Consider the following 48,399-nt stretch of genomic DNA (forward strand, 5'->3'; position numbering starts at 1 on the left):
TTGCCATTGATGCCTCTCATCTGTTCAATTTCAAGGGAGGAGACCTTCGAGAAGAACTGAAAAACAATATAAACGCCACAACCGAGATTGCAAAATTTATCGAAGAAGAGATGGGTGACAGGGAATACGGACTCGAAGTGGAAGTTGGAGAAATTGGCAGAGAAGATGAACACGGCAGGGTATTGACCAAACCAGAAGAAGCTGTTACATTTATAAAAGCATTGAATGAGAACGGTGTCTATCCACAGGTACTGGCAATAGCAAATGGAAGTGCCCATGGAAATACTTATGATGCCCAGGGCAAACTCATAGAACAGATGTCAATCGACATACCCCAGACCATGAAAGTAGCTCAATCTTTAAAAGAGAACAACCTGAATGTAAGGATTGCGCAACATGGAATTACAGGCACACCACGCGAACTCATCCACGAACACTTCCCGCATGGAGATATAATAAAAGGCAATGTTGGAACCTTTTACATGAACCTAGTATGGGACGCATTCAAGCTGTTTGAACCTGAACTCTATAGTGATATCTGGAACTGGACAGTAGAAAATTACAAACAAAAATCACCGGACAAAACTGACAGCGAAATATTTGGCAAATACAGCAAATTCGCCATCAAAGAGTTTTTTGACAGGATATATTCTGTAAATGATGATACAAAACGAGCCATTGATGCAATGGCTTATGCAGAAACCCTATACTTCCTGAAAGCCTTCAAGGCTGAAGGTACTGCCAGTATGGTCAGAGAAGCACTGAAATGAATAGGTATTCCAGTTTTTATAACTGGGATTTAATTTTATTTTTTAGACTTTATCTATCCTCGATTCGAGTATGGATACCACATCATCATAACCTATACCTGTAATACTGATTGATTTTTTACTACCCTTTTCACCAGTTAAAATTATAATATCAGATTTATTGACTGCAAAAAGTTCTGAAAATTTTTCAATCAGCTGGTCATTGGCTTTTCTATTCTGGGCTTTCTGTGTAAGTTTTACCTCTATACGGTTTCGCCACTGGTTATAATTGTCAGGTATACTGTTGGATTTTGAACCGGGCGCTACTTCTATATTGATAACAACGGAATCATCCGATTTTCTGACTGCATCTTCCAGTGCCATATTCTATACCAGAAAAATTGTAAGTATATTATGGTAATGCTGTAGCCCGACGCACTAACTCCGGAATATCATCCTCTGGATTGTCCGCTGTCAATTCCAGTTACCCCTCGTGACAGGCATTGTCGCATTACCACCGTGTAGCGTATTGGGGTTATCTATACACTCACAGAAAGGCTTGTTTTTAAAGCCCTGTTCTCATGCAAGGAACTTTACAATACGCTATTATCAATATTGTGTATAAAAATATAAATTTGACGTTAGAATGTACAATCACCAAAAAATCATTAATTATATTAATTATTATAACCACTAATATATGATTTCATGTCGGGTGAACAAGTAATTTCTGGCATTATACTGGCAGGTGACGAACTTGAACCAGTGGATGGTTATGTTTGTGTTAAAGATGGGGTAATAAAGGAAATAGGGGAAGAAAAACGGGAGACTGATAATATAATAGCTCCCTGTTTTGTAAACGCCCACACCCATATCGGAGATTCGGTATTTAAAGATCCTCCACTGGGTAAATACAGGGGTTACAGACTTGAGCGGGACCTTGATTTGCTGGTAAAACCTCCAGAGGGTCTCAAACATCAGGTATTGCGCAGAACTCCATACGAAAAACTCGTGGAATGTATGAGGTCAAGTATACAGGATATGATAGCCACTGGTACCGGTGCTTTTGCTGATTTTAGAGAAAGCGGAGTGATGGGAATACAGGCATTAAAAGAAGCTGTTGATAATACAAACATCGATAATGTTATACTTGGGAGACCCACAAACACAGATGATCCAGAAAAGGAAGTTATCTCAGAAGTTGACAGGATACTAAAAAACGCCCATGGAATTGGTATCAGCGGTGCCAATGATATGGACATGGAATTACTGGAAGCAATTGATGATTATACCAGAAAAAGCAGGAAAATGTTTGCCATCCATTCGGGAGAAAAAGACCGCTCCTGTATTTCAAAAGCTCTATCTCTTCAGCCGGATCTGCTGGTTCATTTAACCCATGCAAACCGGCAGGATCTGAAAGATGTAGCAGATGAAAACATCCCGGTTGTAGTCTGCCCGCGTTCCAATTTCACAACTGGTGTCGGAATGCCTCCTGTTACAGATATGCTGGAAAAGGGTATCGATGTATCAGTCGGTACCGATAATGTTATGCTAAATTCGGTAAACATGTTTTCAGAGATGGAAATGTTATCAAAACTGTTTGGTATTGAGGACAGACAAGTATTTAAAATGTGCACTCTTAAGGGTGCCACAACACTGGGACTTGAAAAAACCGGTCCAATTCAGGAAGGAAAGAGTGCAAGTCTCATGATATTGAACGGTAAATCCAATAATCTATCAAATATAAACAATCCAATAAGTGGAATTGTCAGAAGGGGGAGACCTGATGACATCTTATCCATAATTCGTGCCTAAAGGAGACAAAAGTATGGCAAATAATCTATACAAAAAAATATTGATTGCCACCGATGGTTCAGAACAGAATCGAAGAGCAGTTGAATATGGCATCGGCCTTGCCAAAATAAGCAACGGAAAAGTTTACCCTGCATATGTGGTTGATACTGCTGCTTTTTCCTCAATACCGATGGATTCAGGCTGGGAAATGATGTACGATCTGATAAAAGAGGAAGGCAGAGAAGCAACCCATTGGGTAGAAAAACTTGCAGAAGAAGCTGATATAGAATGTGAGCCTACAATTCTTGAAGGACATCCAAGTCATGAAATTATTAATTTTGCCAAAAATAATGATATCGATGTTATAGTTATGGGAACCCTTGGTAAAAGTGGACTGGATAAATTCTTACTTGGTAGTGTTGCAGAGAAAGTTATACGAAATTCAACAGCTCCTGTACTCGTAGTACGCGGAGAAGAAAAGAAAGATTAATTATTTAAATAAAACGGATATCATGGGGAAACAATGCCAAGAAATACAATTATCAGAGATATAATGATTAAGAATGTCGCATATGCAACAATCCCGGGATCAAGGGAAGAAGTTCTTGAAATATTAAAGGATAAACAGGTTTCAGGGGTACCTGTCCTTAAAGACAATAAAGTAGTGGGTATTGTCAGTCGTAATAATTTGCTCAAATATCCCGAAGAAGAACAGCTTGCTCTCCTTATGACAAGAGACCCTGTAACAATATCACCAGATGTTGATATTACAGTTGCTGCAAGATTACTCATTGACCACCACATTCGCAGGTTGCCGGTTATTGAAGAAGAAGACCTCGTAGGACTTGTTACTATAGCGGATATAGTGGGGAGCATGGCAGACCTTAATATAACTGACCAAATCGAGCCATATCTTAACAACGGTATTGTACCTGTATGGGATGAAACACCATTACCAATTGTGGCAAAAATAATGGAGTTTGCAAATGTAAATGTATCTCCTGTACTGGACGACAGCCTTAGTTTTGTCGGACTGATTTCTGACAGGGATATTATAAGTGCCAGTATCATCGAAGACTCGGTAGAAGTTTCTGATATGTCAACAACTGCTGAAGATGAGGACGAATGGACATGGGAATCCATACGTGATACCATGAGTATTTATTACAGTGTTTCGCGAATAAAGGCACCCAATATACCCACAAAAGAAATAATGGTCACTGATTTGATTACAGCCACTCCCATGTCAGGTGTGAGTGAATGTGCACTGTCCATGAAACGTAATGACATCGACCAGATACCTGTTGTAAACGGTAACGGTGATTTATTGGGACTTCTCAGAGACCGTGACCTGCTAAAAGCATTACTGGAACATTAAAAACCAAAAATAACCGGATGCTTATGAATGAAAAACAAATTGATATCAGGAACAGACCGTTTATATTTCTAAATGCTGCTGTATCGGCAGACGGAAAGATATCCACAAAGGAGCGAAGGCAGATAAAAATATCAGGAGATTGCGACTTAGAGCGTGTGGATGAACTCAAAAAGGACTCTGATGCCATCATGGTAGGTATTGGCACGGTCCTTGCCGATGACCCGAGCCTTACTATAAAATCCGAAACTCGGAGGAACTATCGAAAAGATGAAGGTCTTGATGAGAATCCTGTACGAATTATCGTCGATAGTAGAGCCAGAACACCAAAAAACGCTGATATTTTTAAAAAGGGGAAAGGAAAAAGGATAATTGCGGTATCAAAATCCGCCCCTAAAGAAAAACTAAAAATACTCGAAGATAAAGCAACTGTTATTGTAGCCGGTGATGGAAAAGTTGACCTGAAAATGCTGGCTGAAAAATTGAAGGAGATGGGGATTGAAAAAATAATGGTTGAAGGGGGTTCCAGTTTGAACTGGAGCCTTTTATCCCTAAAACTCGTGGATGAAATCTACACTTTTATTGGAAATATTATCATTGGGGGGTATAGTGCACCAACCCTTGTTGATGGTTCAGGATTTCTGGAAAATGAAATATTACAATTAAAACTTGCAAATTTTGAACAGATGGATAAGGGTTTACTGGTTAAATGGCAGGTAGTTTACAAAGATACATCTGATAGCAAATAAATGTCTCTCTTACTCATAAATTAGGTTATTATGTCGGGATTTTGTATGGTTTTGTCAAATATACACAAAAATTATAAATCAAAAACCACATCATAATATGATTAACGATAATAAGTGGTGGTTACATGAGAAAAATCGCATTATTTACAGTTATATCAACCCTTTTGTTATTGGCAACCGGTTGTATTGAAAATGATTCAAGTGCTAATAATGATGATTACACATCCAATGGGTCAATAAGGGTCACCAGTATCCAGCAGATAAACGATACCCTTGAAAATAAACCGGTTCTGATTGAATTTGGTGCAGAGTGGTGTTCTGCATGTGACAAACAAAGACCCATAATTGAAGAAATTGCCAGAGAATATAAAAAAGATGCAGAGGTCATGTATGTAAATGTTGATGTGACACCCGATATTGCCAGAAGGTTCAATATTCAGTCAATACCAGATTCTGTCGTTGTTGTTGGTATAAATGATAACGGAAACTATGTGTACATGACTGAAAATGGTGATACTACTACCCAGCGAGAAAAAGCCAGATTCATAGGGCTAACTCAGAAACAAAGGCTTACAAAAACTCTTGAATTCGCTGTTGAAAATAAAGGATAAATATGGATTTGTTAACATCAACATCTACGGCTGGACCTGTAGCAGCATTTATTGCAGGTATTGTCAGTATCCTATCACCATGTGTCCTTCCATTGTTACCTGCAATACTTGCATATTCTACTGAAAGCGGGAAATTCAGACCAATGGCAATTGTTTTGGGATTATCGATATCCTTTACCCTGATGGGAATTATAACATCAGCATTTGGATCGAGTTTCCAGATGTACAAGGATTATCTTTATATCATAGCTGAAATCGTTATCCTCGGACTTGGGTTTGTGATGTTAATGGACATAAATATTTTCAATTCCGTACTGTTTGAACGGTTTTCTGGAAGACATATGAATGATAAGGGATTGTTCGGAGGGTTGTTGCTCGGGATGTCCCTAGGAGTTCTATGGATTCCATGTATAGGACCTATTCTAGGTGCTATTCTTACCATGGTAGCTGTAGGGAACAATATCCTGCAGGGTGGATTCTTGCTTTTCATATATTCCATGGGGTTTTCAATTCCGATGCTGATAATAGCCTATTCTGCAAACCTGACAACATCCAAGCTTGGTAAACTATCAAAACACGGTATTCATGTGAAAAAAGTAGCAGGTATAGTGCTCATAATATTAGGACTCTGGATGATCTATACCAATCATCTTGCAGGTAGCATGATTTGATTATTCACAATTCTCATGTTCGCGTGCAATTGATACCAGCTCATTCACACTGGCTACTGCAATAGGTGTGCCCCCTCTTGTACCTTCGCATGTAATTGATGGCACATCCATATTTCGGACCATTTCCTTTGATTCGGCAGAGTTAACAAATCCCACTGGTGTTCCCACTAAAAGTGCCGGACGAACACCGTGTTCTATCAGCCGACAGACCGTTATTGCAGCCGAGGGAGCATTTCCTATCGCTATAATAGCGCCATCAAGCTCATCCTTACATTTCAGGAATCCAGCTGCAGTCCTTGTGATGCCGTATTTGTGTGCAATCTCTGCATCTTTATCCCTGTCAAGGACACAGATTATATCACAGTTATGACCTTTTGTAGTGATACCCGCCTTGAGCATCCTGATATCAACAAATATAGGAGACCCGTTTTTAATGGCTTTAACCCCTGATTCAATAGGGTTTTTTTTGAATTTCATAATCTCTGCAACTGAAGGGTCACCTGTGGATATTACACATCTTTGTCGTATCCGGTCTTCAAGGGTATCGTCACCCACTATTTTACGTGCGATATTACGACTTGTCATGTAGATGGATTTTGCTTCAGTCGTCTGTGCACCACTGTCATTACAGATTTCTACAAGTTCAGGGTCGATATCGGTTGTGAATTCTACAAATTCATCCAAATCATCGTTCTGTATATCTTTATTTTGTGAACTGTCGCTTTCAGTATTCATATTTTCTATGATACCCCCTCGGGGTTATAATTCTATCTACATCGTATTGTTTCCATATACGTGATTCACTGTTACCTATCAGGACAGTAGTACGCATATCCACCCAGTCTTCATAGTTTAATACATTACCAAGTGTTGTTACAATATAATCCTGTTTATCATCACGGAGTGCATTCTTGACAAGTCCCACAGGGACAGATTCATTCCTGTATTTTCTGATGATTTCTATGGCATGTGCAAAATTTGAATTTCGTTTCCTGCTTTTAGGATTATACAAAGAAATAACAAAATCTGCAGATGCTGCCGCATCAAGACGTTTTTCAATCATATCCCATGGTGTGAGCAAATCACTAAGACTTATCACAGCAAAATCGTTTACAATCGGTGAACCCAGAATACTTGCAGATGCCGTAATAGCTGTCACACCTGGAACTATTTCCACTTCTACATCCTGCTTGGCGTTTTCTGCTACTTCTAGAACCAGTCCCGACATCCCGTAGATATTAGCATCTCCACCACTTATCATGGATACGACTGAATTCTGGGCAAGATCAACTGCCCTGTTGGCGCGGTCTACTTCCTTTCCCATGGAACTGCGGATAATCTCTTGGTCACCCAGTAAACTTTCAATCTGATCAAGATAGGTTCCATTACCTATAACATAATCCGAAGTTTGAATTACATCTCTGGCATGGATAGTGAGATGTTCTACTGACCCCGGACCTATTCCAACTACATAGAGCTTACCTATTTTATTCTGCGATTGCGATTGTGACTCTGCCATATTTTCTTTTCCTCAACAACAATTCCTTTTTTTCTGAAAGCGCCATTGCAGACGGTTCTGCAACACCATTAAGTCCGAATCGACTTGCCTGTGATATGGTAGGTGATTTGTACCTATTGAGTATTTCATGCGGGATAAATTGAACCCCGATGTCAAGTGTATTTGCGGCATTCAGCAATCCAGTTTCGTTTTCTTTCATTTTTGCAGATGCCAGCATTGATACCTCATTTAAACTGTAACCACTTTCTTCCAGTGCTTTTGATACCGCATCAATGACTTCCTGGCTTGTAACATCCCTACGTGTTCCGATTCCGATGATCAGTGTCAATTCTCATCCTGCCTTTTTTTTTTAATACCGACACATCATCATCAACCATTACTATCTTGGGACCTTTAAGTTCTAGGACTTCCACATCCTGTTCAAGGAGTGCACAGTTAACTGTTTTTGTGGATTCCTTGTTTACAATATCACATCCCATGGATGATGCTATTCCTTCGACTGAATTCTTCTGATGTACTTCTGTAGCAGTTGTAATTACAGGTACTGCTCCAAGATGTGCAATCCTGCGTGCTGTGTCATTGGCTCCATGATGTCCACCCAGCAGAGGTATAGCAAAGGACAAATTCGAATCAACCACAATGACAGCGGGGTCAGTCCATTTATCCTTTAAAAGGGGTGCAATATCCCGTACAACGATTCCGGTTGCAAAAACCGCTACAATTACATCGTATTCATCAAATGCCTTTTTAAAAATATCTTTATCGTAGATCAGCACATCTGCATTCAAATGCTCAGCTATGCTCTGTGCAGTCTCAAGGTTCCTCTGGAAGGTTATCACAGCGGTTCCTGTGGTACTCCGTATAGATACGACCTCCTGAACTCGATGGGGTCTACCACTCCACCGATGATAATCATTGCAGACCGTTTGATGCCTGCATCCTTTACCTTCTGGGATATGTCTGCTAAAGTTCCTTTAATAACCATCTCATCATTCCATGAAGCATGATAAATGACAGCAACTGGTGTATCTGATGGATAGTCCACCTTTTCCATTATCTGCTCGATTTTCTGCGTACCAAGGAAAACCGCCATTGTCTCATGGTGCTTTGATAATTCATGGATTTTATCTTTATCAAGTGTTTTACCTGCCGGTCGGGTAATAATCAGACTATCGGATACCCCATTAAGAGTCAGCTGAGTTTTAAGTGATGCTGCAGATGCAAAAATGGATGATACACCGGGTACAATTTCCACATCTATATCGTATTTTTTCAACTCATCCATCTGCTCCAGTATTGACCCGTATAAAGATGGGTCGCCACTGTGTAGACGAACCACATTTTTGCCTGCTTTAACATCATTCACTATCTTTGATGTTATCTCATCAAGGGTCAGCCCGTAACTGTCTATCATCTCACCGTTTGTATATTCCAGTATTTCGGGGTTTACCAGTGAACCTGCATAAATCACAGTATCTGCATTTTCCAGGAGTTCGCGTCCTTTCACTGTTATCAGTTTTGCATCCCCTGGACCTGAACCCACAAAATATACCTTGTTATTATTCATTGTTATTCACCTGATCGGATTTTTTACCGTACATGATACTGAAATAGTTGCCATTTTCAGGTATTTTATCGTTATCCCTGATAACAACTTCATTCTCCATGAAAAGACGCTGCGCAAAAGCAAAATCAGTAAACCCTTCTTCACGCATGTTATACATAATTTCTCTGGGACGTTTTGTCTTCAGTACAATCTTTGAATCGATTTGTGACCCATCATTTACTTCAAACGAGGAATAAACAGGAGTTCTGGTTCTGGAAGCAAATGCTGTAATTGAACTTATACCTGGTATAGTGTCAGTTTCTACTTCAGGATAAAGCTTATTCAGAACTCGTTCAAGATGGGAAAAAGTTGAAAAGAAGTTTGGATCACCGATTAATCCGAATGATACCAGATTATCTTTTGCTTCCTTCGCAACAATTTCTGCATTTTTTTTCCAGACATCGTTTAAAACATCGTAATCCTTCAACATGGGGAACTCAAGTATTTCAGGGTCTGCATACGGTTCCGCCAGTTCTGCAGCAAGTCTGCCCGGTACATAGACCTTAGAACTTTTTTTCAGGGTATCTACAGCCTTTAATGTCAGAAGTTCAGGGTCTCCAGGTCCTAATCCTACACCTATTAGCATTATAATCTCTCTGGGTATTTAATTTGTTATTGATTAAGTCTGGGTTGTGATTTGCCCACTATGATATAAACAGGGTTATCGGGTTTAAACATGGTTTCTCCCGCGATTGATGCTCCATGCGAGACCGATAGATGCAGTACTTCATCGAATATACCCATCTCACGCATCTTTTGCATGGATTTAACAACGGTTTCAATCCGTACTGCATTTATTACAATATTTTTCACACCCTTATCTACAAGGATTTCAAGCACCTTATCGATGTTTTTTGTGCCACCTATAAAGGCACAGTCAATCGTACCAATATCATTATCTTCGGTTAAAACACTGGTAGCTTCTCCATGAATAAGGTTTACATCAGGTACCTGATACGTTTCAAAATTCCTGGATGCTGTATCAATTGCTTCGGAGCGTGCATCAATCGCATAAATTTTAAGTCCCTGTTTCATTTTAGATGCCTGTATGGATACAGCTCCTGTGCCACAACCCAAATCTACAAATGTATCCCCTTCACATAAATCAAGCTTGAACAGGGATACAGAGATAATTTCCGGTTTTGTTGGACCACCGCTGATGTACAATAAATCAGACAATATTTCACCTGGTTAAAGTTAAATAAACTCGAATCTACTAAATATAACTTGTTACACATAAACTTTATCACTTAAAGGTCGTGGTGAATGAAAACGAGAACTAATGCCGATACAAAAAGCTTGCTTATACTGGGCACTGCATCCCATGTGGGTAAAAGTGCAATTGTAACCGCACTATGCAAGATATTTTCCAGAAATTATAGGGTAGCACCTTTTAAAGCCCAGAATATGAGTCTGAACTCATGGATTACAAAGGATGGAAAAGAAATAGGTATTGCACAGGCAATCCAGGCAAAAGCTGCCGGGATTGAACCGACTGCAGACATGAATCCCATCCTGCTTAAACCAAAAGGAGACCGCCAATCACAGGTAATCATTCTGGGTGAACCATACGCTGACAAAACAGCAGGGGAATATTATGATTCTATTGAAGACACCCATGAAATTTTAAAAGGAGCTTTAAACAAACTGGGAAATGAATATGATATTATTGTGATGGAAGGTGCAGGAGGAGCCGCCGAGATTAACCTCTATGATCGGGATGTTGTTAATATTGGCACAGCAAGACTTACAAATGCACCTATTGTTCTCGTGGGAGATATCGAACGCGGAGGTGTATTTGCAAGTCTCTATGGTACAATTGAACTGCTGCCGGAGGATGTTCGTGAAAGGGTTGAAGGATTTATAATTAACAAATTCAGGGGTGACCCGGCAATCCTTGAACCCGGGCTCAGGGAACTGGAAAAGCGCACAGGAATTCCTGTACTGGGTGTAATACCATACTCCAGTATCAAAATACCTTCTGAAGATTCGGTATCCATCAATGACAAAACCTGTAATCAGGACATTAATAATGATGTTGAAATCGCTGTAATAAGACTTCCAAGGATTTCAAATTTTACCGATTTTGAACCACTGGAAAACCTAGTAAATGTTAGATATGTAGAACTGTATGAAGACCTTGGAAATCCTGATGCTGTTATAATACCCGGTACTAAAAATACCATTAGTGATTTTATCGACCTGAAAGAAAGCGGGATGCATGGCCAGATTAAAAAATTGCACGGTAAAATACCTATTATCGGAATATGCGGTGGATACCAGATGCTTGGGACAAAAATCCATGATTCAGGCATCGAAGGCGAGAAAACTGCAGAGTATAAAGGTCTGGGACTGCTAGGTATCGAAACCGTATTCGATGCCTATAAAAAGACAACTGTACAGGTTACCAAAACCGTGACCTGTGGAGGTCCTTTATTGGATTCTATTAAAGGCGAAATAATCAAAGGTTACGAAATCCACATGGGAGACACCACATCACAGAATTTTGTTTTTGAAGATGATGGATGCATGGATGAAACCGGTTTGGTTTTTGGTACCTATTTACATGGTCTGTTTGAGAATGAAAATATCAGAAATTCACTGGTCAAATACCTCTATGAGAAAAAAGGACTGGAATACATACCACAAAAAATTATTTCACAGGAAGATGCATATAATATGCTCGGAGATATGGTACATAAAGGTCTGGACATGGAAAAAATATACAAGATTCTAGGTATAGATATATGCGATAATTTGAACAAACCTTTTAATATAGAATCCAATCAATCGGGGTTACAATGACAGACGATTCAAACCATAATAAAAATACTACAAATATAAACAAAGAAAACATCCATAAAAAAGTAAACATCAGTGAGCTCTGTAATTTCGGAAACAGGCTCGATACTATTACTTCACCCCATACAGGATTAATAGCAGGTGTAGAATATACCCCGCACAAATTACAGGGATTGCAGAATCCATCAGATATGTGGATAGATAAGAACAATCTCTATGATAATATCGGATACATTGAATCCAATAATGAAGATGGTCAGGAAAACTTCACCAGCGAATGCAATAAATTAAACGGACTCTATACAATTGGTCGAGGACTTGAAACCCTTGGATCTCCCGTTTCAGGGTTTGTAACAGGAATGGACCATCCCCAAAATGTCCGTGGACTTCAAAGCGCATCTGACATGAGAATCGATGGTGATGGAGTTACCAGCCTGACAGAACAAAACCCATACATCAACAGCGACCACCATGAAAAATCCGAAAACAAAAGTAAAAATTCAAAGCTGGATAATATCAATAACCAGTTTGATACTCTTAATTCACAGAAAGAAAATATGTCAAATAGCATAGGTCGTGTACCCCATAAATCCCATGGCCTCCAGAGTCCATCAGAAATGTGGATTGATAAAAACAAACTTTTCTCTGATGGTATCAAGCACGACAAAATAACAAAGAAATACCTTAAAAATCTGAAATGAATTTATTTTGTTTTTATCCATCCCTGTTTTTTCTTGCACAAATTTCAAAAAATTATTATTATAACCACCATCAATTATTAATTCTTATAAATCAAAATAACCCATTATATTATATGAAAAGCAAGGGAGTGGTGATAAATGACGGAACTTGAACAGGAGAAATTCTGGAACTTTGACCATTTTGTGGTTATCACAGACAAAACAAAACCAGCAATGAAACTGACCATAAAAGAACTCGAAAACCGGAACAAATATGTCCATGTGGTTGACCTTTCAGATAAACCCAATCCAGATACATTAAACAATGTTTCTAAGATTCCTGATGGCATGGAAAACGCAATCATAGGTACTACAAAATACAATCCGGCTGATATTGTCAACACTCTGAAGGACAATGATATAAAAAGGGTATGGGTTCACTGGATAACAGGAACCCCAGAACTTGATGACATAACCAAGAATTCCGAGCTGGAATTTATAACTGACAGATGCCCGATGATGTATCTGGGACGTGATTTTAGTATCCACGGATTACATCGGAGTATTGCAAAACTAACTGGAAAATATTAAATCTTCCAGTAAAATTCAAACTTTCTCATATCCGTTATCTGTATTGATTCTTACATCGTCCAGATAATTCTTCGCATATTTAGAAAGTTCCAGTATTTCTTCTTTTTTCAATGGTTCAATACCATGTAAATCTGAATCCATTGAATGGTCTGGTTGTCCCTGCTGGATAACATAGGGTACATCCTTGGACAGGTTTTTGGACACCCATTCAGATATCTGGGATATTTCATCAGGATTTCCTATCAAATCACGGATTACCGTTGTTCTGAGTTCAAATTCAATTCCACTTTCATTTAAAATATTCACAGTTTCAACCACTCTATTTACAAGTTCTGAAGGATTCGAACTATTATAGCCTGATACCTTCCTGTATAGTTCCAAATCATCCAGTGGGGCTTTTATATCTACAAAAAACTTGTCAACCCTATTATCTAAAATAAATTCTTTTACACAATTTGGATAGAAACCATTGGTATTAATACCCACAAGCAGGTTATTATATTTTGCAAAATCCGTCAGATGTTTCAGGACATCCGACTGCATGAATGGTTCCCCACCTGTGAACACGGCATTGTCCACAAAAATCCTGGATTTGGTGATTTGTGACTCGATTTCTTCAATATCCACTGGATTTGAACCAGATATTAATTCATGGTTGTGGCAGTACAGACACCTGAAAGGACAGCCCCTGAAAAAAATAACGATTGACACCGTTCCGTGCCAATCGATGGTAGATATCGGAACCACTCCACCGTAGTTCAATTCCATATTACCACATTATACCATATCTACAGAAGCGTAGCGTTTACGGTCTTCAAGCTCCTGTTTCTTGGCTTCGTTCCAGCCGCCTACAGCCTGTATGTAACCGGTTACTCTGGAAAGGAACTCTACATTATCAGAACCACAATTCGGGCAGTTATCTTTCAAACCATCTGCGACATGGAAATCATCCATACATACCGTCATATCCTTTGTAAAAGCGAAGTATCCGGTCTGGGTGTTCTTTGCAATATTGAGTGCAAACTGTTTCAGACCCTTGGAATCAGGATGACTCTCACCCATCCAAATGTGCATTATATTTCCACCATCTACAATCGGGAAGAATGTATGTTCATAGTTGATTCTATCGATTATGGATATATCTGCACTTGGTGGGATGTGTATACCGTTTGTATAGTATACAGGTAAATCGTGTTCTTTGTTGAGTTTTTGTTTGGCGGTTTCTACGTCACCTTTGATTACCTGTTCAGCTTTGTTTGCAAATTCTTTCTGGAGCAGGTCTGATACTGCAAACCTCTGTCCGGTGGTTTCTGCGGGTGTCCTTGCAAGTGCGATTTGCATGCCGTATTTCTTACTAAGATCTTTTGCATACATCTCAAGTTCGGTCATGACTCGGACAGCCAGTCTGAAAGCCTCTTTTGATTCATGTAACTGGTAACCTGTGTGGTATTGAACCATTTCATTGATACCTATGATACCGATTGTATATACCAAACTATCAGTATCAACAAGTACAGAACCTTTTCCGCCTGTTATCGGGTCTTTGGGACGCTGCGTGGCGAAGGGCATTCTGTTGTTATCTATTATGTAATCCATCCACTGCTTTTTGGCAAGGAAAACCTCTACACTTCTGTACATCAAACGCTTAAGGTCGCCTATAAGTGCATCATAGTCACCCTCTGCTCTGTACGCAGACCTTGGACAGTTAAGGGTTAAAACCTGCCATGCACCCATTGAGAAGTGTTTGCCATCTTTGAAATACAGTTTATCCTCAAAATCTTCATCGTTTTCCTCATCCGCAGAAAACTGATAGGCACAGCACTGATAACAGGATATTCCTTTACCTGCTCCTCTGTATGGTGGCAGTTGATTGTCAAAGTATGGTGTGCCGAATTTGGCTGCCAATTCGAATGACAGGTCGTATAAATCTTCATATGTTGGAAGGTCTGGATGTTCTTTGTTAAATTCTTCGTCCTCATCCATGAATTGTGGTTCTATTGAGATTTCAGGTTTTGGGAAATTGAAAGGTTTACCCCAGTAATCACCTTCTAGCATTACTTCCATAAGTGCTTTGAAAGTGAGTCTTACCTCTTTTTCAAATTCACCATATTTCCTCAGCGGCGCATAATTACCGTCATAAACTGTACCGTGAGAAACTACCGGTTTGTCAACCCATATTTCAGGCACACCCGGAGATAATTGTACAGATGAGAACACAAGCTGTCCACCACGTGCAACCATCATCTGGGTCATCTCGTAAACAAACATCTGCATGAGCTGTTTGATTTCATTATAATCCTTGTTTTCCATATATGGTGCAAGGAACGTGAGGAAATTATAGAAGCCCTGGCCTCCTGCAAAATTGGTCTGAGCACTTCCGAGTGCTTTCACTGCATGTAGCACTGCAACCTCTGCATTTTTAGCTGGGCCTGCTACACTTGCTTTGGTGCCTGAACCGTCAGGCATCAGACCGTAGTAGAAGAAATAACGCAAATCATGGTCCTGACAGAATGGTCTTGTTCCAAAATATTCGAGGTCATGTATATGGATATCTCCATTTAGATGGAGATCTGCCAGTTTTGGAGGAAGCATTAGAGTATATTGTTCCTTGGATATTTTATCGGCTTTTTTCTTATGAGATGTTTCGGCGTTATCCTGAAGGTTTGCATTATCATTAGCCTCAAATCCTATGCCTGTATCGATTTCAAATGCATCAAATACAGGTGTTCCTACCCTTGTACAGATATTTCTCCATTCGACATGACCCTTTTCAATAAGTATAGTATTCACTATTTCACGGATAAGCGGTCCTGATAAAAACTGGAGGGTCATCTTTCTGATTCTTTCTTCAGCAAGGTCTGCAATTTCTTTTGCTTCAGAATATGAAACCTGTGAGATGTTAAAAAATGTTTCCGCAAGTTTCGTTTCTTTAGTTAATTGTTTAATGATGACATTTTTATCCCAATCGACCATGTAGCCGTCAGTAGTTCTTACTTTGGGCATTTCTGGAACAATATCCCCGTCAAGTGTTCGTTGAACTCCCTGTTGTTGTCCCCAGGGTAATGATTCTGATTTCTCCGTTTTTGATTTAAGTTTATATGCCTCCATCTTAAAATCCTCCCATATAGATTTTATAATATTTCACTTATCACGTTCCTGTCTAATTCTCCCCCGTCAAACAATTCCTCATGGGTGAGGAATTTATCATCGATTTGCAGTATAGGAGCTGTCACTTCGAATACACCATTCACTCTGAGTTCTGTCAGGGATTCTGGTGTGGACATATCCGCCTCTTTGAAAGGTATATTACTGGACTTTAATAGTTTTTTCAACTGCTCACATTTGGGACAGGTCTCTGTTGTATATACAATAATTTCAGACAAAATATTCACACCCTTTAATATAATTTTATTTTTATATTCAGCTGTTTCATGGCATCCATTAGCTATTTCATAATGCTCAAAACATGGCCAATAGGCTTTTTACTCGAATTAGTATGGATTTTTTGTGGTAGATAATAGAAATGAATTAGAACTTAATAATGCTTTTCCATTCCAAATTTGAATACTAAAAATATTAATATATAACAGCTATGAATACAAACTGGTCACATATATGATAACAAATATGGTAATGTAATGTTTTCAAAAATTTTATAGATACAGACTAGGCATCCAAAAGATGTATATTTTAATTACTTCATTTATAGTTAAGTTATCAAATTTTAAAAAACGAGGTGTACGAAATAAACACACAACTACCTTCCGGATGCAAACCCCTTGATGACCTTCTTGGTGGTGGATTTGAACCTGGAATAGTGTCCCAGATTTATGGTGAACCAGGAAGTGGAAAAACCAATCTTTGTATACAAATTTCTGTTGAATGCGTCAAGCAGGGTAAAAGGGTTATCTATATAGATACTGAAGCTTTATCACCGGAGCGGTTCAAGCAGATTGCAGGTGAAAACTCCAAAGAAATCGCACAGAGTATCATCATCTATGAACCCTTTAATTTTGAAGAACAGTATTCTGCCATAAAAGATATTGAAAAAATAAGTGAGGAGAACATCGGACTCATCATCGTGGATTCTGCCACTTCTTTTTACAGATTCGAACTGGAAAATGAGGATTCAAGTATCCAGACACGTCGAGAACTTTCAAATCAGGTTGGATACCTGCACAGTCTTGCCCGCAAATATGGCTTCCCAGTGATTATTACCAATCAGGTCTATGCTGATACATCATCAGGCAATGTCAAACCCATTGGTGGAAGTGGTATAGAACATCTGTCAAAGACAATCATACAATTTGATCGTACAGGGAATAATAAAAGAAGAGCAGTTTTGCGAAAACATCGCTCACGTCCGGAAGGAGAAACCTGTGACTTCATGATAAATCACAGCGGTTTAAAAATGACCGATTAAATCATGTCCTTGCAATGGTTATGAAACCAGTATGCCCAACCCTTGAGCTCGCCGGTCTTGTCCCGCGGTCGGTAAAAGCTATATTCCGTTCAATACATTCAATGGTTGAGACTTCCATGAATCCAGCATTATTAATTGCTTCACGTATTTCTTTTGTCTGTTCAAAGAAAGGTGAATAGGCCACAAGAAAACCTCCTGGATGCAATATATTGACAACATCCGGGACGATTCTTCCGGCATCAACCGTATCCAGTGTTATAACATCGAATTTCTCATCCATATGTAGAATTTCACCCAAAAGGTTTCCATGACGCAGTTCAATATTATCATACCCCAGTGATTTTATATTATATCTGGCAACCTTAAAGAATGCATCATTGGATTCATAGGTGACCACCTGTTTTGCAATGGAGCCCATATACATGGCAAGGACACCAGTACCTGTTCCTGTGTCAAGCACTGTATCATTTTTGTTAAGCCCTGTATATGCGATGATAATGCCAATATCTCTTGGCATCATGGGTGCACCTGTACGTTTTGCATGTTTGAAAATATCCGGGGTCCTGGGTTTTCTGATGAAAAATGTATGATTTAGGTGAGAAGTTACAGTATCACCTGGTTCCTTGTCAAGAAGGTCATCCATGTCTATGATTCCAAGATCTGTATGAAAGCTCTCATTTGACACTGTTGCTACGTATTCCCTTGTTTTTCCTTTATATTCTGTTATAAGTAAAACTACAACACCCATTTCCATATTATTTGTACACCTGATAATTGATTAAATTTTTAATTGATTTATGGCAAGGATTTTTTAAGGGGAACTATAATATTAAAACCTAAATAAATATACCTGGATTAATGGTCTGTCTGCTTTTAAATAATTTGTTTATATAATGTTAAGGTGTAACCATGAGAACAATCGACTGGAATGATGAATCCAATACAATTCAATTAATCGATCAGACCCTCCTTCCAAGAGAGTACAGGGTTATTGAGTGTAAAACAATCGAAGCATTATGTGAAGCTATAAAATCCCTTCGTGTACGTGGTGCTCCTGCACTGGGTGCTACAGGTGGATATGGTATTGCTCTTGCCGCTGTTTTAAGTAAAGCTGTGAATATGGATGACCTTACAAAGGAACTTCAGTCAGCCGCTAAAACCATCAAATCAACCCGTCCCACTGCTGTAAACCTTGGATGGGGAGTGGACAGGGTTTTGAAAGCTACCTCTGACGCCTATGACCTGGAGGGGATGAAAAGTACTGCGATAGAAGATGCAAAACAAATCGCTGACGAGGATGTCGCCATCAACAAAAAAATCGGAGAATACGGTGCTAAACTGCTGGAAGACGGTGATACTGTATTAACCCATTGTAACGCCGGAAAACTGGCATGTGTAGACTGGGGTACCGCCCTGGGTGTTGTCCGGTCTGCTGTTGAGGAAGGCAAGAATATCAAAGTTGTTGCATGTGAAACCAGACCCCTGAACCAAGGTAGCAGACTCACAACATGGGAACTCATGCAGGATAATATACCTGTCACATTGATTGCAGATTCCATGTCAGGCCATGTTATAAGACATGGTTCCATAGATAAGGTTATCGTCGGTGCGGACAGAATTACAGAAGATGCAGTATTCAACAAAATCGGTACCTATACACATTCAGTAATTGCAAAGGAACATGAAATTCCATTCTATGTAGTTGCACCCACATCAACCTTTGATTTTAAGGGATGGGAAGGAAGTGTAGAAATTGAATTAAGAAACTCTGATGAACTCCGGTATTTTGGAGATTTGCAGATAGCACCTGAAAATGTAAATGTTTACAATCCTGCATTTGATGCTACACCAATGGAAAACGTCAGTGCCATAATTACAGAAAACGGAGTTTTCAAGCCGCCGTTTTTACTGGATGAGGTTTTGATATGAATATTAATCCAGCACAATAATTTTGAATATAGTAGAACATCTTTTGACGAAAAGTTTTAAATCAACAAAAAGGATATATCTTATTATAAATAACAATCATCAAATGTTCACAAAAAGGAGGATACAATGCCAAAAAAGAAATCAAGCAACGAAGGGATGATGTCATCTGCGGGTCTTATGAGATATTATGAGGCAGATAAAAGAGCCATCCACCTAGATCCGAAACCTATCGTTATTTTCGGTATCGTCATCGGTGTTGGTATTCTGGCATTAAACGCCAGTTTTGGTCTGTGGCCATAATACTTTTTATTATTTCAATTTTTTAAACCGGTATCATACATCTCCAGGGTTATAAGGGATAATGCTGTAGCTACAACTTTTCCTTTCTCATTACCCCAGTACCCGTTTTCATTAAAATTATTTATCAGCCATTGTATATGAGGTTCAAGTTCGTTCATATAACCTGTAAGCATCAAAGCCTGTACCGCAAGGTTGCTGGTGGATATATGTATCCACCCACCTCCATCTTCTGCCTGTGATAAAATCCATTCTGAACGGTTTTGGATAAATTTTCCATATTTTCCTGTGGACAGCAGTTTTTCCTGTTTGACAAGAGCTGTGAGTACAAGTGATGTTGTACCTGTATGTTCCCACTTTGAACTGTAATTTTCAACAATCCAGTCACAACCCATTTTATACTGAACATTCATATCGGCAAGTGCAATAAGCGTATAAGCGGTATCATAAACATCATCATTCCATGCTTTCCCATCACACTGATTTAAAAGCCATTTTTTCGTATCCGGAAAAATAATTCCTATATTTGCCAGTGCTGAACAGGCTCGAGAAGTATCCCTGACTGAATTGTTCCAGGAACTGTTCTGTTTTTTAGATATAAGTTTTGCAGCATAATGGTTTTCTATATCCCATAAATCAAATGCTACAATTACCTTAGACAAACACTTGACAGTATCAATTTCCTGATTTTTGAGCCAATGGAAAGCGTTCTGAATATGAGGTTCGAAATACATTTGATTACAACCATCCATAACCATTTTTATGTTTTATTTTTTTATTAAACTGCATATAAAAATTATGCATACCCTTTTTATTAGGATTTGCAAATACTATTAAAATTATGAGGTCTATTCAAACAGTTTTCTATAGAGTTACTAAATATGTTTCTTAAAACTAGCCAAAATTTCGTATCTATTAAAAGGCACTATTCAATTAATGAGATATATTAATCTATTTTCGATTGTTTGATATTTCTAAGCACAATGATTTAAAGTCATAAATTAAGTGTGGATAATCTTAACTGAACAGTTCCACATGAATCTTAAAAATAAGAAATATTAATCCAGTCCAAAAAGTTAATCTAAATTGGAGATTTATTTTTTCTAAATATGATAGTCGAAAAAATAAATATTAAGAACGGAACCGGTCTTGGTTTGATTTTTGATATGAACAATGCCCCAATCATCGTTATAAAAGCTGATAAAGGTTTTGTGATGTGCGGGTATTTGGATATCAATGCTGCGAACAAACTGGGTGATGCGGCTGCCAAGGTAAAAGGTGTCAATTCCTTTGAAGATGTTTTAAATGCAGAGATTATTGAAGTGTCCCTGCCTGCAAAAGAGCTTGGCATTGATACCGGAATTACAGGTAAAGAGGCACTTGAGAAAATGTTTTGATATAGATTTATTAAATTAAAAAACGTTTTATATTTATGTTGTACGCTTTTGAACTATCAGGTGAGCATGAGACCTTACCTGTTTTTGAAATTTTTGCATGCCTTGAAATAAAGGAACTTGAATATAGTGAATATGCTCATTTTGACCAGTGCCTTGTTGTGGATATATCAGGTGAGACTGAATCAGTTGAGAAAAAATTGACCTCTGTTTCAAAACGGCTGGCTATGTCGCACTCTGTCCTCAAAGTGGCAGATATCTGTGATACTGATATTGATGAGATTTTAAAAACTGCTGAAAACCTCGATATCAGAAAACATATGACCCCCGGACAGACCTATGCAGTGCGTGCAAAAAAGGTTAAACATTATACATCCATAAACAGGGAAAACCTTGAAAAAAAAGTTGGAGGATGCGTTTACAGAAAAGGAAAAAGTCAGGATTATCATGCAGATTTAAAAAACCCTGATAGTGAATTGCGTTTGGTACTTACGGAAAAATGTATTATGGGTTCAGTTGTGGCAAAGATTGACCGCAGTTCTTTTGAAAACAGAGTCCCCCATAGGAGACCTTTTTTTTATCCCGGTGTATTGATGCCAAGGACGGCTCGAACAGTTGTGAACCTGTCAAAAGTCAGACCCGGTGAAACACTATTTGACCCATTCTGTGGAACTGCCGGCATCCTTATGGAGGCAGGTCTTGTGGGAATTGATGTTACAGGTTTGGAAGTTCAGTACAAAATCATGTCAGGGGCACGCATGAATCTTAACCATCTGAATATTAATTATTCATTATTATTGGGTGATGCCTGCAGACTGCCTTTTGCGGATGAATCCATGGATGCTGTTGTAACCGATCCACCCTATGGAAAATCAGCACTGATTAAAGCCGAATCATTAAAACACCTGTATACACACTCCTTCAGAGAAATGTATCGTGTTCTCAAGAAAGGAAAATACGCAGTTATAGTTACAGGCAGTCCGGTAAGGGAATTTATAAAAGATGCAGGATTTGTTCTGCATAAAGAACATCATCAGAGGGTGCATCGAAGCCTGACAAGAGTTATATCTGTGCTGTATAAGGAATGAAAAAATTTGCCCATCTAAAAAATGAGGATACCTCCCTCCATGAGAGAGGCGGCAGGAGATTTTTAGGCGAGATAGAGGACTGAAGGAAGTAATTACAATGGGCAATTATACAATTGGTTTTTCAACAATTTAAAAGGCTTTATTTGAGTAATAGTTATTACCCTTGTGGATAATAATTGTTGAGCCCAGTGTTATTATGCATCTGTATGGCGTTTTTCTTTTGGAACCAGATGGTCCAGAACTTCTGCCATTACCCTGTGGAAGATAAGATGTTCCCTTAGCTGGTTGCGTGCTCTGCGGATTGAATAGGTATCTTCTGACCATTCTATTGAATATAAATAATCCACATCTTTTAATATAAGCCCGTATGATGGAGCGGGTTCAAGACCTTCTTCATAGTAATCGGGATTGAGCATCTGTTCCAGCCATTCGATTTCTCTTGTACCGTACCCGACCATCATGAGTGCTGTTACTATTTTTCGTACCATTTTCCACAGAAAACTATCCGCCTGTATATCTATCAGGGTCAGATTGCCTCTCACTCTTACATTGACCCTCTGGATAGTGCGCACAGTACTTTTGCCTTCTTCAGGTGTACAGAAATTGGCAAAATCATGAGTTCCGACCAGATATTTTGATGCCGTTCTTATCCTTGATATATCGTATTCTTCACCACTCATGATATACAGGTATTTCCGGCTTAACGCATTACGTCTGGGGTCAAAATCATTTGATACTACCGCATAAGCCCATGTCCATATGGATTCTGGAAGCTGTGAATTAATTACTCTGGGTACAGCAAGTTTAGGATTATCGGTGTCAAACGCCACAACCTGACCTATGGAATGAACACCTGCATCTGTTCTGCCAGAACTTATAAAATTAGCTGATTTTGGGTCATCTATAATTTCAAGGTTTTCCAAGGCTTTGAACAATTCCCCTTCAATGGTTGGAACTTCTAGCTGTATCTGTGATCCATGATATTCAGTTCCTACATATGCAAGTTTTAATGCTACCCTTTTTTTCATACTCAAGTTCCCAAATATCATGAATGGGTTTTTTTATATAATACATTTATGTGCAGTGAACAATCTAAGATACTAATTGATATTTCTTCAGAACAGTCTTGGAAAAATATAATATAGATTACCAACAATTCCACAAACTTAAATACTGAACAATACTATTTAATGTAATTTCCCGGTGTTTAATTATGGTAACAGAACAACAAATTTCAGAAATTCTGCAAAACTATGATTTTGACAATCTGGCTATTGCGACTGTATGCTCACATTCAAGCCTGCAAATTTTTGACGGTGCCCGTAAAGAAGGTTTTAAAACAATTGGAATTTGTGTTGGAGAACCACCCAAATACTACGATGCTTTCCCGAAAGCAAAACCAGATGAGTTTATTATTGTTGATAGTTATAAAGATATACCCAAAATGACTGATAAATTTATAGAAAAAAATGCAATACTTGTTCCTCACGGTTCATTTGTAGAATATGTGGGCGCTGATAACTTTGCAAATCTTGAAGTTCCTACCTTTGGGAACCGGGATGTACTTGATTGGGAATCAAACCGAACAAAAGAAAGAGAATGGCTGGAGAGAGCTGGTATCGAGATGCCCAGAGTTATCAATCCTGAAGATATCAATGGACCTGTAATGGTCAAATATCAGGGAGCTAAAGGTGGCCGAGGATTTTTCATTGCCAAAAATTACGAAGAGTTCAAAGAAAATGTAAATCTTAATGAAAATTATGTTGTTCAGGAATTTATAGTAGGCACAAGGTATTACTTCCATTTCTTCTATTCCCCATTAAGAGAAGAAGGATATAAATTAAGTGAAGGCACTCTTGAAATGCTTAGTATGGACAGAAGAGTAGAATCCAATGCTGATGAAATATTCAGGCTGGGTTCGGCAAGAGAACTTGAAGAAGCAGGAATAAACCCTTCATATGTTGTCACAGGTAACTTCCCGCTTGTCGCACGTGAATCTCTGCTGCCGCGTATATTTTCCCTTGGTGAGAAAGTTGTAGAGGAATCACTGAATCTTTTCGGGGGGATGATAGGACCTTTCTGCCTTGAAACCGTTGTTACTGATAAACTGGAAATTAAAGTTTTTGAAATATCAGCACGTATTGTTGCAGGTACAAACCTCTATCCTTCAGGATCTCCATATTCAGATTTTATAGAGCAGGATTTATCCACTGGTAGACGGATAGCCCAGGAAATCAAGCTTGCAAAATCGATGAATAGATTAGAAAAAATCTTATCCTGAATTGATAAAAATGGCTGGTACAATCCATGAACTTGAACAAAGAAGAAATTGATGCCAAGATAGAATACGATGTGATAATCATTGGTTCTGGTCCAGCCGGTATGTTTGCTGCCAATGAATTGAGTGAACAGAACCTGAATATACTGGTCATAGAAATGGGTCAGGACATTGAAAAAAGACAATGTTCCATGGATTCTGTTCAACAGTGCACACATTGTGCCCCGTGTGATATTATGTGTGGTGTCGGTGGCGCAGGCACATATTCAGATGGGACACTTAACCTCAGACCTGATATTGGAGGTAACCTTGCTAAATTAACAGGTGACCAGGACAGTGCATGGAAACTCGTTGACTATGTGGATAATATCTTTCTAAAATATGGTGCACCAGAAATAGTACCATCCTACAATCTGCAGGAGATAGAGGATTTAAAACGAAGGGCTGCATCTGTTGGTGCCCAGTTTATAGAAATTAAACAGAGGCATATTGGCTCTGACAACACACCTGAGTTAATATCCAGATTCAAGAAAAGTCTGGATGATAAAGGTGTTTCATTTTTACTAAATACCAAGGTACAGGATATAATAGTCGAAGATGGTTTTTGTAAGGGTGTAGTACTTGATAACAATAAAACCATAAAGTCCAGTTATACCATACTCGCACCAGGCCGTGTTGGCGGTGAATGGGTAAACAACCTTGTCAGTAATCATTCCATATCAGCCAAATATGGTGGTATCGACATAGGAGTGCGTGTAGAAGATCCAGCCATCATCATGGACCCGATTACAAAAATCAACCGTGACCCCAAGTTTCATATACAGACCCAAAGATACGATGATTTTGTTCGAACCTTCTGTACAAATGACCACGGATTTGTGGTAAAAGAAGAATACGAAGATTTCATCGCAACCAACGGTCATTCACTACGCAATAATACATCTGAGAATACGAATTTTGCATTTCTTGTACACATAGAACTGACCCATCCGATTGAAAATACCACCAGATATGCCCGCTCTATTGCAAAACTTGCCACAACCATAGGAGGAGGGAAACCTGTTCTGCAGAGGATGGGTGACTTAAGGCGCGGAAGAAGGTCTACCGACGGAAGACTTGCTAGGAATCCAGTTCTCAATACATTGAAAGATATTACACCCGGTGACATATCTATGGCCATGCCCCACAGGATAGTAATGGATATAATCGAGGGTCTGGAGACTCTTAATCAGATTATACCTGGTGTTGCTTCTGATTCGACACTGCTATATGCTCCTGAGATTAAATTTTATGCCATGCAAATACAGGTCAACCATGGCATGGAATCCAGTATCAAAAATCTGTATGCAGCGGGTGATGGTGCAGGATTATCAAGAGATATTGTCAATGCTGCTGCTACAGGGGTAATGGCTGCAAGAGGGTTACTGGAGCAGTTTATATAAATTAGGTTGGTCTTTTTTCCTCTATCCCAGCTGCAAGAATTACTGAAACAAAAACCAGCATAGAAAGTAATATAAACGCTGTCCTTGTCCCGTACAGCTCCAGGAATATACCTGCCATTACTGGCCCTGAAGCCGAGCCGAACCAGCGGATCATATTGAAGGTTCCCATGGTAGTTGCAATAATTGAAGATTCCACTTTAACCACTTCGTCCACAAGTAGGGTGGATGTCAGTGTGACAACTGGACCAAAACATAAACCTACGAACGCAAAACTGGATGCTATCAAAAGAGATTCAGGTGTTACCCAAGACAGAAGAAACAGGGCACTACCTCCCAGAATTGCAATAATTATCAGTGGTTTTTTCCTGCCGATTATATCAGACACCCAGCCACTGAACGTCGCACCAAGTGAGCTCACTGCCGCATGCGGTATAAATATAAGACCTGTAACTGCTGTTGTAATTCCTGCATCCTTGGCAAAAAAGGGCACTACATAAGATGCTCCAATAGCTGCCATATCACAAAGCATGGCAACAAGTGTTATGAATATCATCGACCTTGTTCTAAACATATCAAAGGAAAAAAATAGTACATTACGGGTGGTTTGCCTATTCGTAACATCTGCTCTGGTCTCATGCATGAAAAGGGAGAGGACAGACACAAGGAATGCAATTCCTGCAAGCGCCATGAAAACCGTCCTCCAGCCGTATATACCTCCGAATATACCCCCAACCGAATATCCGGATATTGTTCCAAAACCTGTTGCCACTGCCAGCACACTCATAGCCCTGCCACGTTCCTGATATTTGAACATATCTCCAACCATTGTAAAAGATGTCTGGAAGAATATGGCAGCACCTGTACCAGATATTGCTCTGGCAAACAGAAGAGTATAAAAACTGGATGATAGTGAAAGGATACCTACACCAGTTCCAAAAATAAAAATTCCGGAAAAAAGCAGTATTTTTCTTCCAAACCTGTCTGAAATCAAACCAAATGGAACCTGCAAAATTGCCATGAATATAAGAAATGTTCCGGCTACCCACCCAAGATGAGATTTTGAGATATTCAAATCCTCAGAGATATTTGGGAGAAGCGGTATCAATGATAGAATTCCCAAGAATACACAAAAGGTTCCAACTGATAGCAACAACATCTGACGTTTTCTGCTGAATGTAGGTATTGATGCAGTCATTATATCAAATCATTTGAACCTTTTTAAACAAAAACCAAAAGTATATCAGGATAGAACGATTCTGAGAGTTATACTTTGTAGAATAGACAGTGACAACTATTATTTAGTATTATTAGTTTCTAAATTCTATCAAAACAAACAATACATAATAACGAATTTAATAAATATGTAATGCAATAATTCTAACAAACTGTGTTTTAGATTATCCGGTGATAGAGATGAAAGGAAAAGTTTGGAAATTTGGAGATGATATTGATACCGATGCTATAATTCCAGGAAGATACCTGATTTTTAACACACCCGAAGAACTCGCAAAACATGCATTTGAAGGTGTACGCTCCGACTTTGCAGAAAATGTGAAAGAAAACGATATCATTGTTGCAGGTAGTAATTTTGGATGCGGTTCTTCAAGGGAACATGCTCCACTTGCACTCAAGGGTACAAAAATAGGGTGTGTAATTGCCAAATCCTTTGCACGAATTTTTTTCAGAAATGCTATCAATATTGGTGTTCCACTTCTTGAGTGTTCAGAAACAGATAAAATAGACGAAGGAGATGAAATCAAAGTTGAACTCTCCACTGGCATTATTGAAAATAAAACAAAAGGTGAAAAGTACCAGGCAACCCCTCTTCCGGATTTTGTCCGTGAGATTGTGGATGCCGGAGGATTGATAGAATACACAAAAAGACTCGTTAACTGATTTAATGTAACATAAAATTATTGTAACCAAGATTTAAAGGAGATAATATGACACAGTACAAAGTCCCAGTTATACCAGGAGACGGTGTAGGACCCGAAATCATAGGAGAAGGTAAAAAAGTCATTGATGCAGCAGGAGAAAAACACGGATTCGATGTTGACTGGATAGAATACCCCCATGGTGCAGACCACTATCTGGAAACCGGTGAACTGTTATCAGAGGATACACTCAAGGAGCTTTCCTATTACCACTCAATATATCTGGGTTCTATCGGTGACCCCAGAGTTGCTCCGGGTGTACTGGAAAAAGGAATTCTGCTCAAAGCCAGGTTCTATTTTGACCAGTATATAAACCTGCGCCCAGTCAAACTTCTGGATGGTGTCTGGACACCCCTTAAAAACAAAAACCCTGAAGACATTGATTTTTCAGTTGTCAGGGAAAACACAGAAGACTTCTACATCGGTATCGGCGGAAGGGCTAAAAAAGGTGTCAGTGAAGAAGAGCTTGAAGTTATAAGGTCCATGTACAGCACACGATTCGGTCTGGATATAGAAACTGATAGTGAAGAAATCGCCTATCAGATAGGAATGATTTCAAAGGAGGGAACTAGAAGGGTCATTAAATACGCCTTTGACCTAGCTATGGAGAGAAACATGGATAAACATGTGGCGTCTGTGGACAAGGCAAACGTGCTGTCTGATATCTATGGATTCTGGAGAGAGCAGTTCAACGACATTGCAGAAAATTATCCTGATATTGATATCGATTTCAATTATGTGGATGCTATTACCATGTGGTTTGTGAAAAATCCTGAATGGTACGATGTTGTTGTGACTCCCAACATGTTCGGTGACATCATAACCGACCTTGGTGCGATGATACAGGGTGGACTTGGACTGGCACCAGGTGGCAACATTAACCCTGAGGGAACCAGTATGTTCGAACCAATCCACGGCTCTGCACCAAAATACAAGGGTCAGAACAAGGTAAACCCGATTGCAACCATATGGGCTGGTTCCATGCTTGTTGATCAGCTCGGGGAAACAGATGCATCAAAGGACATCCTGTCAGCCATTGAAAAGAGCATTGCTGAGAACAAAATCAAGACCTATGATATGGGCGGCAGTTCCAAAACATCAGAGGTCGGAGACAATATTGCAATGATTATAAAAGAAGAACTGTGAAAATGCACCACATAAGGTGCATTAAATTCACACATTTTCTTTTTTATCCAGATTCACATCCATCTGTGGATATGGTATTTCAATACCTTCTTGTTTATAGGCTTTGAAGATTTCACTGGTAAGATCCCATTTGACAGTCCACACATCTTCGTTTTTTGTCCATGCACGCAGCTGAAGGTTTACCGAGGAATCACCAAGTCCTGATGTTACCACTGCAGGTGCAGGGTCATCCAGAACCATAGAATTATTTTTCATGATATCAAAAGCCACCTGGATTGCTTTATCAAGGTTGGCATCATAACTTATACCAACATCAACCCTTGCCCTTCGTAGAGGCATACGTGTATCATTGATGACTGCACTCCCCCATACGAGTTTATTTGGGATTGTGATGAACTGATTGTCAGGAGTGATAAGTTCAGTTGCCATCATCCCTACTGCGTTCACCTTTCCAAACATTCCATTGATAGTTACATAATCATCCCTGTCGATGGGGCGCAATGTTGCTATCCAGATTCCTGCTGTCAAATTTGTCAGAGTGTCCTGCATACCAAAACCCAGGATTAAACCGATAACTGCTGAAAGACCCAAGAATACAGAACCTACAGCAAATCCCAGTGCACCTACAAATGCAAGAATTACAAGTACATATAATAATGCAACCAGAAACCTGGATAAGAATTCAATCACAATACCCGGTAATTTTGTCTTTTTCAACCCGTTCCTAAATATTGATACTACAATCCTAGCTAATATAAAACCTACTAGCAGTACAACAACTGCAAAAATCAAATCAGATACAGTTAACTCTGTATATGGTATACCTTGTGACAGTACTCCATCCACCATATAACACACCCTTAAAAGTTTTGAGGATTTTCAAGTATAAAAAACTAACTTCACTAAAGTTTCATAGAGCACTTTTTGCTCCAAAAGAAAATATAAAAATAACAACATTTAAAAAATATGACACCATAAAGAAATTTAATGGATAAAATTCTCGGAATATTTACCCTGATGACATTTATATTCATAGTATTACTGTTAATTCCATCCGCATCTGCCTATTCATTTCAAGATGAATTGATATGGGAATATGGAGGAGATTATGAACTTTCACAGGATGAGCGTGCTAAAGCCGGACCCTACACTATAAAAGTTCATGAAATCAACGCAGGGTCAAATCCTCCATCTGCATCCATTCTCCTTTATCAAAATAATGTTTATAAAGACAAATTTTTCTTCGATCCTGAAGCTAACCGTGAGCAGGTCTATGAAAATGATTTAAAAATTAAAATTCATGACATAAACAGAAATAATGTTTCTGTTGAGCTTTACAGACATGTATATGAGAAGGTTTGGGTCAAAGATACTGAAAGAAAAGGCTTTCATAAAGGTGAAAAGCTAAAAAACGGGAATTATACAGTAGAAGTACTGGATTTCAAACAGAAGGAAGCTGTACTGGAAATATCCAACCCCTACAAAAACGAGGTTTTCAAGGACAATTACAAGAAAGCTGAATCCAGAAAATACTACAAAGAATTTATGGTAAGAGTTGCAAGCCTGTATCCTGAACAGGGCATAGTATACCTTGAAACCTATAGACCCGGTCATCCCAGTTTTTCAATTGATGTTTTGAACAATAGAGACAGTTTCAACCCCAATGAAACTATCGGGTATAATGTTCTTGTCAAGAACAATGGAAACATACCTGTTCAGGAAGTTACACTGGAGAGTTCGACCAATAACGGAGAAATTAGTCAGCCGGTCATGCTGCATAATGCAATCGGTGCAAATGAAAGCACTGTATTTCCTGTTAACATTAACCCTCCAGATAAACCACTTGGCAATGACATAGAAACCCGTTTCACGGTATCAGGACATGATTACCGGGGAAATAATTATTCCGATTCAACAACCGTAAGCACCCATATAAATTCACACATGAAAATCGAAAAAAGCGTCAATAAAGATGATGTTACTCTGTTTGAGAAGGATAAAAACGACACAATACAGGTTAATTTAAAAATCTACAACATGGGTGACTCCAAAAAGCTGGTAGATGTTAGAGATTACATCCCTGATTCATTCACAATCATTGGACACGACTCCCTTGAAAAATCCATTGTAGTAGATTCTAATTCCACAAAAAATATAACGTATAAGATTAAACCAACAAAACCGGGTAGCTATACACTAAAACCTGCAAAACTTGAATGGGTAGATAACGAAGAAAAGTATACCACAGAATCTGATGAGAAGGAAATAAAGGTACATGGTCCATGGATACAGGTGGATAAATCATTACGTTCGGATGCCGTAAATATCAGTGACAATGTAGAGGTTACCATCAATATCAAAAATAATGGTGACCGGATAGCAGATATCAACTTCACTGATCGTATACCTGAAGACCTTGATTTGGTTTCAGGAGATATACAATGGAGCGGTAAAGTAGGTCCAAAAACAAGCAAGGATATAACCTATACCTTAACAACCAATAGATCCGGAAGATATATCCTGCCTGGGTTAGAACTTGAAATAAATAACAACCAGACAAGAGCGGTATCCAATTCCGCAATACTATATGTAGATGATATATCTAAAGAAGACGAACCAAAAGAACCTGTACTTACAAGAATTGATGCATTCGAATTCATGGTTACAGCCTTTATCGCAATTTTTGCATTCCTGTTCCTAGTTCCATTATCTGCCTATCTATATATAAAAAGGAAAAAATAAACACATAAGAGGGTTTCAATGGAAATGATAACAATTACATCAATGCTGGTATTTGGAATATATTCACTGCTGGTTCTCCTTTTACTAATCAATGTGTCGTCCATGATGGCGATATTATTACTTATTATTGCACCAGTGGGTTCGGTACTTATCATTCCGGAAGCGATTATAGGATTCCTGACACATCAGCATATAGTTCTTGCAAATGGTTTGGTTCCTGTCAACAACCTTCATATACTGCTGATTATATGGTCAACTCTCACAGGGCTTATATTATACACCGAATTTTTAACCTGGTATCTATCAAGAAGCAGAACCTGAAAATAAAAACATGTTGACTGATATTTGCTGCACAAAACCCTTATAAGGATTAAACCTACTACGGGGTATTCGTAGAACCGAGGAGTAGTGAGAATACCCTCTAAGTTTTCTACACTTCAACATTAAATAAATTTCTGAGTTTTGATGTTCAGATAACATAATTATAACCTGCATAATGCACATAAGCACAGGTATCAAATCCGCGAGGATTTATTTTGAATGACCGAAAAAAATTATTGAACAATGAAAAGGTCAGTAACCTCCTGCTGAAACTATCAGCCCCTGCCATCGCAGGTATGTTAATACAGGCACTATACAACATAGTGGATACTATTTTTGTGGGTCAAGCTCTAGGAGACGCCAGTGCACAGGGAATTGGTGGACTGACCATTGCTTTTCCGGTACAGATGATAATGGCCGGGCTGGGACTTATTATCGGTATCGGTGGAGCTTCAATGATTTCCCGCAATCTGGGGTCCAACAATATTGAGAGGGCTGAAAAAACACTGGGGAATGTCATACTCCTGATTCTTGTTTTCAGTACTCTGATTACACTCATTGTTAGCTTCTATATCAACCCCATAATGAAAGCCTTTGGTGCCACTGAAACCACATTGCCCTATGCTGTGGATTATCTTCGGATCATAACCTATGGATGTATATTCTTCATTTTTGCAATGGCCACCAACAATATTGTACGTGCAGAAGGCAGTGCTAATATAGCAATGTTTACAATGGTCATTGCTGGAATCACAAATATTATTCTTGACCCAATATTCATATTCTGGTTTGGATGGGGTGTTAAGGGTGCTGCAACTGCTACTATTATATCACAATTTATCGGTTCATTATTCCTTATTTACTATCTGTTTAGCGGCAGAAGCATAATGGGACTGCATCTTAAAAATCTGGTTCCTCAATTTGACATCATAAAAGAAAACATAGCTATTGGACTTTCTCCCTTTGCCAGGCAGTCTGCCAGTAGTTTGATGGTGGTAGTACTGAACAACATTCTGGCAGTATATGGAGGCGATGTTTCAATTGCTGTGTTTGGTATAATCAACCGGCTTTTTATGTTCATCTTCATGCCGATGATTGGAATTGTTCAGGGATTACAACCTATTGTAGGATTCAATTACGGTGCCAGAAACTTTGAAAGAGTGATGGAATCCGTCAGATTATCGGTTATTATAACAACTGTAATGGCATCAATTGGTTTTGCAGTTTTATATGCATTCCCAGAACAGTTATTTGGTGTTTTTAGTAATGATCAGGCACTTATCAGTTCAGGCGAATCTGCGATAAGAATCATGGTACTGGTTGTACCTCTGGCAAGCTTTGAATTCATAGGGGCTACTCTCTATCAGTCTATTGGTAAAGCAAAACCATCTTTTATCCTGTCAGTATCGCGACAGGTCCTATTCCTGATTCCGCTTGTCATCATACTACCATTATATCTAGGTTTGGAAGGTATATGGATAGCTTTCCCGATTTCCGGATTCCTGTCTTTTCTGTTGAGCATTTTCATGATGAACAGAGAATTTAAGGTTCTGAAAGGATACGTTCCGGACAACGGATATGAACATGATTTACAAAAAAGTACCAGATGACCGCTATTTGTACCAATTATATAAGAAGGTTAAAAAGGTACTTATACTAAAAATTGCATAAATCCTGTACGGGAAGTGATGGACTAATATGGATAACACAACCGAAAAAAAATTAAAAAATCCCTTGGCTGCAGTAGGACTCTCATTTATATTTCCAGGACTGGGACAGATATATAATCAGCAGGTTAGGAAAGGACAGATGTTTTTTGTAATCGCTATAATATTGATAGTAACAATGTTTGCCGCTGTTGGATTTGTGCTCTATCCAATATTCTGGATATACAATATGTATGATGCTTATAAAGATGCCATCAAAATGAACATAGGTGATATTCAACCCGGCTAAATTTCAATCTTCAAAATCGTAATAATAATATTCACCTGCAGCTTTTTGTTCCCTGTCCAACCGGGAATTAGGTTTGTTTACCCTAGGACGTAATGTATCATCATCCCTCCTGAAAGTAATATCAAGATTGGACAGGAATTTATTCATCCCTTCCTGCATACTGGTTGGTCGTTTTGCCACACCATAAACTGCTGGTTTTCCTTCAAACACAATCAACCGTTCACTCAACATATCAATCATGTAAATATCGTGGTCAACTACCATAGCAGTTTTTTTATTGTTTTCAGCAAATCGTTTGATTGCCTTTGTTGCCAGTGAACGCTGTTCCACATCCAGGTGTGCACTTGGTTCATCCAGAATATACATATCAGCATCCCTGCTGAGGCAGGCAGCAATTGCAACCCTCTGCAGTTCACCTCCACTCAGATTGGGTAGCATTTTATCATACAGTTCTTCTATCTGCAGAGGTCTTGCTATTTCCCCCTGATAATAACTGGTATCAAACCTTCGGGTTATACTCCGCAGGAAATCCTGAACCCTGAGATTGATGTCTCCTTTGACATATTGGGGTTTGAAGGATATGTTGATATCAAAATCAAGTTCACCACCTTCTGGTTCTGTTTCACCTGCAAGTACCTTTACAAAAGTCGATTTACCGATACCGTTGGGTCCGACTACACCCAGTACTTCACCATGTTTTAAAGTCCCTCCATCAGATGTCAGTGAAAAACCGTCTTTGTACTTTTTGGTAAATTCCCCATACTCCACCAGTGTTTCAACTTCAGTTTCAGCCCTTGGTGGATGTACTTCAAATTCGATTGGTTCCGGGCGGATACGGATATTTTCTTCGGGTAGATAACCATTAAGGTACTGGTTGATAGCGATACGCACTCCCTTTGGATAGGTTATAACCCCGTATCCTCCCGGTACACCATAGGCAACATGGACCACATCAGCAAGCATATCAAGGATAGCAAGGTCGTGCTCAACAACAAGTACCGCTTTTTCCTGTGCAAGTTCCTGTATAAGCTGTGCAGAATTTATACGCTGATAGATATCCAGATAGGGGCTTATTTCATCAAAGAAATAGAATTCCGCATCCTTTGCCATACAGGCTGCGATAGCAACCCTTTGAAGTTCACCACCACTTAATTCGTTTATATCACGGTCGATTATCTCATCCAAGTCAAGCCTTTCAACCAATTCATCCAAAACTCCACGATCGTCTGCTTTTTCAAGGAGTTCACGCGTGTTTCCGTTGAATGCTTTGGGGATTTTATCTATATACTGCGGCTTCTGAGAAACTTTTATCTTTCCATTTACCAGTTTTTTAAAATAATCCTGAATCTGGGTGCCTGAATAACGTTCAATTACCCTATCCCAGCTGGAGTCCTTGTCATATTCTCCAAGGTTTGGTACAAGTGTACCAGAAAGTATATTGACAACGGTACTTTTACCTATACCGTTTGGTCCGAGTATCCCAGTAACTCTTCCTGCCTGTGGTGTTGGAAGCCCGTAGAGTACAAAACCATTTGTACCATACCTATGAGTCGGTGGTTCTTTAAGTGCCTCAGGTAAACCAATTATCATTATAGCCTTGAACGGGCATTTATCAACACATATACCACAACCTACACAGAGTTCCTCAGAAATTATCGGTTTCCCTTTTTCACCAAAATATATGGTTTCATCACCTGTTCTGACTCTTGGACAGTATTTCTGGCATTCCTTACTGCATTTTCTGGGCTGACATCTGTCAGCTTTCAATACCGCTATTCTCATACCAACCAATCCCTTTTATGAATCTAAATTCAATCCATTTAAAACAAGAAACCAAAAATCTATTTGCTGATATGATTTAATTCAGCATCAATACCCAGGTAACAAGAGCAAAGTCAACTACAAGGAACTCCACATAGAACCAGTCTTTAATTCCAAACTCCTTTATATCGATATTTATCTGTGGGTAAATTACACGCTGTACATAATATGTTACAATTGCTATGATGACTATTATAGCATACCATCTGGTATCTGTACCTGTTCCCAGAACCAGAAAAGCAACCACACCAGCTATGATACCAAGTATAGACGCTACTGCTGTTTTTATAATGCCTTCCACGCGATCTTTTCTACGCTGTTCTGGTGTTTTCTCAAAAGCTTCGGGTCCTTTTTCCTTATCGGTACTTTCCTGTGGCTCTATTTGTTCTTTTTTACCTTTTCCCTGTTTTTTGGGGGTTGAATCGCTCAATTTGGTCCTGTCTCCTGAATAAGTTTATATGAATAGATAAATGAATTAAGCAGAATACCATGAATTATTAAAAGATATATAAACATTTATTGTTCCAAATAAATATCTATCAGTTAAATAAATTCATTACTCAGCACATTGTTGATATCATCAATAGATATTGATTCAAATCCCATTGAATTCAAATAATCTGCAAACTTCAAAGGTCTATTACCCTTCGGGTGATACACAATAGTAAATTCGGGATTTATTGTTTTTACCATACTAACAAGTCCAAAGGCATCGAGATGGTCACTTATCTGTATCGATGGATATTCCTGACTTTTGTTCATCCGTCCAGTAACTGTATACTTAGAAATATATTCCGGTAGGTCACCAAGGTTGTGAGGAGGTACCACACATACACATCCATCCTTATAACCTCCAATATCCGAAAGTTCTCCAGGATTATCAAGCAGAAGACGGGTCAGATTAAGAGTTTTTTTCTCCATCTCAATGGCACCATTGTATCCTATGTTCCTTAGAAGTTCTACTGTTCTTTGTGCCTTTCCAAATGCATAAGCTCCGAATGCAATACAGTCACAGTTTTCAAAAGTATTCTTAAAACCTTCTAGGTCATCATCAAAATGACATTTCAGGTCTGCAGGGTCACCATAATTGGCTTCTGTTATCAATACATCGCATTCTGGCAGATGAGTTGGATCTTTTACATCACCTGTGACTAATATACGTGTACCCACATCATTTTCCCAGTAAAAAGCGGTTGATCCTACTGTATGTTCAGTGGGATAAGTCTTGACGGGTACATCGCCTATATATGCTGTATCCCCTACTTCAACCGATATTCCTCTGAATTGTTTACCATATCTGGTTTCCAGTGCAAGTGCTGTTTTATCAGAGCAGAAAGAACGATTAGAAAGCATTGCAGATTTGCCATGATGGTCGCCATGGGCATGTGTTATCAGGTATGCATCCGGCTGGGTATATTTTTCAGGTATTCGTGTTGTGTCTATAGAAAATGTATGTAGCCTACCCTCATTGGACCTGAAACCGATGGATAAATGTGGTTTAAAAGTACCCCTTGCATTCTTCTGACGGAAAGCAAAAATTCCCAAGTCAATCAATCGCTCTGATATATCCATCCCTCTCAAATCAGATGATTTTCCTTAAGGTATTTACGTATTCTGATTAGAAAGGACTAAATAACCAAAAATCAAAAAAGTAATAGAAAGATGGATTCTGAAAAATTACAGTAGTTTATCCAGTTCTGCACTGAGGACATCAGCCTGTTTTAACCCCATGAAGCGTTTGACTTCTTCACCATCTTTTTCAATTACAATGGTTGGAACTGCCATGACACTGTATTTTCTTGCCATATCTCCGTTTTCATCAACATCGACTTCCTGGATATCTACCTGATCTCCATATTTTTCTTTAAGGTCATCTATAATCGGTTTTTGCATTTTACACGGTCCACACCATGTAGCACTGAAATCTAATAATACTGGTTTCCCCATTTTGTTCACCTTTTTACATTTATATTAAATTCAAAATGATATAAGACATAAACCTGGCAATAACGTTTTGGTATTGCAACTGTTATACAAAACCAGTGTTCTCTTTATATAAATAAGTTATTGACTTTTAGACAGAGAGTTGTGATTCCTGCTTATATTGCTGTAGTACATGCATTCATCCCTTGAGAAAAGACGCATTTCAATTGATTCATTTACAATGTTTATCGGAGCTCCCCGGATAAGTATAGCTGGTATACATTCCCCCGCTTCACCCATCAGAACCTGTGCAGCAGATACAAGGTTATCTGCTGTTGCTTTATGTGTGATGTTTAAAGGTTTGCCATATAAATCCTGAGACCCTCTGGCATCTTCTACCGGGATGATACCGGATGTGCCAAGTGCTATCCCTACACAACCAAGCCTCATAGGTTGAGTTCTGCTGTCTCCTATAATAACCCCTATGTTACAGGAATATTGCTTTTTTATATCTGTACGAATTGATTCTGCACTTTTTTGAGCATCTTCAGGCAGAAGAATCACATAACCATCCGGTGCATTGGAACTATCAATCCCAGCGTTTGGTGAAAGGTTTCCCTTTGTTATTGTAAGCGCTGCTCCTGGTACACCTCCTATGACCTCATCGCATTCCTGAAGGATAATTTCCATTTCCCTGGGATCCAGTTTGTAATTTTGAGCAAAAACTTTTGCTGTTTCACCGGGTTTGACATCACTAAGTTTTACCATTCGACACTCAGCAGTTGCAACGGCTGATTCTGCAAGAATGAGTATATCTCCGTCTTCGGGTATAATTCCTGTGTTTTTAAAACCTGTATCAAGAACTTTTAATATATTGTCTCCTGATTTTATAATAGAGGTCTTTATTCCAAACATCTGCATATTAGAACGGTTCAATTCCATATCAGTTATCTCCAGAGAGATAATTCTGCATAATTTTTATAGCACAGTAATCCCCACACATTGTGCACGGACCTTTTATTGGACACATTTCACTGGGTTTATCAGGGTCTATTGCCATCTCAATCTGTCCGTTCCAATCAAACTTTCTGCGTTTCATGGATAGCATCAAATCCCTATCGCTTATACCGTATTTGATACTATCACCGATGTGCGCTGCGATTTTGAATGCAACCACTCCTTCTCTAACCTGTTCAGGTGTTGGAAGTGCAAGATGTTCAGATGGTGTTATGTAACAGAGATAGTCGGCACCTGCTCCACTGGCCATACTGGCACCTACAGAACCTGCTATATGGTCGTATCCAAGACCTACATCAGTCGGAAGGGGACCTGCTACAAAAAGCGGATATTTTGACATGGATTTATAGAACCTTATAGAATCAGAGATGTCATTTGCCTGCACATGCCCGCCCACACCTTCCACAATCACTTGCACTCCTTTTTTGTTTGCCCTATTTGCAAGATTTACATTGGTTTCAATTTCTACTTTTTGTGCACCATCAGAAAGGTCATGTATACAGCCGCTTCTCATGGTATTGCCAAGTGAGAGGACCACATCATTTTTTCTCAGCATTTCAAGGATTTCATCAAAATGTTGAATGAATGGATTTTCACACTCATTGGTTAACATGAATACACTGGTAAATGAACCACCTTTTGCTACCATACCCATTACCCTTTTTGAACCTTTTAATTTCTCAAGGGTATAACTATCAACACAATGCAGAACAACAGAGCTTACACCTTCATATATATGATTTTTAAGAGTTGATAATATATCATCCTCTGTTACATTCTTCATCCCGTATTCCACTGTGGACTGATAAATAGGAACCGTAGTAACCGGTAGACTGGTGTTTTCAAACACACTTTTACGTATGCCTGATATATCTCCACCCATTGAAAGGTCGGTTATGGTATCTGCACCGTGTTTTTCAGCAACCGTTACTTTTTCAATTTCAGAACCAGGATCAATATTAGCAGATGACGTTCCAAGATTGACATTTATCTTGGTAGTTGCACCTTTGCTTATAGCAACTGGCTGAGATTTGTTTCTTGTCATGATGACAAGACTACCATTTGCAACATCTGACAGAATTGTGTCTTCATCAATATATACAGTTTCTGCTACTTGCTGCATTTCAGGAGTTAATACTCCGTTACGCGCATAATCAATTTGTGTGGTGTCCATAACATCTGTCCATGTTAATGATTGTTCATTCTGAAGAAAAGCCAGCCATTTCAAGTAAAGTTACTGTATTTAAATTTTTCCCAACAGGCATTATGTGGATTCCACTGCAAATATTCCTGATTGCATTAATGGTTTCTGAACTTATAACAAGACCTTCATGTACAGGGTCTTTAGCCTTTTCCATCCGAGATATTACATCATCATTAATTTTTATACCGGGTATGTTGTTGTTCATGAAATGAGCCATTTTTGCCGACTTCAGGGGGATCAAACCAGCAATTATCGGTACATTCAAATGTTTTACAGATTCAATGAATTGTTCAAACTGAGCTACGTCATAAACTGCCTGGGTCTGGATGAAATTAGCACCCATATCAACCTTTTTTTTAAGTTTTAACATCTGCATCGCCCGAGATGAATCTATTCCTGATACTGCCCCTACTGTGAAGCTAGGTACTCCTTCAAGCTGGTTACCTGAGAAATCATAACCAGATTCTATCATTCTTACCAGCGATAGCAACTGGACAGAATCAAGGTCATAGACAGGTTTCGCACCTGGATGATCTCCTTTTGTAGTATGGTCTCCGGTCATCAGACAGATATTTTTTATCCCGAATGCATTCGCTCCGAGTAGGTCAGACTGGATAGAAAGACGGTTGCGGTCTCTGCAGGTCATCTGCATGATTACCTCATGACCTGAATCAATCAACATTTTACCAAGCGCAAGCGGACACATTCGCATAATTGCCCGGTTGTTATCAGTAATATTTATCGCATCCACCCATCCTTTCAGGTTATTAGCGTCCTGAAGTACTGGAGATACATCGATTCCTTTTGGAGGAGTTATTTCTGAAGTTATTACAAATTCACCGGATTTGAGTTTTTGTTCAAAATTTGGCATATTTATCTTACCCTGCTTTTAAGTGAACTAAAAAACTCATATACAATTATCTTCTACATTCTCCTTTGGATCAAACACTTTTTCCAGAAGGTCAAGCCTTCCTATTTTTTCAAGCCTCTGGTATATGAGCTCCCAGACACAATCCTTATCAGGATTTACTTCACATTTACCACCCATAGATCCGCCACAAGGTCCGTTTAACAGCCCTTTAGGACACTGTGCAGTGGGACATATCCCTCCGAAATCAGCAATTGTACAGTTGCCACACATAGCACACTGGGTATGAAACACATTTCCCTGATAGATACCCCCCAGTGAATCGGTATTGTTTGCAGGATATACAGGTACATCTGCAAGTTTTGCAATAATCGATGTCCCGCTACCACATGCCATTACAAGGATAGAATCTGCCTTTTTTATATTTTCATTTTTTTTCACCAGGGATTCATAGGAACGAATACTGCAGGTTCCAGTTGGCAGTACCCATCCAACAACATTTTTACCTGATTCTTCAAGACGTGCACACATATCCTGTACTTCAGATTCTCCTCCTGTATGCATTTTGGCTGCACATACATCACACCCGATTACAAAGATATTATCCTCATCTTTCAGGGTTTCCAAGATTTCTACAAATGATTTAGGTGATGAGATTATCATAGTTATCGTGTTATTGATATCGGTATTTAGTATCCATCTGCTGTTGCAGGGTTTCTTTGATCATTTCTGCAATCAAAGGAAGATTTCGAGCCTGATAGGATAGCTTGTCTACGAGCCGCTCGATCTGCAATAGTGTACCCATGATTATTACATCAGTAAATTCGTCTTCATGAGATACCGCATCACGGGATATTGCTACATCTCCTCCACGTGCAAGCATTTCCTGTTTTAAAATCAACGCTTCGGTAGTTGTGATGTTGTCAATTTTAAGTGTTCTGTTTACAGATTTTTTCTTCATGACATTGGAACCTGAGCCAGTGGTTCCGATGGATTTCATAATATAAGCCGCATCAGAGGGATGTGTAATATCCAGAACTGAAACCTCAAATCCGTTTTTTCTGATGTATGGTTTGCGGCTTCGTATTGCTTTTGCTACATCAGCAACATCCTTTGTCTGGGCGACATCATGAGTCCTTATTATATCTGCACCTTTGTGCACTACAATGGATGTTGCTGCAAGGCTTCCATACAGACGCTCATTTGCAGGTTTGTCAATTACTGCTTCAACCATGGATTTTCTTGATACTGCCGCAAGTAACGGCTTTTCAAATATTTTGAGACGTTCAAATTGATCTGCAGTTTCAAAATCATAGATTGGATCTTTTTCAGGCGCCCATTTTCCAAAAGCCGGGTCAAGTATCAGTTTATCAGAATCAATACCTCTGGATTCGGCTTTTTTTATTATTGAATCTAGTGAATACATAACCGCTTCCATGCCAATCGGGTCCCCAGGTGATTTGTTGGATGCCATTACAACTGCTGGACACACATAATCAGCAACCAAATCCACCATATTAGAATCAGCGGTAAAACCTGATACATCATTTACAATATCTGCTCCACGGTTCAATGATTCTTCTGCAATATCTGCAAACATGGTATCAACAGATATAACAGCATCCACATTGCCTTCCAGTTCTTCCAGTGCAGGGAGCAAACGTTCGGTTTCCTGTTCTTTAGTTATGTTTTCAGCTCGAAGCCATGTGGACCGAGCTCCCACATCAATCATGGTTGCTCCTTCATCAACCATCTTCTGGGCTGTATTAACAATAGAGTCTTTATCTATTATTGAATTTTTATAAAAGGATTCCTGACTTAAGTTTATAACACCCATTAATCGTACAGGGTGGTCATCTCCAACCTTTAGTCCGCATATATCAAAATCAACAGCCATTATTTAACCAGTATCATCTATTTTAAAATATTGAAGATTTTATAAAGAAATAGAATATAGAATATTATAAAATTAACCGTTGGTTCAGACTTTATTTTGTGCAACCTTGAGAACGTGTTGCATCAACGTGGCTATGGTCATGGGCCCCACACCACCCGGAACAGGCGTAATAAGAGATGCTTTTTTAATCACATTATCAAAATCAACATCTCCATAAACCTTATCTTCTTCTTTAGAGATTCCGGCATCCACAATCACTACACCTTCCTTTACCATATCGGGTTTTATTAGGTGTTTGACACCTGTTGCTACAATAAGAATATCAGCATTTATTGTATATCGATTAAGGTTCTGGGTATAAACATGACTTACTGATACCGTTGCATTACGGTTTAAAAACATGGTAGCCATTGGTTTACCCACCACATTGCTGTGACCTACTACAACCACATCCTTCCCTTGGATGTCTACATTGTATTCTTCGAGTGCAGTCATTATACCTCTTGGTGTGCAGGGTACCAGTTCTTCATTTCCGATTAAAAGTTTACCCATGTTTAGGGGATGGAACCCATCCGCATCTTTAGAGGGATCAATTTCCATCATGACCTTCTGCTCATTAATATGCTCAGGCAGAGGAAGCTGCACCAAGATGCCATGGACATCATCCCTCTTATTCAAATTCTGGATTAATTCAATAACTTCTTCCTGGGTTGTATCTTCAGAAAGGAAATGGTCTTCTGCAATTATACCTACTCTGTCACAGGCTTTATGTTTTAATTTAACATACATCTTGGATGCAGGATCATCACCTACTACAATAGTAGAAAGACCAGGTGTTATATTATGCTGGTCTTTTAGCATCTGTACTTTTGAATGGACTTCTGATTCTATTTTTTTGGCCAGCGCTCGGCCATCAATTATTTTTGAATCTGAACCTTGCTCGCCTGGCATATATTTCACCTGGAATTACCTGTAAATCGGGAAACTGCTGGTAAACTGCTGAACATCTGCAGATATTTCTTCAAGTGCTGAATCATCACCCCTGTTATCGATTGCATGCTTGAGGAAATCCGCAATGTCATCCATATCAGATTCTTTCATACCCCTTGTGGTCACAGGTGGTGTCCCTATCCGCACTCCACTGGTGATGAATGGACCCCTTGTTTCCGAGGGTATTGTATTCTTGTTAAGTACAATCCCCGCTTTGCTGAATACTGTTTCAGCATCCTTACCTGTGATGTCAAAATCATTCAAATTCACAAGCATCATATGGTTATCTGTGTCTCCTGATACAATGGTAAACCCGCGGTCCATCAGGTTTTTACACAATTTCTTTGAATTTTTAACTGTCTGCTCCAAGTCTCTCTTGAATTCCGAGGTCTGTGCTTCTTTGAATGCTACTGCCTTACCAGCGATTACATGCATCAGAGGTCCGCCCTGGATACCAGGGAACACGGTTTTATCTATCTCTTTTGCATATTCCTCTTTACACATGACCATTCCGCCTCTGGGACCCCTGAGTGTTTTGTGTGTGGTTGTAGTCACAAAATCAGCGTACGGTACAGGGTTCTGATGTACACCAGCTGCTACCAGCCCAGCTATATGGGCTATGTCAGTAAGCAGATAGGCACCTACCTCATCAGCGATTTCCCTGAAACGTTTGAAATCTATTTCTCTTGAATAAGCTGATGCACCTGCAACTATCATCTTGGGTTTGTTTTTCTTTGCAATGTCCATTAGTTCATCATAATCAAGAGTTTCTGTCCCTTTATCCACACCGTAAGGAACGATGTTGTAGAATTTACCTGTGAAATTAACAGGGCTTCCATGGGACAGATGACCACCCTGACTCAAGTCCATGGCCATTATGGTATCACCATAGCCCAATACCGAAAAATACACTGCCATATTGGCATTGGAACCTGAGTGGGGCTGTACATTCACATGATCTGCACCAAATATCTGTTTGGCTCTTTCTATAGCGAGGTCTTCAGCAATATCAACATATTCACATCCACCATAGTAACGTTTGCCAGAATAACCTTCTGCATATTTGTTGGTCATGATGGAGCCTTGTGCTTCCATCACAGCACGGCTTGTATAATTCTCAGATGCAATTAAATTTAATTTGTAGTCCTGACGTTTTGCTTCCAATTCCATTGCTTCAGCAATTTCTGGGTCAATTTCTGAAATATAAGACATACTATCCTTCCTTTTTAACCGAATAAAAGCGATAAAATATAATGAATTAATCGATTTTTAATTTTTTATGATAAACTCGTCCTTTAATATTAAAGTTTACCCTCTACCCACAACTTCACAGCTTTTGGATAAATTACATGTTCCTTTTGCAGTATTCTGTTTTCCAGTGATTCTTCTGTATCATCATCAAGCACCGGCACACATTCCTGCAATATAATTGGACCAGAATCCATGTCCTGGGTAACAAAATGCACTGTACATCCAGACACTTTAACACCATAATCAAGTGCCTGTTTCTGTGCTCTCAGTCCTTTAAAAGCCGGCAGAAGTGAAGGGTGGATATTGAGGATTCTATGTTCATAAAACTTAACAAAATCACTACCAAGTATGCGCATAAATCCTGCCAGCAAAACAAGGTCTATATAATAATCCTGTAATTCCCTAATTAGCTCTTTTTCGTATTCTGATTTATTGCTAAATTTAAACGGATCTATAAAAACTGCATCTATATCATGTTTTTTTGCACGTTCAAGTGCATAGGCATCTTTAACATCACTGATTACCACTTTGATACAGGCATCATGAATGTAACCATTTTCTATATTATCAATGATTGACTGAAGATTGGTACCTCTTCCTGAAGCCAGAACTGCGATATTTACAACCATTGATAGGCTGTAATGTAATTTATATATTTAGAGTTTTGGGGTTTTAAAAAGTGATAGAAAATATTAGTTAGTTTCATTGCTACTGTTATTATTTTTCATTCTCTCTTCAATAAGGGTGAGCAGGTCTTCTGGATCTGATAATTTGTTGAGTTCATTCATATTAATAAACACTGTACTGTCAAAGGATTTGGATTTCAACTTGCACTGATCCTTAATTATAAACACAGACTGTGAACCTGTAACATTGGAGATACTGCTCATGAGCTCAGCTCGTTTTATCATAGAGTTGCAGTATTTACTCACACCTGTCAAAATTACATCTGTATCCTTTTTAGATACTCCTTTAAACGGTGACTGGTTTGTAGAAAGCACATCATATCCAAGTGTTGCTATTAAGTTTAAAATATTATCTTCCGGTGGTTTGATTTCAAATTCTTCATCTTCTTCAGATTCCTGCAACCTGTTCTCGAAAAACTCCAGTACGTCTATTGATTTTGCCAGTGCAACATCAAATAATTCTTCAAGCTGAAGGGCAATGTCTATGGATGCATCCATACCTCCTTCTTCATACTTACTGATAGTTCTTCTGGATACACCCAGCTGGGAAGCAATAGTTCCTATCGACATGGATACTTCCATTCTTGCTTCTCGTAAAACATCTCCATCTATTGATACATATAAACCACCTGGCGCTGCTGACACCAACGGAGGAAGGGATTCCACAAAGTAATCGTATAGTGTCTGTACATTCAGAGCAGGTATACCATAACGTATATACACTACTCCGTCCTCAAGCATCTGATTACGTGTTTTTGCACCCACGATAATTGCTGAACCATTGAGGTATTTTGCCAGGGATTTCATCTCATGTGCAGTTTCTTCATTCAGACCGTCAATGTTGTATAAAGCCTTGCAAAATATGAGTACATCATCCTTTCTTGCCGTTATATCGAAACTGCGCGGTCTGATATTACAACGTTTTGAAACAACAAAATTTGCACGTTTTAATACATCAACTATTTGATGTATTAAGATATCTTTGGTCATACGTATCCTTACAACAATTTATGTATATTTATATATATAATTTATCCACCATATATGCAGTAACAAGTATGATTATTGGTATTGATGATACAGATTCCAGACAGGGAATGTGCACTACGTATCTGGGTGCAGTACTGATTGAAGAGCTTAATGTATATGGGGATATTAAAGAGCTGCCAATACTGGTTCGTCTAAACCCCACGATTCCCTACAAAACACGCGGAAACGCAGCAATTGCAATCCAGATAGATACCAAGTACCCTGGCAGGGTAATTGAACAAGTTATTTCAAAAATTGAATCCCTTGCTGAAATGCAGAGTGAAAAAACCAATCCCGGTGTGATTTTTGTCCAGGACGAGGATTACAGCAGAGCTGCACCTGAGCTGAAAAGGTTTTTCCACAATACTGTCCAACATGTAATGACAATTGAGAGTGCAAAAAACCTGATATCAAAACTGGGACTTACCGCAAAAGGTTACAAGAGAGAAAGAGGCCTCATAGGTGCCCTTGCAGCTACTGGTGCAATGTTGGACGATAAATGGGATTGTACCTATGAATATCTGGCATACAGGAAAAAATCACTCTGGAGACTACCCAGAACCGTGGATGAAAAGAGTGTATACAGGAGTGACCTCACCTGTTATCCGAATACGTGGGATACTATAGACCGGACAAATAAAGTAGTTGTATGTGTCCCTAAATCACCTGATCCTGTACTGTATGGCATCAGAGGAAAAGACGCAGGCACAGTAAAAAGTGCAGCAGAGATGATAGAATCTGAAACTGTTGACAGGTCTGCTGTGTACAGGACAAATCAAGGAACTGATATGCATCTGATAAACGTATTCTCAATAAAAGATATTGAAGATATGCAGTCCTATGTTGTTAAGGGTACAGTTAAAAATACCCCTTACACTATTGAAGGTGGACATACTATCTTTTCCCTGGGCGATTCTTCTGGATATTACATTGATTGTGCCGCCTATGAGCCTACTAAAAACTTCAGATATTTAATACGAAGTCTAATGACAGGTGACAATGTTACTGTGTATGGAAGTGTAAAAAACCAGACACTTAACATTGAAAAAATACGAATCAATTCACTTGTCACAAAATACGAAACTAAAAACCCTGTTTGTCCGGTATGTAATAAAAGAATGAAATCAGCAGGAATAAATCAGGGGTTCAGATGCAGGAAATGTAAAACAAAAGCATATTCTTCTGCAAAGTTAGAAATTGATAGAGAACTTGAACCCGGTATTTATGAAGTGCCCCCTTCTGCCAGACGTCATCTTGCAAAACCGCTTGTCAGGTTCGAATCAAATGATTGCAAACTGTTTCCAAGCAGATAAATCGTTATTCCATATAATGGCGGGCAGCATCAACGATTGCAATAGGTGGTACTTTCCGCTTGTGAATATTTGATTTCATACTGGACATCAGCAAATCTATCTGCTCTGGTGACAGGTCAAAGATTTGCTGCAATCTTTCAGGTTCTTCTCCACGAGACACCAAATCAAGAATCCTGTCGATGAGTTCATAGGGCAAACCCAGTTCATCCTCATCTGTCTGCCCTGCCCATAATCCCGCAGATGGTGGTTTATTGATAATATTTTCTGGCACAGATAGAAGTTTTGCAAGTTCCAGAACTTCAG

General features: G+C 39.0%; 54 protein-coding genes. 24 read left to right on the top strand and 30 right to left on the bottom strand.

Annotated features, from left to right (window positions below; genetic code table 11):
• The coding region (locus ACLFMM_RS00270; RefSeq protein ID WP_410806713.1) for a class II fructose-bisphosphate aldolase at positions 1–770 on the top strand (770 nt) is incomplete at its 5' end.
• 42 nt (positions 771–812) lie between these two features.
• On the opposite strand, the gene ACLFMM_RS00275 is transcribed toward ACLFMM_RS00270, so the two are convergent.
• The gene (locus tag ACLFMM_RS00275; RefSeq protein ID WP_410806714.1) at positions 813–1,133 is read right to left on the bottom strand and encodes a DUF167 domain-containing protein; all 321 of its coding nucleotides are present in this window, start codon (positions 1,131–1,133) and stop codon (positions 813–815) included.
• A 324-nt stretch (positions 1,134–1,457) separates the two neighbouring features.
• Between ACLFMM_RS00275 and ACLFMM_RS00280 the strand changes: the two genes are divergently transcribed.
• From ACLFMM_RS00280 to ACLFMM_RS00305, 6 genes are all read left to right on the top strand, one after another.
• Positions 1,458–2,564: an amidohydrolase family protein gene (locus ACLFMM_RS00280; RefSeq protein WP_410806715.1), complete on the top strand. Its 1,107-nt coding sequence runs from the start codon at positions 1,458–1,460 to the stop codon at positions 2,562–2,564.
• A gap of 13 nt (positions 2,565–2,577) precedes the next feature.
• Positions 2,578–3,033: a universal stress protein gene (locus ACLFMM_RS00285; RefSeq protein ID WP_410806716.1), complete on the top strand. Its 456-nt coding sequence runs from the start codon at positions 2,578–2,580 to the stop codon at positions 3,031–3,033.
• Positions 3,034–3,066: 33 nt separating this feature from the next.
• The gene (locus ACLFMM_RS00290; RefSeq protein ID WP_410806717.1) at positions 3,067–3,921 is read left to right on the top strand and encodes a CBS domain-containing protein; all 855 of its coding nucleotides are present in this window, start codon (positions 3,067–3,069) and stop codon (positions 3,919–3,921) included.
• A 23-nt stretch (positions 3,922–3,944) separates the two neighbouring features.
• A complete protein-coding gene (locus ACLFMM_RS00295; RefSeq protein ID WP_410806718.1) occupies positions 3,945–4,667 on the top strand; it encodes a 2,5-diamino-6-(ribosylamino)-4(3H)-pyrimidinone 5'-phosphate reductase in 723 nt (240 codons plus the stop codon).
• A gap of 125 nt (positions 4,668–4,792) precedes the next feature.
• Entirely contained in the window at positions 4,793–5,278 is a 486-nt protein-coding gene (locus ACLFMM_RS00300) for a thioredoxin family protein (protein ID WP_410806719.1), read from the top strand.
• Positions 5,279–5,280: 2 nt separating this feature from the next.
• Positions 5,281–5,949, top strand: coding sequence for a cytochrome c biogenesis CcdA family protein (locus ACLFMM_RS00305; protein WP_410806720.1), 669 nt, complete (start codon positions 5,281–5,283; stop codon positions 5,947–5,949).
• Here ACLFMM_RS00305 and ACLFMM_RS00310 read toward each other — a convergent pair whose 3' ends face one another.
• Genes ACLFMM_RS00310 through cbiT form a run of 7 tightly spaced genes read right to left on the bottom strand, consistent with a single transcriptional unit; the run spans position 5,950 to position 10,253 of the window.
• Positions 5,950–6,684 (bottom strand): precorrin-8X methylmutase, encoded by a 735-nt coding sequence (locus ACLFMM_RS00310; protein ID WP_410806721.1) that lies wholly within the window; start codon positions 6,682–6,684, stop codon positions 5,950–5,952. It lies immediately after the preceding gene.
• Complete coding sequence (gene cobJ, locus ACLFMM_RS00315) at positions 6,674–7,468, bottom strand: precorrin-3B C(17)-methyltransferase (protein WP_410806722.1); 795 nt, start codon at positions 7,466–7,468, stop codon at positions 6,674–6,676. The genes ACLFMM_RS00310 and cobJ overlap by 11 nt, the downstream gene beginning before the upstream one ends.
• On the bottom strand, positions 7,437–7,796 hold the full coding sequence (locus tag ACLFMM_RS00320) for a cobalamin biosynthesis protein (protein WP_410806723.1): 360 nt from the start codon (positions 7,794–7,796) through the stop codon (positions 7,437–7,439). Before ACLFMM_RS00320 ends, cobJ begins: the two co-directional genes overlap by 32 nt.
• Entirely contained in the window at positions 7,765–8,307 is a 543-nt protein-coding gene (locus tag ACLFMM_RS00325) for a cobalamin biosynthesis protein CbiG (RefSeq protein ID WP_410806724.1), read from the bottom strand. The genes ACLFMM_RS00320 and ACLFMM_RS00325 overlap by 32 nt, the downstream gene beginning before the upstream one ends.
• Complete coding sequence (gene cobM, locus ACLFMM_RS00330) at positions 8,304–9,035, bottom strand: precorrin-4 C(11)-methyltransferase (protein ID WP_410806725.1); 732 nt, start codon at positions 9,033–9,035, stop codon at positions 8,304–8,306. The genes ACLFMM_RS00325 and cobM overlap by 4 nt, the downstream gene beginning before the upstream one ends.
• On the bottom strand, positions 9,028–9,660 hold the full coding sequence (locus tag ACLFMM_RS00335) for a cobalt-factor II C(20)-methyltransferase (RefSeq protein ID WP_410806726.1): 633 nt from the start codon (positions 9,658–9,660) through the stop codon (positions 9,028–9,030). The genes cobM and ACLFMM_RS00335 overlap by 8 nt, the downstream gene beginning before the upstream one ends.
• Before the next feature lie 26 nt (positions 9,661–9,686).
• The gene (cbiT, locus tag ACLFMM_RS00340) at positions 9,687–10,253 is read right to left on the bottom strand and encodes a precorrin-6Y C5,15-methyltransferase (decarboxylating) subunit CbiT (RefSeq protein WP_410806727.1); all 567 of its coding nucleotides are present in this window, start codon (positions 10,251–10,253) and stop codon (positions 9,687–9,689) included.
• Between the two features lie 87 nt (positions 10,254–10,340).
• On the opposite strand from cbiT, the gene ACLFMM_RS00345 reads away from it, so the two are divergent.
• The 3 genes from ACLFMM_RS00345 (at position 10,341) to ACLFMM_RS00355 (ending at position 13,147) form a co-directional block, all read left to right on the top strand.
• Positions 10,341–11,879 (top strand): cobyric acid synthase, encoded by a 1,539-nt coding sequence (locus tag ACLFMM_RS00345; protein WP_410806728.1) that lies wholly within the window; start codon positions 10,341–10,343, stop codon positions 11,877–11,879.
• On the top strand, positions 11,876–12,577 hold the full coding sequence (locus ACLFMM_RS00350) for a hypothetical protein (RefSeq protein WP_410806729.1): 702 nt from the start codon (positions 11,876–11,878) through the stop codon (positions 12,575–12,577). The genes ACLFMM_RS00345 and ACLFMM_RS00350 overlap by 4 nt, the downstream gene beginning before the upstream one ends.
• 138 nt (positions 12,578–12,715) lie before the next feature.
• Complete coding sequence (locus ACLFMM_RS00355; RefSeq protein ID WP_410806730.1) at positions 12,716–13,147, top strand: hypothetical protein; 432 nt, start codon at positions 12,716–12,718, stop codon at positions 13,145–13,147.
• A gap of 15 nt (positions 13,148–13,162) precedes the next feature.
• Here the strand turns inward: ACLFMM_RS00355 and ACLFMM_RS00360 are convergent, their stop codons facing one another.
• Genes ACLFMM_RS00360 through ACLFMM_RS00370 form a run of 3 tightly spaced genes read right to left on the bottom strand, consistent with a single transcriptional unit; the run spans position 13,163 to position 16,530 of the window.
• Positions 13,163–13,915: an anaerobic ribonucleoside-triphosphate reductase activating protein gene (locus ACLFMM_RS00360; RefSeq protein WP_410806731.1), complete on the bottom strand. Its 753-nt coding sequence runs from the start codon at positions 13,913–13,915 to the stop codon at positions 13,163–13,165.
• Between the two features lie 9 nt (positions 13,916–13,924).
• A complete protein-coding gene (nrdD, locus tag ACLFMM_RS00365) occupies positions 13,925–16,255 on the bottom strand; it encodes an anaerobic ribonucleoside-triphosphate reductase (RefSeq protein ID WP_410806732.1) in 2,331 nt (776 codons plus the stop codon).
• Between the two features lie 23 nt (positions 16,256–16,278).
• A complete protein-coding gene (locus ACLFMM_RS00370) occupies positions 16,279–16,530 on the bottom strand; it encodes a glutaredoxin family protein (RefSeq protein WP_410806733.1) in 252 nt (83 codons plus the stop codon).
• A gap of 353 nt (positions 16,531–16,883) precedes the next feature.
• On the opposite strand from ACLFMM_RS00370, the gene radB reads away from it, so the two are divergent.
• Positions 16,884–17,570 (top strand): DNA repair and recombination protein RadB, encoded by a 687-nt coding sequence (gene radB / locus ACLFMM_RS00375; RefSeq protein WP_410806734.1) that lies wholly within the window; start codon positions 16,884–16,886, stop codon positions 17,568–17,570.
• 1 nt (position 17,571) lies between these two features.
• Here radB and ACLFMM_RS00380 read toward each other — a convergent pair whose 3' ends face one another.
• On the bottom strand, positions 17,572–18,324 hold the full coding sequence (locus tag ACLFMM_RS00380; protein ID WP_410806735.1) for a methyltransferase domain-containing protein: 753 nt from the start codon (positions 18,322–18,324) through the stop codon (positions 17,572–17,574).
• A 155-nt stretch (positions 18,325–18,479) separates the two neighbouring features.
• On the opposite strand from ACLFMM_RS00380, the gene ACLFMM_RS00385 reads away from it, so the two are divergent.
• Both ACLFMM_RS00385 and ACLFMM_RS00390 read left to right on the top strand, forming a co-directional pair.
• Positions 18,480–19,499 carry an S-methyl-5-thioribose-1-phosphate isomerase gene (locus tag ACLFMM_RS00385; RefSeq protein WP_410806736.1) on the top strand — a complete coding sequence of 340 codons (1,020 nt, stop codon included), beginning with the start codon at positions 18,480–18,482 and terminating at the stop codon, positions 19,497–19,499.
• A 126-nt stretch (positions 19,500–19,625) separates the two neighbouring features.
• Positions 19,626–19,799, top strand: coding sequence for a preprotein translocase subunit Sec61beta (locus ACLFMM_RS00390; RefSeq protein ID WP_410806737.1), 174 nt, complete (start codon positions 19,626–19,628; stop codon positions 19,797–19,799).
• Between the two features lie 14 nt (positions 19,800–19,813).
• On the opposite strand, the gene ACLFMM_RS00395 is transcribed toward ACLFMM_RS00390, so the two are convergent.
• Positions 19,814–20,530 (bottom strand): hypothetical protein, encoded by a 717-nt coding sequence (locus ACLFMM_RS00395; RefSeq protein WP_410806738.1) that lies wholly within the window; start codon positions 20,528–20,530, stop codon positions 19,814–19,816.
• A gap of 375 nt (positions 20,531–20,905) precedes the next feature.
• Here ACLFMM_RS00395 and ACLFMM_RS00400 point away from each other — a divergent pair, with 375 nt between their 5' ends.
• Both ACLFMM_RS00400 and ACLFMM_RS00405 read left to right on the top strand, forming a co-directional pair.
• Positions 20,906–21,193, top strand: coding sequence for a YunC family protein (locus tag ACLFMM_RS00400; RefSeq protein WP_410806739.1), 288 nt, complete (start codon positions 20,906–20,908; stop codon positions 21,191–21,193).
• Between the two features lie 35 nt (positions 21,194–21,228).
• A complete protein-coding gene (locus tag ACLFMM_RS00405) occupies positions 21,229–22,278 on the top strand; it encodes a THUMP domain-containing protein (RefSeq protein WP_410806740.1) in 1,050 nt (349 codons plus the stop codon).
• A gap of 194 nt (positions 22,279–22,472) precedes the next feature.
• On the opposite strand, the gene truA is transcribed toward ACLFMM_RS00405, so the two are convergent.
• Positions 22,473–23,306 carry a tRNA pseudouridine(38-40) synthase TruA gene (gene truA, locus ACLFMM_RS00410; protein ID WP_410806741.1) on the bottom strand — a complete coding sequence of 278 codons (834 nt, stop codon included), beginning with the start codon at positions 23,304–23,306 and terminating at the stop codon, positions 22,473–22,475.
• Between the two features lie 185 nt (positions 23,307–23,491).
• Between truA and ACLFMM_RS00415 the strand changes: the two genes are divergently transcribed.
• The gene (locus tag ACLFMM_RS00415) at positions 23,492–24,559 is read left to right on the top strand and encodes a formate--phosphoribosylaminoimidazolecarboxamide ligase (RefSeq protein WP_410806742.1); all 1,068 of its coding nucleotides are present in this window, start codon (positions 23,492–23,494) and stop codon (positions 24,557–24,559) included.
• A 26-nt stretch (positions 24,560–24,585) separates the two neighbouring features.
• On the top strand, positions 24,586–25,998 hold the full coding sequence (locus ACLFMM_RS00420) for an NAD(P)/FAD-dependent oxidoreductase (protein ID WP_410806743.1): 1,413 nt from the start codon (positions 24,586–24,588) through the stop codon (positions 25,996–25,998).
• A gap of 1 nt (position 25,999) precedes the next feature.
• On the opposite strand, the gene ACLFMM_RS00425 is transcribed toward ACLFMM_RS00420, so the two are convergent.
• On the bottom strand, positions 26,000–27,193 hold the full coding sequence (locus tag ACLFMM_RS00425; protein WP_410806744.1) for an MFS transporter: 1,194 nt from the start codon (positions 27,191–27,193) through the stop codon (positions 26,000–26,002).
• Positions 27,194–27,411: 218 nt separating this feature from the next.
• On the opposite strand from ACLFMM_RS00425, the gene ACLFMM_RS00430 reads away from it, so the two are divergent.
• Both ACLFMM_RS00430 and ACLFMM_RS00435 read left to right on the top strand, forming a co-directional pair.
• Positions 27,412–27,894, top strand: coding sequence for a 3-isopropylmalate dehydratase small subunit (locus ACLFMM_RS00430; RefSeq protein ID WP_410806745.1), 483 nt, complete (start codon positions 27,412–27,414; stop codon positions 27,892–27,894).
• Between the two features lie 47 nt (positions 27,895–27,941).
• Positions 27,942–29,078 (top strand): isocitrate/isopropylmalate dehydrogenase family protein, encoded by a 1,137-nt coding sequence (locus ACLFMM_RS00435; RefSeq protein ID WP_410806746.1) that lies wholly within the window; start codon positions 27,942–27,944, stop codon positions 29,076–29,078.
• Between the two features lie 27 nt (positions 29,079–29,105).
• On the opposite strand, the gene ACLFMM_RS00440 is transcribed toward ACLFMM_RS00435, so the two are convergent.
• Positions 29,106–29,927: a mechanosensitive ion channel family protein gene (locus ACLFMM_RS00440; protein ID WP_410806747.1), complete on the bottom strand. Its 822-nt coding sequence runs from the start codon at positions 29,925–29,927 to the stop codon at positions 29,106–29,108.
• A 168-nt stretch (positions 29,928–30,095) separates the two neighbouring features.
• Here ACLFMM_RS00440 and ACLFMM_RS00445 point away from each other — a divergent pair, with 168 nt between their 5' ends.
• The 4 genes from ACLFMM_RS00445 to ACLFMM_RS00460 all read left to right on the top strand — a co-directional run bounded on the left by ACLFMM_RS00445 (position 30,096) and on the right by ACLFMM_RS00460 (position 34,097).
• On the top strand, positions 30,096–31,820 hold the full coding sequence (locus tag ACLFMM_RS00445) for a BatD family protein (protein WP_410806748.1): 1,725 nt from the start codon (positions 30,096–30,098) through the stop codon (positions 31,818–31,820).
• Positions 31,821–31,838: 18 nt separating this feature from the next.
• Positions 31,839–32,141, top strand: a complete 303-nt coding sequence (locus ACLFMM_RS00450) for a hypothetical protein (protein ID WP_410806749.1) — start codon at positions 31,839–31,841, stop codon at positions 32,139–32,141.
• A gap of 215 nt (positions 32,142–32,356) precedes the next feature.
• Positions 32,357–33,751 carry an MATE family efflux transporter gene (locus ACLFMM_RS00455; protein ID WP_410806750.1) on the top strand — a complete coding sequence of 465 codons (1,395 nt, stop codon included), beginning with the start codon at positions 32,357–32,359 and terminating at the stop codon, positions 33,749–33,751.
• Positions 33,752–33,839: 88 nt separating this feature from the next.
• Positions 33,840–34,097, top strand: a complete 258-nt coding sequence (locus ACLFMM_RS00460; RefSeq protein ID WP_410806751.1) for a DUF5683 domain-containing protein — start codon at positions 33,840–33,842, stop codon at positions 34,095–34,097.
• Positions 34,098–34,100: 3 nt separating this feature from the next.
• On the opposite strand, the gene ACLFMM_RS00465 is transcribed toward ACLFMM_RS00460, so the two are convergent.
• The 13 genes from ACLFMM_RS00465 to ACLFMM_RS00525 all read right to left on the bottom strand — a co-directional run bounded on the left by ACLFMM_RS00465 (position 34,101) and on the right by ACLFMM_RS00525 (position 46,744).
• On the bottom strand, positions 34,101–35,879 hold the full coding sequence (locus tag ACLFMM_RS00465) for a ribosome biogenesis/translation initiation ATPase RLI (protein WP_410806752.1): 1,779 nt from the start codon (positions 35,877–35,879) through the stop codon (positions 34,101–34,103).
• A 76-nt stretch (positions 35,880–35,955) separates the two neighbouring features.
• Positions 35,956–36,348 (bottom strand): hypothetical protein, encoded by a 393-nt coding sequence (locus ACLFMM_RS00470; RefSeq protein ID WP_410806753.1) that lies wholly within the window; start codon positions 36,346–36,348, stop codon positions 35,956–35,958.
• A 113-nt stretch (positions 36,349–36,461) separates the two neighbouring features.
• Positions 36,462–37,490: an MBL fold metallo-hydrolase gene (locus ACLFMM_RS00475; protein ID WP_410806754.1), complete on the bottom strand. Its 1,029-nt coding sequence runs from the start codon at positions 37,488–37,490 to the stop codon at positions 36,462–36,464.
• Positions 37,491–37,595: 105 nt separating this feature from the next.
• On the bottom strand, positions 37,596–37,865 hold the full coding sequence (gene trxA, locus ACLFMM_RS00480; protein WP_410806755.1) for a thioredoxin: 270 nt from the start codon (positions 37,863–37,865) through the stop codon (positions 37,596–37,598).
• Between the two features lie 117 nt (positions 37,866–37,982).
• Positions 37,983–38,783 (bottom strand): coenzyme F420-0:L-glutamate ligase, encoded by an 801-nt coding sequence (gene cofE / locus ACLFMM_RS00485; protein ID WP_410806756.1) that lies wholly within the window; start codon positions 38,781–38,783, stop codon positions 37,983–37,985.
• 1 nt (position 38,784) lies between these two features.
• Positions 38,785–40,032 carry a phosphomethylpyrimidine synthase ThiC gene (gene thiC / locus ACLFMM_RS00490; protein WP_410806757.1) on the bottom strand — a complete coding sequence of 416 codons (1,248 nt, stop codon included), beginning with the start codon at positions 40,030–40,032 and terminating at the stop codon, positions 38,785–38,787.
• A 25-nt stretch (positions 40,033–40,057) separates the two neighbouring features.
• On the bottom strand, positions 40,058–40,933 hold the full coding sequence (locus ACLFMM_RS00495; protein WP_410806758.1) for a methylenetetrahydrofolate reductase: 876 nt from the start codon (positions 40,931–40,933) through the stop codon (positions 40,058–40,060).
• Between the two features lie 36 nt (positions 40,934–40,969).
• Positions 40,970–41,593: a methylenetetrahydrofolate reductase C-terminal domain-containing protein gene (locus ACLFMM_RS00500; protein ID WP_410806759.1), complete on the bottom strand. Its 624-nt coding sequence runs from the start codon at positions 41,591–41,593 to the stop codon at positions 40,970–40,972.
• Between the two features lie 10 nt (positions 41,594–41,603).
• Complete coding sequence (gene folP, locus ACLFMM_RS00505) at positions 41,604–42,827, bottom strand: dihydropteroate synthase (RefSeq protein ID WP_410806760.1); 1,224 nt, start codon at positions 42,825–42,827, stop codon at positions 41,604–41,606.
• A gap of 84 nt (positions 42,828–42,911) precedes the next feature.
• Positions 42,912–43,778 (bottom strand): tetrahydrofolate dehydrogenase/cyclohydrolase catalytic domain-containing protein, encoded by an 867-nt coding sequence (locus ACLFMM_RS00510; protein ID WP_410806761.1) that lies wholly within the window; start codon positions 43,776–43,778, stop codon positions 42,912–42,914.
• A 15-nt stretch (positions 43,779–43,793) separates the two neighbouring features.
• The gene (gene glyA / locus ACLFMM_RS00515) at positions 43,794–45,029 is read right to left on the bottom strand and encodes a serine hydroxymethyltransferase (RefSeq protein ID WP_410806762.1); all 1,236 of its coding nucleotides are present in this window, start codon (positions 45,027–45,029) and stop codon (positions 43,794–43,796) included.
• An 89-nt stretch (positions 45,030–45,118) separates the two neighbouring features.
• A complete protein-coding gene (gene purN / locus ACLFMM_RS00520) occupies positions 45,119–45,697 on the bottom strand; it encodes a phosphoribosylglycinamide formyltransferase (RefSeq protein WP_410806763.1) in 579 nt (192 codons plus the stop codon).
• 63 nt (positions 45,698–45,760) lie between these two features.
• On the bottom strand, positions 45,761–46,744 hold the full coding sequence (locus ACLFMM_RS00525; RefSeq protein WP_410806764.1) for a transcriptional regulator: 984 nt from the start codon (positions 46,742–46,744) through the stop codon (positions 45,761–45,763).
• Positions 46,745–46,812: 68 nt separating this feature from the next.
• Between ACLFMM_RS00525 and ACLFMM_RS00530 the strand changes: the two genes are divergently transcribed.
• A complete protein-coding gene (locus tag ACLFMM_RS00530) occupies positions 46,813–48,096 on the top strand; it encodes a DUF1743 domain-containing protein (RefSeq protein ID WP_410806765.1) in 1,284 nt (427 codons plus the stop codon).
• A 4-nt stretch (positions 48,097–48,100) separates the two neighbouring features.
• On the opposite strand, the gene nadE is transcribed toward ACLFMM_RS00530, so the two are convergent.
• Positions 48,101–48,399 (bottom strand): NAD(+) synthase (nadE, locus tag ACLFMM_RS00535; RefSeq protein ID WP_410806766.1); only part of this gene is annotated, 299 nt, incomplete at its 5' end.

The organism is Methanohalobium sp. (genome assembly GCF_046546175.1).
Lineage (GTDB): Archaea > Halobacteriota > Methanosarcinia > Methanosarcinales > Methanosarcinaceae > Methanohalobium.

What these genes read in the sequence shown, in the direction of transcription:
- ACLFMM_RS00275 (WP_410806714.1), bottom strand. Translation starts at nt 1,133, where the DNA reads ATGGCACTGGAAGATGCAGTCAGAAAATCGGATGATTCCGTTGTTATC.
- ACLFMM_RS00280 (WP_410806715.1), top strand. Translation starts at nt 1,458, where the DNA reads ATGTCGGGTGAACAAGTAATTTCTGGCATTATACTGGCAGGTGACGAA.
- ACLFMM_RS00285 (WP_410806716.1), top strand. Translation starts at nt 2,578, where the DNA reads ATGGCAAATAATCTATACAAAAAAATATTGATTGCCACCGATGGTTCA.
- ACLFMM_RS00290 (WP_410806717.1), top strand. Translation starts at nt 3,067, where the DNA reads ATGCCAAGAAATACAATTATCAGAGATATAATGATTAAGAATGTCGCA.
- ACLFMM_RS00295 (WP_410806718.1), top strand. Translation starts at nt 3,945, where the DNA reads ATGAATGAAAAACAAATTGATATCAGGAACAGACCGTTTATATTTCTA.
- ACLFMM_RS00300 (WP_410806719.1), top strand. Translation starts at nt 4,793, where the DNA reads ATGAGAAAAATCGCATTATTTACAGTTATATCAACCCTTTTGTTATTG.
- ACLFMM_RS00305 (WP_410806720.1), top strand. Translation starts at nt 5,281, where the DNA reads ATGGATTTGTTAACATCAACATCTACGGCTGGACCTGTAGCAGCATTT.
- ACLFMM_RS00310 (WP_410806721.1), bottom strand. Translation starts at nt 6,684, where the DNA reads ATGAATACTGAAAGCGACAGTTCACAAAATAAAGATATACAGAACGAT.
- cobJ (WP_410806722.1), bottom strand. Translation starts at nt 7,468, where the DNA reads ATGGCAGAGTCACAATCGCAATCGCAGAATAAAATAGGTAAGCTCTAT.
- cobM (WP_410806725.1), bottom strand. Translation starts at nt 9,035, where the DNA reads ATGAATAATAACAAGGTATATTTTGTGGGTTCAGGTCCAGGGGATGCA.
- ACLFMM_RS00335 (WP_410806726.1), bottom strand. Translation starts at nt 9,660, where the DNA reads ATGCTAATAGGTGTAGGATTAGGACCTGGAGACCCTGAACTTCTGACA.
- ACLFMM_RS00345 (WP_410806728.1), top strand. Translation starts at nt 10,341, where the DNA reads ATGAAAACGAGAACTAATGCCGATACAAAAAGCTTGCTTATACTGGGC.
- ACLFMM_RS00350 (WP_410806729.1), top strand. Translation starts at nt 11,876, where the DNA reads ATGACAGACGATTCAAACCATAATAAAAATACTACAAATATAAACAAA.
- ACLFMM_RS00355 (WP_410806730.1), top strand. Translation starts at nt 12,716, where the DNA reads ATGACGGAACTTGAACAGGAGAAATTCTGGAACTTTGACCATTTTGTG.
- ACLFMM_RS00360 (WP_410806731.1), bottom strand. Translation starts at nt 13,915, where the DNA reads ATGGAATTGAACTACGGTGGAGTGGTTCCGATATCTACCATCGATTGG.
- nrdD (WP_410806732.1), bottom strand. Translation starts at nt 16,255, where the DNA reads ATGGAGGCATATAAACTTAAATCAAAAACGGAGAAATCAGAATCATTA.
- ACLFMM_RS00380 (WP_410806735.1), bottom strand. Translation starts at nt 18,324, where the DNA reads ATGGAAATGGGTGTTGTAGTTTTACTTATAACAGAATATAAAGGAAAA.
- ACLFMM_RS00385 (WP_410806736.1), top strand. Translation starts at nt 18,480, where the DNA reads ATGAGAACAATCGACTGGAATGATGAATCCAATACAATTCAATTAATC.
- ACLFMM_RS00390 (WP_410806737.1), top strand. Translation starts at nt 19,626, where the DNA reads ATGCCAAAAAAGAAATCAAGCAACGAAGGGATGATGTCATCTGCGGGT.
- ACLFMM_RS00395 (WP_410806738.1), bottom strand. Translation starts at nt 20,530, where the DNA reads ATGTATTTCGAACCTCATATTCAGAACGCTTTCCATTGGCTCAAAAAT.
- ACLFMM_RS00400 (WP_410806739.1), top strand. Translation starts at nt 20,906, where the DNA reads ATGATAGTCGAAAAAATAAATATTAAGAACGGAACCGGTCTTGGTTTG.
- ACLFMM_RS00405 (WP_410806740.1), top strand. Translation starts at nt 21,229, where the DNA reads ATGTTGTACGCTTTTGAACTATCAGGTGAGCATGAGACCTTACCTGTT.
- truA (WP_410806741.1), bottom strand. Translation starts at nt 23,306, where the DNA reads ATGAAAAAAAGGGTAGCATTAAAACTTGCATATGTAGGAACTGAATAT.
- ACLFMM_RS00415 (WP_410806742.1), top strand. Translation starts at nt 23,492, where the DNA reads ATGGTAACAGAACAACAAATTTCAGAAATTCTGCAAAACTATGATTTT.
- ACLFMM_RS00420 (WP_410806743.1), top strand. Translation starts at nt 24,586, where the DNA reads ATGAACTTGAACAAAGAAGAAATTGATGCCAAGATAGAATACGATGTG.
- ACLFMM_RS00425 (WP_410806744.1), bottom strand. Translation starts at nt 27,193, where the DNA reads ATGACTGCATCAATACCTACATTCAGCAGAAAACGTCAGATGTTGTTG.
- ACLFMM_RS00430 (WP_410806745.1), top strand. Translation starts at nt 27,412, where the DNA reads ATGAAAGGAAAAGTTTGGAAATTTGGAGATGATATTGATACCGATGCT.
- ACLFMM_RS00435 (WP_410806746.1), top strand. Translation starts at nt 27,942, where the DNA reads ATGACACAGTACAAAGTCCCAGTTATACCAGGAGACGGTGTAGGACCC.
- ACLFMM_RS00440 (WP_410806747.1), bottom strand. Translation starts at nt 29,927, where the DNA reads ATGGTGGATGGAGTACTGTCACAAGGTATACCATATACAGAGTTAACT.
- ACLFMM_RS00445 (WP_410806748.1), top strand. Translation starts at nt 30,096, where the DNA reads ATGACATTTATATTCATAGTATTACTGTTAATTCCATCCGCATCTGCC.
- ACLFMM_RS00450 (WP_410806749.1), top strand. Translation starts at nt 31,839, where the DNA reads ATGGAAATGATAACAATTACATCAATGCTGGTATTTGGAATATATTCA.
- ACLFMM_RS00460 (WP_410806751.1), top strand. Translation starts at nt 33,840, where the DNA reads ATGGATAACACAACCGAAAAAAAATTAAAAAATCCCTTGGCTGCAGTA.
- ACLFMM_RS00465 (WP_410806752.1), bottom strand. Translation starts at nt 35,879, where the DNA reads ATGAGAATAGCGGTATTGAAAGCTGACAGATGTCAGCCCAGAAAATGC.
- ACLFMM_RS00475 (WP_410806754.1), bottom strand. Translation starts at nt 37,490, where the DNA reads ATGGATATATCAGAGCGATTGATTGACTTGGGAATTTTTGCTTTCCGT.
- trxA (WP_410806755.1), bottom strand. Translation starts at nt 37,865, where the DNA reads ATGGGGAAACCAGTATTATTAGATTTCAGTGCTACATGGTGTGGACCG.
- cofE (WP_410806756.1), bottom strand. Translation starts at nt 38,783, where the DNA reads ATGGAATTGAACCGTTCTAATATGCAGATGTTTGGAATAAAGACCTCT.
- thiC (WP_410806757.1), bottom strand. Translation starts at nt 40,032, where the DNA reads ATGGACACCACACAAATTGATTATGCGCGTAACGGAGTATTAACTCCT.
- ACLFMM_RS00495 (WP_410806758.1), bottom strand. Translation starts at nt 40,933, where the DNA reads ATGCCAAATTTTGAACAAAAACTCAAATCCGGTGAATTTGTAATAACT.
- ACLFMM_RS00500 (WP_410806759.1), bottom strand. Translation starts at nt 41,593, where the DNA reads ATGATAATCTCATCACCTAAATCATTTGTAGAAATCTTGGAAACCCTG.
- folP (WP_410806760.1), bottom strand. Translation starts at nt 42,827, where the DNA reads ATGGCTGTTGATTTTGATATATGCGGACTAAAGGTTGGAGATGACCAC.
- ACLFMM_RS00510 (WP_410806761.1), bottom strand. Translation starts at nt 43,778, where the DNA reads ATGCCAGGCGAGCAAGGTTCAGATTCAAAAATAATTGATGGCCGAGCG.
- glyA (WP_410806762.1), bottom strand. Translation starts at nt 45,029, where the DNA reads ATGTCTTATATTTCAGAAATTGACCCAGAAATTGCTGAAGCAATGGAA.
- purN (WP_410806763.1), bottom strand. Translation starts at nt 45,697, where the DNA reads ATGGTTGTAAATATCGCAGTTCTGGCTTCAGGAAGAGGTACCAATCTT.
- ACLFMM_RS00525 (WP_410806764.1), bottom strand. Translation starts at nt 46,744, where the DNA reads ATGACCAAAGATATCTTAATACATCAAATAGTTGATGTATTAAAACGT.
- ACLFMM_RS00530 (WP_410806765.1), top strand. Translation starts at nt 46,813, where the DNA reads ATGATTATTGGTATTGATGATACAGATTCCAGACAGGGAATGTGCACT.